Source organism: Streptomyces sp. NPDC054783, from assembly GCF_053611725.1.
Window position 1 is genome coordinate 1 of sequence record NZ_JBSHAY010000004.1, and the last position, 57,671, is coordinate 57,671.

Below are 57,671 nucleotides of genomic sequence, written 5' to 3' on the forward strand. Positions count from 1 at the left end.
CGCCCGGCCCGGGCGACCGCCCCTACGTGTCTCAGCGGCCGAGAGCGCGCCGGCCGCGGCCCTGGGAGACGACCGGCAGGTTGCGGGACGGTGCCTGCCCGCGCGTGTCCTCCTCGATGCGCAGGGCGAGCGCCGGACAGCGGCGCACCGCGCGCAGCGCCTTCGCCTCCGCGTACCGCGGCACCTGCGCCTGGGCGACGGTCGGGAAGCCGTCGGCGCCGAGCTCGAACACCTCCGGGAGGATGTCGGCGCACAGTCCGTGGCCCCGGCACAGCGTCCAGTCGACGTAGATCTTCTGGCGGCTGGCGCCGGTCTCCTCGGGCTCTCCGCCGCCCGAGATGCCCGTAGGGGCCCTGCCCCCCTCGAAGAGCGGCAGAACGCCCTCCACGGGCCGTCCGCAGCCGTTTCCGAGGACATGCGCGGCCAGGTCGTCGGTGAACGCCTTGATGGTCGACTCCAGGAACATCGCCGAGCCGTCCGGATGCGAACACGCGCCGCGGCGCTTGACGTTCTTCGCGACCTGCTTCAGCGCCTCCAGGGCGGCCGGCCCCCCGCCGTTGAGGATGTCCTCCATGCCGCGCGCGGCGGCGGGAAGTCCGAGGTAGCAGGGGCCGCACTGGCCGGCGCTCTCCTCGGCCAGCCACTGCGCCACCCGCAGCGACTCGCCGAGCGGGCAGGTCTCCTGGCTGATCGGCAGGATCGCGCCCGCGCCCAGCGAACCGCCCACCGCGTCCAGCGAGTTGCGGGAGACGATCGCCTCGTTGACGGTCGCCGCGTCGATCCACTTGCCGTGATAGCCGCCGGTCAGCACGCCCTGCGGCATCGGCGGGGCACCCGCCAGCTGCAGCACGTAGCGCAGCGGCACGCCCGTGGGCACCTCGATCACCATGGGGCGGGCGACCGCGCCGGACACGGTGAGCATGACGGTGCCCGGCTCGTCGTACAGGCCCGTGTTGCCGTAGCGCTCGGGGCCGATGCGGGCGGCGATGGCCAACTGCGCGAACGTCTCCGCGTTGGACAGCAGCGTGGGCGCGCCGCCGACGCCGCTCTGCGAGGCGCTGATCTTGCGGCCGGGCGGGATCGCCGGGCCGCCGTCGACCGAGCGGATCAGCGAGGCGGCGGCACCGGTGACCATCCGCACCGGGTTGCGCTGCACCCACGCGCGTAGCGCCGATCTACGGCTGTTGCTCAGCCCGCGTTCGGCGAGCGCGGCCTCCATGGAGCGCTGCGTGGACTCGCGGGTGACACCGATCACGAGCGTCCGCGCGCCGAGCGCCTCGGCGCACAGCAGCGCGCCGTCGAGGATCAGGTGCGGGGCGCGGTTGATCAGCACCGTGTCCTTGCGGCAGGCCGGTTCGTCCTCGCTGCCGTTGACCACGACGACCGGCCGCACGCCGCGCTTGATCGCCGACTCGGCGACCGAGCGCAGCTTCTTGTGGAAGGGGAAGCCCGCGCCGCCGCGGCCCCTGAGGTTGATGCGTTCGGCGAGCTGCGCGAGCTGCTCGCCGCCGAGCGGGTCGAGCGGCCCGTGCACCTTCAGGTGCATGGGCAGGTCGAGCCGTTCCACAAGGTCGAAGCCCGACGTGAGCTGCGGAAGACCGACCACGCGGACTTCGGGGACGTCGGGCAGGGCCTCGTTCACTAAAAGCCTCCGGACGGCATGTTCCAAGGTTCGCCCGAACCCGGAGTGTCGTAGGACGCGCCGGGCAGCGTTTCGGTAGCGGGACCACTGTTGTACGTGTCCCCGGCGTTGTACGCGCCATAGAGGCCGTTTGTCTCACCGGTGTCGTACATGTCACTTCCGCCGTATCCAGCGGTGCCCGAATTGCCGTAGGCCGGAATGGTCTGCCCGGTGTCCTGGAGCGGGTCGTACGCGGACGGCGGGGCCTCGCCGACCGGCGGCGGGGACGGGATCGGCCAGCTGCCCGAGGTGCTGGAGCCGCCGTCCACGCGCGGCATGGCCTCCGTGGCCTGCATGTCCAGCGGCAGGTCCATGCGGGCGGTCTGGCCGGTGGTGTACGACTGCCGGGAGCGGCCGGGCGTGGAGACGGCGCGGTAGGCGGCCGCGAAGCCCGACGCGGGTTCCGGCGCGGGAGCGGCGGGGGACTGGTACAGCGGCGCGGAAGGGGCGGCGGCCCCCCTGGGCTCACGGCGGCCCTCGAAGCCCGTCGGCGCCGGCTCGGCCGCCCGGGCACGGCTCGCGTCCAGCTCCTCGAGTCCCGGCCGCTCCGAGCTGCCGAACAGCGCCACCAGCCGGTCGGCGACCCTGCGCTTGACCGGGCGCGGGGCGGCGCGCAGCGCCAGGGCGGCCATCACGCCCAGCAGCGACAGGCCGTAGGAGATCACGAAGAACGGCTTGGCCGCGCGACCTGCGTACAGCCCGTGGATCAGCGCGGCGCACCAGGCCGGGTAGGCGAGCATGTGCATCGCGCGCCAGCGGGCGGCGACCGGGGCCGGGGTGGCGAAATTGCTGCGCAGGGCGCCCGTGACGCCCACGAAGATCATCAGCAGGCCCGCCAGCGAACCCAGCCCGATCAGGCCGCCGATTCCGGTGACGCCGAGCGAGAACGGGATGATCGCGGCGATCGCCTTCGTGTGGCCGAGGGCGACCTTGGTGGTGATGTGCAGCAGGAGGAACGCGATCGAGGCGACCCCGAGCGTGCGGTGCACCGCCTGGCCGGCGATCCGCTGCCGGATGTTCAGGAAGATCCGGTCCTGCGCGAACAGGCCCCAGATCACCGAGCAGCTGAGCGAGACCAGGGACAACACGCCCGCGCCGAAGTTCAGGAAGTCGCGGAACTGGTTGCCTCCGGCCAGTACGACCACGGGTATGAGCAGCAGGATGACAGCCGATGCCACCCCATAGGCCGAGCGGCCCGGTTTGGGGAGGGAGCGGGTACTACGACGAGGGTTCATGGGGGCAACTCCGAGCAGTTTCGGGAAAGCGGTCCCGCTGCCGAACTCTAGGTGGCGCCATACCGATCAGTACGGGGTTTGAGTTATTGCGTTGTTATCAACGGACAATGCGACTGAGGCGATGTCCCTTGGTGGACGGTACGCGAAGTAATTGTTGACCTTGATTCAGCTCCCTCTTCCCTCGGTTCCTGGCATGTCCACAAGGGATACGGAAGCGCGCCGCCGCTTGCTCAAGCGTGTCCCGGCCCGCTGAAGCCCGTCGCCGCCCGCTCGAGGCCTGCGGTACCCTAACGCCATGCGTGCCGTACGCCTTCTGCTTAGCGGGCCGCGCTGATCAGTACCGACCCCCGGTCGAACCCGTGAGGTCGGCATCGGCGCGGCGTCCCCTCCTGTGCGAGGGGATTTTTCGTTTCCGCAGGCAGAGACGATCGATGGAGCTTTGAGGATCATGAGCGAGACGAACCCCGCTGCCGCCGCCGAGGTGGCCGCGCCGCACCGCTACACGGCCGCCATGGCAGCCGAGATCGAGGCACGCTGGCAGGACTTCTGGGACGCCGATGGCACCTACGCGGCGCCGAACCCCAAGGGCGACCTGGTGGGCGACCCCGAGCTGGTCGCCAAGCCCAAGAAGTTCATCATGGACATGTTCCCGTACCCCTCGGGCGCGGGCCTGCACGTCGGCCACCCGCTGGGTTACATCGCCACCGACGTCTTCGCCCGGTTCCAGCGCATGACCGGCCACAACGTCCTGCACACCCTGGGCTTCGACGCCTTCGGCCTGCCCGCCGAGCAGTACGCCGTGCAGACCGGAACGCACCCGCGCGTGTCCACCGAGGCCAACATCGAGAACATGAAGGTCCAGCTGCGCCGGCTGGGCCTGGGCCACGACAAGCGCCGGTCCTTCGCCACGATCGACCCGGACTACTACAAGTGGACCCAGTGGATCTTCCTGCAGATCTTCAACTCGTGGTACGACGACGAGGCGAAGAAGGCCCGGCCGATCTCCGAGCTGATCGCACAGTTCGAGTCCGGTGAGCGCGCGATTCCGGGCACCACGCGCGCGTGGAGCGAGCTGAGCACCTCCGAGCGCGCCGACATCCTGGGCGAGTACCGCCTGGCCTACGCCTCCGAGGCGCCGGTCAACTGGTGCCCGGGCCTGGGCACCGTGCTGGCCAACGAGGAAGTCACCGCAGACGGCCGCTCCGAGCGCGGCAACTACCCGGTCTTCAAGGCCAGGCTGCGCCAGTGGAACATGCGCATCACCGCCTACGCCGACCGGCTGCTGGAGGACCTGGACCAGCTGGACTGGCCCGAGGCCATCAAGCTGCAGCAGCGCAACTGGATCGGCCGCAGCGAGGGCGCCCGCGTCGACTTCCCGATCGACGGCGAGCACATCACGATCTTCACCACCCGCCAGGACACCCTGTTCGGCGCGACCTACATGGTGCTGGCGCCCGAGCACCCGCTGGTGGAGAAGTTCACCCCCGAGGCCTGGCCCGAGGGCACGCACGAGGTGTGGACCGGCGGACACGCCACCCCGGCCGAGGCCGTCGCCGCCTACCGCGCGCAGGCCGCCTCGAAGTCCGACGTCGAGCGCCAGGCCGAGGCCAAGGACAAGACCGGCGTCTTCACCGGCGCGTTCGCGACCAACCCGGTCAACGGCCGGCAGATCCCCGTCTTCATCGCCGACTACGTCCTGATGGGCTACGGCACCGGTGCGATCATGGCCGTCCCGGCGCACGACACCCGTGACTTCGCCTTCGCGCGCGCCTTCGAGCTGCCGATCCGCTGCGTGGTCGAGCCCACCGACGGCCGCGACACCGACACCACGACCTGGGACGACGCGTTCGTGTCGTACGAGGCGAAGCTGGTCAACTCCGCGAGCGACGAGGTCTCCCTGGACGGCCTGGGCGTCGCCGAGGCCAAGGCCCGCATCACCGAATGGCTGCAGGGCAAGGGCATCGGCGAGGGCACCGTCAACTTCCGCCTGCGCGACTGGCTGTTCAGCCGCCAGCGCTACTGGGGCGAGCCCTTCCCGATCGTCTACGACGAGGACGGCGTCGCCCACTCGCTGCCCGAGTCGATGCTGCCGCTGGAGCTGCCCGAGGTCGAGGACTACAGCCCGCGCACCTTCGACCCTGACGACGCCAACACCCAGCCCGAGACCCCGCTGTCGCGCAACGAGGAGTGGGTCAACGTCACCCTGGACCTGGGCGACGGGCCGAAGCAGTACCGGCGCGAGACCAACACCATGCCCAACTGGGCGGGTTCCTGCTGGTACGAGTTCCGCTACCTGGACCCGCACAACGAGCGGCAGCTGGTCGACCCCGAGATCGAGCAGTACTGGATGGGCCCGCGCGAGGGCCAGCCGCACGGCGGTGTCGACCTGTACGTCGGCGGCGCCGAGCACGCCGTGCTGCACCTGCTGTACGCGCGCTTCTGGTCCAAGGTCCTGTACGACCTGGGCCACGTGTCCTCGGCCGAGCCGTTCCACAAGCTGTTCAACCAGGGCATGATCCAGGCCTACGTGTACCGCGACAGCCGTGGCATCGCGGTGCCGGCCGCCGAGGTGGAGGAGCGCGACGGCGCGTACTACTACCAGGGCGAAAAGGTCACCCGTCTGCTGGGCAAGATGGGCAAGTCCCTGAAGAACGCAGTGACCCCGGACGAGATCTGCGCCGAGTACGGCGCCGACACCCTGCGCCTGTACGAGATGGCCATGGGGCCGCTGGACGTCTCCCGCCCGTGGGACACGCGCGCGGTGGTCGGCCAGTTCCGGCTGCTGCAGCGGCTGTGGCGCAACACCGTCGACGAGGCGACCGGCGAGGTCACCGTCACCGACGCCGAGCCCGACGAGGAGACCCTGCGCGCCCTGCACAAGGCGATCGACGGCGTCCGCCAGGACCTGGAGGGGCTGCGCTTCAACACCGCCATCGCCAAGGTCACCGAGCTGAACAACCACCTGACCAAGGCCGGCACCGCGGTGCCGCGTTCGGTGGCCGAGCCGCTGGTGCTGATGGTCGCCCCGCTGGCCCCGCACGTCGCCGAGGAGCTGTGGCGCAAGCTGGGCCACACCGACTCGGTCGTCCACCAGGACTTCCCGGTCGCCGACCCGGAGTACGTCGTGGACGAGACCGTGACCTGCGTCGTACAGATCAAGGGCAAGGTCAAGGCCCGCCTGGAGGTGGCGCCGGCCATTTCCGAGGAGGAGCTGGAGAAGGTGGCGCTGGCGGACGAGAAGGTCGTCGCGGCGCTGGACGGCGCGGGCATCCGCAAGGTGATCGTCCGTGCGCCGAAGCTGGTGAACATCGTCCCGGCGTGACCGTCAGGACGCCGCAGCGAGCTGTCTCGGGGTAGTCCCCTACGGGCAGGTTCGGGGTTTTTCTGGAACTCCGGGCCTGCCCGCTGCGTTTACCGTGGAAAGCGCGGCGGCGTGTGCCGCACCAGCCGGAGGAGGAGCATCGTGGAAGCAGTGATCGCCGTGTTCGCCCTACTCTTCCTGCTCTTCATCGGCCTGGGCGCGTACGCCACGGTGAAGGCGGTCGGCGCCGCCAAGCGCGGCGTGGACCGGACGATCGAGCAGGCCCGCCGCACCGTCGAGGACCACACACTGCGCGCCAGGTCCTTCGTCCAGGTCGGTCCGGCCGCCGAGATCGCGCAGCTGAGGCTCGCGCTGCGCACCTCCATGCGCGCCACCCGGGACGCCCTGCGCGCGAGCGCGGCCGAGGACGAGTCGCTGAAGGAGTCCCTCGGCCTCTTCGAGCGGCTCAGCGCGCACGGGCACGAGCTGGACGCAGACCTCCGGCGACTGGAGTCGGAGCCGGACCGCGCCGAACTCCGCGCACGGCTGCCCGAGCTGCGCAGCCGTACCGAGCGCATCACCAAGTCCGCGGACTCCCTGCGCTGGGCGGTCCGCGACCGGGCGCGCCGCTTCGGTGACGACGATCTGGGCGCGCTCAGCGATCAGATAGACATCGAGGCCGATGCCCTGCGCCATTGGACCCCGGCCGGTTCCGCGCAGGCGGAGGGACAGCAGACCGACATGAGCGCCGCATCCACCCCCGACGGTCCGGCGGGCCCGCGCGCCCGCTCGCGGACGTCCCGACCCGCCGAGGAGCAGACGCGCCAGGCGATCACCCCGCCGTCGCCACGCCTCGCCCACCCTTGGCAGAAGAAGCCGCGCCCCGAGAGCACCACCTGACCCGGCCGCTCCAGTCCCGCACCAGGGGGGCCGGACTGCCGCGCGAGCACTACGGCAGGTAACCTCCAGCTCATGTCCCGCCATGTCGCGATCGTCACCGATTCAACGGCCTACCTGCCGCCGCGGACGATGGAGCGTCACGGCATCACCGCTGTGCCCCTGACCGTGGTCCTCGGCGACCGGGCACTCGAAGAGGGCACCGAGATCTCCACCCGCTCCCTGGCCCAGGCGCTGCAGAAGCGCCGTCCCGTCACCACCTCGCGCCCGAGCCCCGAGATGTTCGCGGAAACCTACCGCAGGGTCGCCGAGTCCGGTGCGAACGGCATCGTCTCCCTGCATCTTTCCGCCGAACTGTCCGGCACCTACGACGCGGCGGTCCTCGCGGCCCGCGAGGCGCCGGTGCCGGTACGGGTGGTGGACACCGGGATGGTCGCGATGGCCCTCGGCTTCTGCGCGCTCGCTGCCGCCGAGGCCGCCGAAGCCGGCGGCACGGTGGACGAGGCCGTCACCGCCGCCGAGAAGCGGGCCGCGGGTACGTCCGCCTACTTCTACGTCGACACCCTCGACTACCTGCGCCGTGGCGGCCGCATCGGAGCCGCACAGGCGCTGCTCGGTTCCGCACTCGCCGTCAAGCCCCTGCTCCAGCTGGACGGCGGCCGCATCGAACTGCTCGAGAAGGTCCGTACGGCGTCCAAGGCCATCGCGCGTCTGGAGGAGATCGCCGCCGAACGGGCGGGCGGTGCCGAGGTCGACATCGCCGTCCACCACCTGGCTGCCCCCGACCGTGCCGCCGCGCTCGCCGACCGGCTGCGGGAACGGGTGCCGGGCCTGGCCGACCTCCATGTCAGCGAGGTCGGGGCGGTCATCGGGGCACACACGGGTCCCGGGCTGCTCGGAGCAGTGGTCTCACCCCGCTGAGCCATCACTCGTACGGGTGGCGGAGTTATCCACAACGGGGCTGTCGTCCACGGGAATTGACCAAGATCATCGCGTTTCCGCGGGATGTCCCATCCTCGTCGCATGGCACTTCGATCACGTTCACGCACAGCCACTCCGACCAGCGGCCCCGGCCGTGGCCCCACCTCCGACGGCCGCATCCGCCACCGCCGCGGCATCGACCGCGGCCCCGCCCGCCACCGCCCGTCGGCACCGGCCGAGGAACTGCGCCGCCGAGCGGAACTCCTCTTCGGTGAACGAGCCGTGCGGTGGCGGGAGTCGGGAAACGGACCGCCGGACGGGGAGAGGGCCGAGAGGACGGCGACCGGGGCGGCGACCGGGGCGGCACCCGAGGCGGCACCCGAGGCGGCGACCGGGGCGGCACCCGAGGCGGCGACGGGGGCGGCACCCGAGGCGGCGACGGGGGCGGCACCCGAGGCGGCTACGGCATGGGCCACGGGTCGGGCGCCCGGGCTGAGCCCGTCGAGGACGGTGACGGTCGAGATCGCGCCTGCCCCGACCGAGCCACCGCACGCCGTGCCGGCTGATGGGCCGACGCCGACGCCGACGCCGACGCCGACGCCGACCCCGACTCCGGCTTCGGCGCCGAGCAGGGCCTACGACCCCGAACCAGCCGACGCCGTCGGCTCGTTGGAGTTGCCCGGCCCCGTCGGCCCCGGCCGACGGGAGCGGATCGGGTCGGCATTGCGGGAGCGGATGCCGGTGTGGTTGCAGGTGCGGTGCGGGGTGGAGCGGCGGGGAGTCGTGGCACTCGCCGTGGTGCTCGTGGCCGCAGCGGTTTTCGCCGTTCAGCACTTCTGGGCCGGGCGGACCGAGTCCGTGAGCGCCCCTCAAGTGGTACGCGCGGAGGCGCCGCACACCAGGGCGGACACGCCCTATGCCAAGAAGGGGGAAGATGCGAAGGCCGGTGCGGGCGCCTCGGCCACGCCGGGCGGGCAGATCGTCGTGGACGTCAGCGGCAAGGTCCGCAAACCGGGGATCCAGCGGCTACCGGCCGGTTCCCGGGTGGCCGACGCGCTGCGGGCGGCCGGCGGTGTCCGCCCGGGTGTGGGCATCGAGGGGCTCAACCGGGCCCGCTTCCTGGTCGACGGCGAACAGGTCGTCGTGGGCGCGCTCGCCGGGGCGGTGGCCCCACCCGGCCCGTCGGTGGGGCCGGCCTCAGGACCGGCGGGGGCGGGCCCCGCGGCGCCCGTCTCCCTCAACACGGCCACGGCGGACCAGCTCGACACGCTGCCGGGAGTCGGCCCCGTCCTCGCTCAGCACATCCTCGACTACCGCACCCAGCACGGCGGTTTCCGCTCGGTGGACGAACTGCGCGAGGTCAACGGCATCGGCGACCGCCGCTTCAGCGATCTGCGGAACCTGGTACGGCCATGAGCCGCACGATCGTTGACGGGCTGCCGGAGCCCGGAAGGACCCGCGTACTCGCGCAAGCCTGGCGAGCAGGCGAGCCGTCAGAAGATCCGGGAACCGACGGCGCCGTGGTCCGCGACACCGGCGAGGACGGGACCGCCGCTCGCGGCGAGCGGGCGGGGCCCATGGACCTGCGCCTGGTGCCGCCCGCGCTCGCGGCCTGGGGCACGGCGGCCGTCACGCTGGACACCCCGGCGGGCTGGACGGCCGGGATCGCGGTCGCCTGCCTGGTGGGCGGAATCGCTCTGTTGGCGGCACGGAGGTCGCCACGGCCCGCACAGTCCGTATCGGCCGGGCCGGTCACACGGAGAGCGCAGGCCAGGAGTCCGCTCGGGCGGTTCGCCTGGGCACGTGCCTCGATCGCCGGCGTACTGCTGTGCGTTTCCGCGGCGGCCACCTCGGCCGGACTGCACGGCGCGGACCTGCGGCGCGGACCGGTGCCCGAGCTGGCCCGGCGGTACGCGACCGTGACCGCCGAGGTCGAGCTGAGCGGCGACCCCTGGCTGAGTCGGCCACGGGTGCGCGGCGATCACGCCGCGCCGCTCGCGGTACTGGCCCAGGCGGAGGTGTGGCGCGTCGAACAGAGCGACGGGACGAGCGTGCGGACGCGGACTCCGGTGCTGCTGGTCGTCGACGCGGATGTCCCGGCGCCGGAAGGGACGGCTGCTCGCAACGGCCCCTCTACAGCAGGCGGAAGCGCGGCGCGCCCCGCTGCCCCGGGCCCGCGGGGCGCGAAGGGCCACCAAGGCGACCAGGGCGCCCGGAGTCCGCGGGGTGGGCGTGATGCATGGCTCGGGTTGTTGCCGTCCACGCGGCTGAGGGTCGCCGGGCGGCTGGCACCCGCGTTGGCGGGTGGGGAGCGGACCGCGGCCGTCCTGCGGGTGCGTGGCCGGCCGGGGCCGCGGATCGTGGCGGGGCCCAGTGGCCCTCAACGACTCGCGGGACGGCTCAGGGCCGGACTGCGGGAGGCGACCGACGGTCTGCCGGGCGACGCGCGGGCGCTCCTTCCCGGGCTGGTCGTCGGGGACACTGCACGGATCACGCCCGAGCTGGACGAGGCGTTCAAGGAGACGGACCTGGCGCACACGCTCGCGGTGTCCGGCAGCAACCTCACCGTCCTGCTCGCGCTGCTCATCGGGCCGCCCGGACTGGCCCGGCTCGTCGAACGCCGTGGCCTCGCTCCGCACCTCGGGCTCTCGTTGCGGGCGACCGCACTGCTCGCCGGAGCGCTCACGTCGGGATTCGTGGTCGTGTGCCGGCCCGACCCCAGTGTGCTGCGGGCCGCCGCCTGCGGTGCGGTCGCGCTGCTGGCCCTGGCCACCGGGCGCCGCAGATCCCTGATCCCGGCACTCGCCACGGCTGTTCTGCTGCTGGTGCTCTACGACCCGTGGCTGGCACGCAGTTACGGCTTCCTGCTCTCCGTGCTGGCCACCGGCGCGCTGCTGGTCCTGGCACCGGGCTGGAGTGAGGCGCTGCGACGGCGCCGGGTGCCGCCGAGGCTCGCGGAGGCGCTGGCGGCGGCCGCCGCGGCACAGGCGGTGTGCGGCCCGGTCACGGCGGTGCTGTCGGCGCGGGTGAGCCTGGTGGCGGTGCCGTGCAACCTGCTGGCAGAAGTGGCGGTAGCACCGGCGACCGTGCTGGGGTTCGCGGCGCTCGCGACGGCGCCGGTGGCCATGGGACCGGCCAAGGCGCTGGCCTGGTGCGCGAGTTGGCCCGCCGACTGGATCGCCGGTGTGGCCCGGACGGGGGCGGCGCTGCCCGGCGCGGGAGTGGACTGGCCGGGGAGCTGGGTGGGGGCGCTGCTGCTCGCGGCGGTTACCGTGGCCGTGGTCCTGGCGGGGCGGCGCCTCATGCGGCACCCGTGGTGGTGCGGGCTGCTCGGAGTGCTGCTCCTGCTGGCGGTGGTACGGCCGGCCCCGCTGACCCGGGTGATCACGGGCTGGCCACCACCGGGCTGGCGGTTCGCGATGTGCGATGTCGGGCAGGGCGACGCGACCGTGCTGGCGGCCGGCGAGGGAGCCGGGGTGGTCGTGGACGCCGGCCCCGATCCGGTGCTGGTCGACCACTGTCTGCGGCAGCTGGGCATCACGCGCATCCCGCTTCTCGTCCTGACCCACTTCCACGCCGACCACGTCGCGGGACTGCCCGGGGTGCTGCGGGGCCGTTCGGTGGCCGCGATCGAGACCACGGGCTTCGAGGAGCCCGCCGACGAGGCCGAGTTCGTCAGAAGGGAGGCGGTGGCGCGCCACATCCCTGTCACGCGTGCCGCGGCGGGAGAGGAGCGGCGTGCCGGAGCGCTGTCCTGGCGGGTCCTGTGGCCCCCGCCGGGCATCCGGCCACCCGGGGACACACAGGCCCCCGCCTGGCCCGGCCCGGTGCCCGAGCCGGAGGATCCGAACGACGCCAGCGTCGCGATGCTGGTGCGCTCGGGCGGGCTGCGGCTGCTGTTGCTGGGCGACCTCGAACCGCCGGCCCAGCAGGCGCTGGTGCGATCACCCGTGGCGGCCGAGCTGGCCGGTGTGGACGTCTTGAAGGTGGCCCATCATGGCTCGGCCTATCAGGACCCCGAGCTGATACGGCTCGCGGCACCCCGGGTGGCGCTCATCTCGTGCGGCGCCGACAACCCCTATGGTCACCCGGCACCGGCGACCGTGGCAGCGCTGCGGGAGGCCGGGGCGCTGGTGCTGCGCACCGACCGGGACGGGGAACTAGCGGTCGGCGGGACGGGAGGGACGGGCGGGGAGTTGCGGGTGGCGAGAGACTGAGACCGGGTATGCGCCCAGACTGGGTCCATGAACTCAAGCCAGGCCGAGGCCTATCTCCGCCGGATCGGGGCCGAGCACCCGCAGAAGCCCACCGGCCGGGCGCTGCGCGAACTGCAGCTGCGCCACCTGCGGACCGTTCCCTTCGAGAACCTGTCGATCCACCTCGGCGAGGAGATCGTGCTGGAGGAGGAGCGGCTGCTGGACAAGGTGATCGGACGCCGGCGGGGTGGCTTCTGCTACGAACTGAACGGCCTGTTCGGCGCGTTGCTCGCCGCGCTCGGCTACGAGGTCGACCTGCTCGCGGCACGCGTGTACGGCGACGAGGGGCGGCTCGGCATCCCGTACGACCATCTCGCCCTGCGGGTGCGGACGGTGGAGGGAGACACCTGGCTCGCGGACGTCGGGTTCGGGGCGCACAGTCACTATCCGCTGAGGTACGCGGAGCGCGAGGAGCAGGTCGACCCCGGCGGGGTGTTCCGGGTGGTCGAGGCCGGCCCGGACGCGGCCGGGGCGAGCCGCGGCTCGGCCGGGGACGGGGACCTGGACGTCGTACGTGACGCGAGGCCGCAGTACCGGCTGGAGACGCGCCCCCGAGTGCTCGGGGACTTCGTGGCCGGGGCCTGGTGGCACAGCACCTCGCCGCTGTCGCACTTCACCCGGTCGCTGGTCTGCTCACGGGTCACCGAGGACGGGGGCAGGGTCACGCTCAGCGGGCGGGTGCTGACGACGACGGCCGGCGACGGTGCGCGCGGTACGCGGGAGCTGGAGACGGACGAGGAGGTGCTGACCGCGTACCGGGAGCGGTTCGGCATCGAGCTGGACTGCGTGCCGACTGTGCGAGCCCGGAACCTGAACCCCTGATTCGGATCAGTTCCGAGCTTGTGCTGATTCCCGCGATATGGGCCCGGCCACTGTTGCCTTCTGCCCATACCCGAGGCCTCACCTGGCGGTTCGGCTCGCTTGCGGTGCCGGAGAATGGGCCCGTGAGCGATGTGAGACACGTGCTGGTGCTGCCCGACCGGGATGCCGCCGAGGAGGTGGCCGGGGCGCTCGGGGAGCGGTTCGGGCTGGACGAGGAGCCCCGGCTCGTCCGGGACGCGCTGGCCGGCGAGGACGACGCCGAGGACGCGCAGTGGCTGGTGGTCCTGCGGGACGAGGACGCACGGCTGGACCCGGCCGAGCTCGACGAGTTCGCAGCGGAGTGGGACGGCTGGCGTGAGGAGCCGTGACCCCGAGGCGGACTGCGGGTCCTCTCCGGGACCGGTCAGGGTGCAGGGGCCGGTTCGTTGTCAGTGCCGCGTGGGATGCTGTCAGTGATGGCCAGGAAGACTGCGAATGACGACCCTCTCGCCCCGGTGACGCTCGCCGTGGGCCAGGAGGACCTCCTGCTCGACCGTGCCGTGCAGGAGGTGGTGGCCGCCGCCAAGGCCGCCGACGCCGACACGGACGTACGCGACCTCACCCCGGACCAGTTGCAGCCCGGCACGCTCGCCGAGCTCACCAGTCCTTCGCTCTTCGCCGAGCGGAAAGTCGTGGTCGTACGCAATGCGCAGGACCTGTCCGCCGACACGGTCAAGGACGTGAAGGCATATCTCGGGTCGCCCGCCGAGGAGATCACGCTCGTGCTGCTGCACGCGGGCGGGGCCAAGGGCAAGGGGCTGCTCGATGCCGCGCGCAAGGCGGGAGCGCGGGAGGCGGCCTGTCCGAAGATGACGAGGCCGGCGGACCGGCTGGCCTTCGTGCGAGGGGAGTTCCGCTCCCTCGGGCGATCGGCCACGCCCGAGGCGTGCCAGGCGCTGTGCGACGCCATCGGCAGCGATCTGCGGGAGCTGGCCTCGGCGGTCTCCCAGCTGGTCGCCGACGTGGAGGGGACGATCGACGAGGCGGTCGTCGGGCGGTACTACACCGGCCGGGCCGAGGCCTCCAGTTTCACGGTCGCCGACCGGGCCGTGGAGGGGCGTACGGCGGAGGCGCTGGAGGCGCTCAGATGGTCGCTGGCGACGGGCGTGGCGCCGGTGATGATCACCAGTGCGCTGGCCCAGGGCGTGCGGGCGATCGGGAAGCTGTCCTCCGCGCGCGGGGGGCGGCCGGCCGATCTGGCCCGGGAGCTGGGGATGCCGCCGTGGAAGATCGATCGGGTGCGACAGCAGATGAGGGGGTGGACGCCGGACGGGGTCGCGGTGGCGATGCGTGCCGTTGCCGAGGCCGACGCCGGGGTGAAGGGCGGGGGCGACGATCCCGAGTACGCCCTGGAGAAGGCGGTCGTGACGATCGCCCGGGCAGCGCGGTCGAGAGGCCGGGGCTGACCGCCGCCGACCTGGGCGGACCAGCACCGGCTCAAGGCTGTGCCGCCGATGCCCCGGGGCGCACGGGCACCGGCCCGGGGCTCCGCAAACGGCACGGTTGAACTGGGCGCCGACCCGGGCTGCTCCGTCGCAGACCTGGGCGGACCGGCATCGGCCCGGGGCTGATCCGCTGACGACACAGCGCGAACTCGGCGCCGCCCCGCGCTGATCCGGCGCCGCCCGGGGCCGTAGCCCCGGGCTGCTCTGGCGTCGCACCGTGCTGATCCGGCGCCGCCTGGGGCCGATTCGGCGTCCCCCCGGGCTGATCCGGTCCCCCCGGGCTGATCCGGCGTCGCCCCGGGCTGCTCCAACATCACACCGGGCTGCGTCAGTCCCGTCCCCGGGCCGCTCGGCGCCGATCCGGGCGGGTTCGTCGCCGACCCGGGGGGCAGCCCGGTCGCCCGGGAGGAGCAGCCGCAGAGAATCCTGGGCGTTGGCCACAGGCGGCACAGCGCGCGCCGTTCTGCGCGGCCCGGTCGCCGAAGGAAGGGCGGCGCATGCCGAAGGCCCCGGTGGCCGCCCTGGGGAAGGGAGGGTGCCGGGGCCTTCGGATCAAGCTGGTGGACTCGCACCCGCGTGGCGAACGCAGGCCGCGTGCGAATCCGGGGTGCCGGGCGGGAGCGGATGAGAGAGGGCCCGCTCTGGGTCCTTCCGGCGGTCAGATCAAAGAGGAGGTTCAGCCCTTGAGGGACGTGACCTTGGAAGCAAGCGCCGACTTCTTGTTGGCGGCCTGGTTCTTGTGGATGACGCCCTTCGAGACGGCCTTGTCGAGCGCACGCGCGGCAGCGCGCTGCAGCTCGGTGGCCTTCTCGACGTCACCCGCGGCAGCGGCCTCGCGGGCCTTGCGGATTGCGGTCTTCAGGGAGGACTTGACGGCCTTGTTGCGCAGCCGAGCCTTCTCGTTGGTCTTGATCCGCTTGATCTGGGACTTGATGTTCGCCACGAAGGAGCCTTTTCAGGTTCTGGTGCGGGGCCGCGCGGGTCCCGTACCGGTGATCCAAAATTTCTCGGACGTGCCTCGCGCTGAGAGGGCATGAGGCACAGCCATCTACAGTACCAGTGGCCCTGCGAGCGGCCCAAAACGGTGCCCGGTCCCTCCGCGTGGGACCATGGAGACTACGTATCGATCCGACCCGAGGCATAAGGCGCCTCAAGAGACAGGACCCTGCGTGCCCGCGACCCCTAACCATGTGCCCGAGCCGAGCCGTACCGCCCCGGCTCTGATCCGCAATTTCTGCATCATCGCGCACATCGACCACGGCAAGTCCACACTCGCCGACCGGATGCTCCAGCTGACCGGTGTGGTCGAGCAGCGGCAGATGCGTGCTCAGTACCTCGACCGGATGGACATCGAGCGCGAGCGCGGCATCACGATCAAGTCCCAGGCGGTGCGTCTGCCCTGGGCCCCCACCGAGGGCCCCGACCAGGGCACGACCCACATCCTCAACATGATCGACACCCCGGGGCACGTCGACTTCACCTACGAGGTCTCGCGGTCACTCGCCGCCTGTGAGGGGACCATCCTCCTCGTCGACGCCGCCCAGGGCATCGAGGCACAGACCCTCGCCAACCTCTACCTGGCGATGGAGAACGACCTGACGATCATCCCCGTACTGAACAAGATCGACCTGCCGGCCGCCCAGCCGGAGAAGTTCGCCGAGGAGCTGGCGAACCTGGTCGGCTGCGACCCGGAGGACGTCCTCAAGGTCTCGGCAAAGACCGGTCTCGGGGTCGACGCGCTCCTGGACAAGGTCGTCAAGGAGATCCCGGCACCGGTCGGGGTGGCCGACGCGCCCGCCCGCGCGATGATCTTCGACTCCGTCTACGACTCCTACCGCGGTGTCGTGACGTACGTCCGTGTCATCGACGGCCAGCTCAACAAGCGCGAGCGCATCAGGATGATGTCGACCGGCGCCACGCACGAGCTGCTGGAGATCGGCGTCAGCTCGCCCGAGATGCTGCCGGCCGACGGCCTCGGCGTCGGTGAGGTGGGTTACCTCATCACCGGTGTGAAGGACGTCCGGCAGTCCAAGGTCGGTGACACCGTCACCAGCCAGAGCAAGGGGGCGACGGAGGCGCTCGGCGGGTACAAGGACCCGAAGCCCATGGTCTTCTCCGGTCTGTATCCGCTCGACGGCTCCGACTACCCCGAGCTGCGCGAGGCCCTGGACAAGCTGCAGCTCAACGACGCCGCGCTGGTCTACGAGCCGGAGACCTCCGCCGCCCTCGGCTTCGGCTTCCGCGTCGGCTTCCTCGGCCTGCTGCACCTGGACGTGATCCGGGAGCGGCTGGAGCGCGAGTTCGGCCTCGACCTGATCGCCACCGCCCCCAACGTGGTCTACCGCGTGGTGATGGAGGACGGCAGCGAGCACACGGTCACCAACCCGAGCGAGTTCCCCGAGGGCAAGATCAACGAGGTCTTCGAGCCGGTCGTGCGGGCCACCATCCTCGCGCCCACCGAGTTCATCGGTTCGATCATGGAGCTGTGCCAGACCCGGCGCGGCACCCTGCTCGGCATGGACTACCTCTCGGAGGACCGGGTCGAGATCCGCTACACGCTGCCGCTCGCGGAGATCGTCTTCGACTTCTTCGACCAGCTGAAGTCCAAGACCCGCGGCTACGCCTCCCTCGACTACGAGCCCACGGGCGAGCAGACCAGCTCCCTGGTCAAGGTCGACATCCTGCTGCACGGCGACAAGGTCGACGCGTTCTCCGCGATCACCCACAGGGACCAGGCGTACGCGTACGGCGTGCGGCTCGTCGCCAAGCTCAAGGAGCTGATCCCGCGGCAGGCCTTCGAGGTGCCGGTGCAGGCCGCCATCGGCTCCCGGGTCATCGCCCGCGAGACCATCCGCGCCATCCGCAAGGACGTTCTCGCCAAGTGCTACGGCGGTGACATCTCCCGTAAGCGGAAGCTGCTGGAGAAGCAGAAGGAAGGCAAGAAGCGGATGAAGATGGTGGGTTCCGTGGAGGTTCCGCAGGAAGCCTTCATCGCCGTCCTGTCCAGCGATGACAGCGCGGGGTCGGCCAAGGGCAAGAAGTAACCAGCGGTAACAACGGGTTACGTCCATAAAGCCGGACACAAGGGGGCCCGTCGTGCAAAAGCGCGGCGGGCCCCTACGCGTGCGTAGCGTTGCTCTGCGTGGAAAGTGACAGGCCGAAGCCCCTTACGCAGCGGCCGGTCGCGGCTTACTCTGATCCCTGCTCGATAGTTACTCGCGAGTTAAACAACGCGAAGTACCAGCACGAACCCCCACCGTGAGTTAACCCAGCCGCACCGAGTCAGCCGCACCGTCGCGGGCCCCCGGAGGATGTCGTGAGCGACACACAGACCCTGATCGAGAACCGTCCGCCGTCCGTGGCGGCCCTCTTCCTGGAGCGCGTGGCGGCCACACCGGACGCCGAGGCCTACCGATACCCGGTGCCGCCCGCGTCCGGCCAGGGCCCCGAAGACTGGAAGTCGCTCAGCTGGGCGCAGGCGGCCGAGCGCGTGTACGCGATCGCGGCCGGCCTCATCGAGCTGGGTGTGCAGCCCGAGCAGCGGGTGGCGCTCGCCTCCTCCACCCGGGTCGAGTGGATCCTCGCCGACCTCGGCATCATGTGTGCCGGCGGCGCCACGACCACCGTCTACCCGCAGACCAACGCGGACGAGTCCGCCTTCATCCTCTCCGACTCCGAGAGCCGGGTGCTGATCGCCGAGGACGCGGCGCAGGTCGCCAAGGCGCTCGAGAAGCGCGCCGAGCTGCCCGAGCTGACCAAGGTCGTCGTCATCGACGCGGCGGGCGCGGAGACGAGCGACTGGGTGATCACACTCGCGGAGCTGGAGCGGCGCGGAGCGGCCTACCTGGAGACCCACCCGTCGCTGATCAAGGAGCGGGTCGGCGCGATCAAGAAGGAACAGCTCGCCACCCTCATCTACACCTCCGGCACCACCGGCCGCCCCAAGGGAGTCAGGCTCCCGCACGACAACTGGGCGTACATGGCGAAGGCGATCGCCGCGACCGGCCTGGTCACCATGGACGACGTGCAGTACCTGTGGCTGCCGCTCGCGCACGTCTTCGGCAAGGTGCTCACCTCCGGCCAGATCGAGGTCGGCCACGTCACCGCCGTCGACGGCCGCGTCGACAAGATCATCGAGAACCTTCCGGTGGTGCAGCCGACGTACATGGCGGCCGTGCCGCGCATCTTCGAGAAGGTCTACAACGGCGTCGCCGCCAAGGCCCGCGAGGGCGGCCCGGCCAAGTACAAGATCTTCCAGTGGGCCGCCGAGGTCGCCCGCGAGTACGCCAAGGTGAGCCAGGACAACTTCCGGCGCACCGGCACCGCCGCGGTGCCCTTCGGCCTCGCCGCCAAGCACAAGGTCGCCGACACCCTCGTCTACGCCAAGCTCCGCGACGCCTTCGGCGGCCGGCTGCGCGCCTGCGTCTCCGGCGCCTCCGCGCTCGCGCCCGAGATCGGCTACTTCTTCGCCGGCGCCGGCATCCACATCCTGGAGGGCTACGGGCTCACCGAGTCCTCCGCCGCCTCCTTCGTCAACCCCGGCGAGGCCTACCGCACCGGCACGGTCGGCAAGCCGCTGCCCGGCACCGAGGTGCGCATCGCCGACGACGGCGAGATCCTGCTGCGCGGCCCCGGCATCATGGAGGGCTACCACGGGCTGCCCGAGAAGACCGCCGAGGTGCTGGAGACCGACGGCTGGTTCCACACCGGCGACATCGGCGAGCTCTCGCCCGACGGCTATCTGCGCATCACCGACCGCAAGAAGGACCTCATCAAGACCTCCGGCGGCAAGTACGTCGCCCCGGCCGAGGTCGAGGGCCAGTTCAAGGCGGTGTGCCCGTACGTCTCCAACATCCTGGTGCACGGCGCCGACCGGAACTACTGCACCGCCCTCATCGCCCTGGACGAGATCGCCCTCCTGGACTGGGCGAAGGAGAACGGGCTGGGGGGCAGGCCGTACGCGGAGGTCGTCGCCGCGCCGCAGACGGTGGAGATGGTCGACGGGTACGTGCAGCAGCTCAACGCCGGGCTCCAGAAGTGGCAGACGATCAAGAAGTTCCGGCTGCTGCCGCGGGATCTCGACGTCGAGCACGGGGAGATCACGCCGAGTCTGAAGCTGAAGCGGCCGGTGGTCGAGCGGGAGTACAAGCACCTCATCGACGAGATGTACGCCGGGGCGAGGGAGAAGTAGGGCGCCTTCGGCAGGGGCGGGGGACCGCCGGCGGCCGCGGGTTGTCCGTGGCCGCCCGCGCCCACGCGGAGCCGCATATCGGGTACCGCCCCCGCCCCTGGGTAAGTTGCGCTCAGCGGCGTTCGAAAGTGGCCGTCTTCTGTCCACTTCAGTGACTCAACGCTTATAGCTGCCCCCGGTCTGTCACCCTGGCCGCATGGACATGGCGGCCATACCGACACAGCGGGACAGTGAGCCCCGGGCCCGGGAGGTGCGGGGGCGGGCCACGCTGCCCGGAAGTCCTCTCGCGCCCGGCGCCGCTCGTGCGCTGGTGCGGTCCGCCCTGGCCGAGGCGTCCGCGGTGTCCGGGACGGCGGCGCGGCTCGTCGACGACGCCTTGGCCGTCGTCAGCGAGCTGGTCACCAACGCCGTCGTGCACGCCGGCACGGACGTGGAGGTCGACTGGCTGCTGGAGGAGACCGGCGCGTTCGTGGTGGAGGTGGGCGACCGGCATCCCTCCCGCGCTCCGCGCGACCCGCTCGGCGGCGACGGGGCGTACGACACCCCCGAGTACGGGCGCGGCCTGCGGCTGGTCACCACGCTCGCGGAGTCCTGGGGCGTCACCTACCGCGCCGGCGCCAAGACCGTCTGGGCGCGGCTGCCCCCGGGCGGCGTCGAGGACCCGGACACCCCCGCCCCGGACGCCGCCCTGGAGGTCGCCGAGGACCTGGCCCCGCAGCCGCACCGCGCCGACGGCGACCGGGACTGGCTCGGCCGTGGCGCGCTGTCCTTCCTCGCGGAGGCCTCCGACCTGCTCGCCGGGCAGTTGGACGAGAACCTGGTCACCGCCCTCACCGGCCAGCTCATCGTGCCCCGGCTCGCCGACTGGTGCGCGGTGTGGCTGGAGGACGAGGCGACCGTCCGCGGCGGCGCCGCCTGCGGTCCCGACCGGGTGTGGCACGCCAGCGAGAACCGCATCGAGGAACTGCGGTGCGCCCTGGAGAAGGAGCCGCCCTGCCCGCACGAGGGACTGCGCTCCGGCCCCGAGCCGTACCCGTGGCCCGGCCATGCGTTCGGTCCGCAGGGCGCCGACGGCACTTCGCTGTCGTACCGGCTGATCGCGGGCGGCCGGCCGCTCGGCACGCTGGTCATCGGCCGGTGCGGGCTGCTCGGCTTCCCCGACGAGGTCACCGGGCTCGTGGAGGACCTCGGCCGCCGCGTCGCCCTCGCGATCGGCGCCGCCCGCCAGTACGCCCGCCAGGCCACGATCAGCGCCGTCCTGCAGCGCGGCCTGCTGCCCGGCGCGGTCGCCGAGATCCCCGGCGTGAGCAGCGCGCTCGTCTACGAGCCCTGCGACAAGGGGGGCCCCAGCGGCGACTTCTACGACCTGTTCCCGGCCGGCGACGGCCGCTGGTGCTTCGCCGTCGGCGACGTCCAGGGCAAGGGGCCCGAGGCGGCGGTCGTGATCGGCCTCGCCCGCCCCTGGCTGCGCCTCCTCGCCCGCGAGGGCTACCGCGTGGCCGACGTCCTCGACCGCCTCAACCAGCTCCTCCTGGACGACGCCACCGAGGCCGCCGACGCCGCCGCCCGCGCGCTCGTCGCCGCCGGCGGCCGGCCGGTGGCCACCGGGGACGGCCCGCAGACCCGCTTCCTGTCCCTGCTCTACGGCGAGCTGACCCCGTACGACGGCGGGATCCGCTGCACCCTCGCCTCCGCCGGCCACCCGCTCCCGCTCGTCCTGAGCCCCGACGGCACCGTGCGCACCGCCGCCGGCCCGCAGACCCTGCTCGGCGTGGTCGAGGACGAGGCGTACACCAGCGAGACGCTGGACCTGCGGCCCGGCGACAGCCTGCTGTGCGTCACCGACGGGGTGACCGAGCGGCGCTCCGGCTCCCACCAGTTCGACGACGGCGACGGCCTCGCCCGCGCCCTGTCCGGCTGCGCCGGCCTCAGTGCCGAACTGATCGCGGAAAGGATCCGCCGCCTGGTGGACGACTTCGGCGGGGGCCCGCTCGAGGACGACCTCGCCCTGCTGGTGCTGCAGGCGGAGTAACGGCGCCCGTGCTGGACAATGGAAGGCATGCCTTCCGCTCTCCCCGACGGCGAGCCCGTCCCCGCCGACGGCGCGCTGCCCGCGCACGCGCTCGCCGGGGCCGCCGACCGCCCCCTCGGCTTCTACCTGCACGTCCCCTACTGCGCGACCCGCTGCGGCTACTGCGACTTCAACACCTACACCGCGACCGAGCTGCGCGGCACGGGCGGAGTGCTGGCCTCCCGCGACAACTACGCTGACACGCTGACCGACGAGATCCGGCTCGCCCGGAAGGTGCTCGGCGACGACCCGCGCCAGGTCCGCACGGTCTTCGTCGGGGGCGGTACGCCGACACTGCTGGCCGCGGACGATCTCGTACGGATGCTGGCGGCCATCCGCGACGAGTTCGGGCTGGCGCCGGACGCGGAGATCACGACGGAGGCGAACCCGGAGTCGGTCGATCCGGCGTACCTGGCCACCCTCCGGGAGGGCGGCTTCAACCGGATCTCCTTCGGCATGCAGAGCGCGCGGCAGCACGTGCTGCGCGTGCTCGACCGCACGCACACTCCCGGGCGTCCCGAGGCGTGCGTGGCCGAGGCGAGGGCGGCGGGCTTCGAGCACGTGAACCTGGACCTGATCTACGGCACCCCGGGCGAGAGCGACGACGACTGGCGGGCCTCGCTGGACGCGGCGATCGGGGCGGGCCCGGACCACATCAGCGCCTACGCGCTCATCGTCGAGGAGGGCACGCAGCTGGCCCGCCGGATCCGCCGGGGCGAGGTCCCGATGACCGACGACGACGTGCACGCGGACCGCTATCTGATCGCCGAGCAGGTGCTGTCCGGGGCGGGCTTCGACTGGTACGAGGTGTCCAACTGGGCCACTTCGGAGGCGGGCCGCTGCCTGCACAACGAGCTGTACTGGCGCGGCGCCGACTGGTGGGGCGCGGGTCCCGGGGCGCACTCGCACGTGGGCGGGGTGCGCTGGTGGAACGTCAAGCATCCGGGGGCGTACGCGGCGGCGCTGGCATCGGGGAAGTCGCCTGGGGCCGGGCGTGAGCTGCTGTCGGACGAGGACCGGCGCGTGGAGCGGATCCTGCTGGAGCTGCGGCTGCGGGAGGGGGTGCCGCTGTCCTTGCTGAAGGAGGAGGGGCTTGCGGCTTCCCGGCGGGCGCTGGGGGAGGGGCTCCTTCAGGAAGGGCCGTACGAGGCGGGGCGGGCCGTGCTGACGCTGCGCGGGCGGTTGCTGGCGGACGCGGTGGTGCGGGACCTGGTGGACTGATCACTCCCGTGAGTGAATCCCTCCGTAACGCCGGTTCGATCCCTAACCTGGTTCGTAGGCTGCCGCCGTAATTGCACGGTGGCGGAAACCGGAGGGCTGCGGAGATGACCGCTGTGGACGACCGACCGATGACCACCGGCATGGTGAAGATCTTCGAGGAACTTGAGCCTCCTGAGGGCGTCAAGATGGAGCTTCTCCGGGGGGTAATCGTGATGATGGCCGGCCCTGACATCGTGCACAACATGATCGTTTCCGATGTACAGGACCAGATCCCGCGCCAGCGGTGGTCTCGCCTTCAGACTCAGGACGTGGACATCCTGGACGAGGCCAGCGAGCCAGTACCGGACCTGGTGGTCGTGGCGCGAGACGCGCTACCCGATTCGGGCCGTCTGCTGCCCTCCAAGCTGGTCACGATGGTCATGGAGGTCGTATCCAAGTCCAGCATTCATCAGGACTACGTGGTCAAGCGCTCCATCTACGCGGCAGGAAAGATCCCCGCCTACCTCATCCTGGACCCGATCATGGCGCACTGCGTCTTGCTGACGAAGCCTGCGGGCCAGGGCGAGGACGCCGATTACCTGAGCCAGGAGATCATCAAATTCGGCGATCCAGTCCCGGTGGAGGTTCTGGGACTCGAAGTGGACACCACCGAGTTCGGAACGTTCCCCGACGTCAGGCCCCACCGCTACCCGTGACGAAGTCGATCAGTTCCTCCACCCGCCCCAGCAACTGCGGCTCAAGGTCCTTGTAGGACCCCACCCGCTTCAGGATCGCCTGCCACACCGCGCCGGTGTTCTCCGAGGGCCAGCCCAGCGCCCGGCACACGCCCGTCTTCCAGTCCTGGCCGCGCGGCACCTTCGGCCACGCCTCGATCCCCAGCGCGGCCGGCTTCACGGCCTCCCAGATGTCGATGTACGGGTGGCCCACCACCAGCGCGTGTTCGCTTCTCACCGACTCCGCGATCCGCCACTCCTTCGTGCCCGGCACCAAGTGGTCCACCAGGACACCGAGGCGGGCGTCCGGGCCCGGGGTGAAGGAGGCGACGATCGACGGCAGGTCGTCCACGCCCTCCAGGTACTCCACCACCACGCCCTCGATGCGCAGGTCGTCGCCCCACACCTTCTCGACCAGTTCGGCGTCGTGCCGGCCCTCGACGTAGATGCGGCCGGCGCGGGCCACGCGGGCGCGGGCACCGGGGACGGAGACCGACCCGGATGCGGTTCGGGTGGGCCGTACCGGACCGGCGGAAGGCCTCACCAGCGTCACCACCCGCCCCTCCAGCAGAAAACCCCGTGGCTCCAGCGGGAACACCCGGTGCTTGCCGAAGCGGTCCTCCAGCGTCACCGTGCCCGCCTCGCAGCGGATCACCGCCCCGCAGAACCCGGTGCCGGGCTCCTCCACCACCAGACCCGGCTCCGCCGGTACCTCCTGCACGGGCTTCGGCTTCTTCCACGGCGGGGTCAGGTCGGCGGAGTACTGGCGCATTCGAGTGACGATAGGAGAAGCCGTACGGCCGCGCTCACGACACGCCGAAACGGGCCGCCAGCTCGTCGCGTTGACGGCGGACGAACGCCGCGTCCACCACCGCTCCGTGACCGGGCACGTACAGCGCGTCCTCGCCGCCCAACGCGAGCAGCCGGGCCAGGGCGTCCGGCCAGCGGGACGGGACCGCGTCCGGGCCCGCCTGGGGCTCGCCGGACTCCTCGACCAGGTCGCCGCAGAAGACCACCTCCGGATCCCCCGGGACCAGCACGGCCAGATCGTGCGCGGTGTGGCCGGGCCCCACGTTCGCCAGCAACGCCTGCCGGCCGCCCCCGAGGTCCAGCGTCCACTCGCCGGAGACCAGATGCCGGGGCGGGGCCAGCGTGTCCACCGCCTCGTCGGCGTCGGCGACCGGCAACCCGTTTCTGACCGCGTCCAGGCGCAGCTCCTCCCGCTCGTACGCGAAGACCGCGTCCAGGCCCACCGCCCCGTACACCTCCGCGCCCACCATCGCCGCCGCCCCGAGGACATGGTCGAAGTGCGGGTGGGTGAGCGCGAGATGGGTCACACGGCCGTCGGCGAGTCGCTCGGCCTGAGCCCGCAGCCGCGCGCCTTCTGCCAGGCTCGAGCCGGCGTCCACCACCAGCGCCGTACCCTCTCCGAGGACCAGTCCGGCCGTGCAGTCCCAGCCGGGCAGCCGGCACCGGCCGACCCCCGCGGCCAGTCGCTCCCACCCCAGCTCTTCCCAAGTCACCGTCATACCGCGACGCTAGCCGCATAAGCCGCCGGGACCGCACCGACCTTGCCCTCGGTGTACCCGACAGCCGTACACTGGGCCGGGGAACGCTGGCACTCGCATGCGAAGAGTGCCAGGCGGACGAACCGCAGGACCGATTGGAACCGAGGGGACGACGTGCTGGAGGTGCGCGCGGATGCTGAGTGAACGCAGGCTGCAGGTGCTGCGCGCCATCGTCCAGGACTACGTCGGCACCGAGGAGCCGGTCGGGTCGAAGGCCCTGACCGAGCGGCACAACCTCGGCGTGTCCCCGGCGACGGTCCGTAACGACATGGCGGCCCTGGAGGACGAGGGGTTCATCGCGCAGCCGCACACCAGCGCGGGGCGCATCCCCACGGACAAGGGCTACCGGCTGTTCGTGGACAAGCTGGCGGGCGTCAAGCCGATGACCGCGCCCGAGCGGCGGGCGATCCAGAACTTCCTGGAGGGCGCCGTCGACCTCGACGACGTCGTGGCCCGTACGGTACGGCTGCTCGCGCAGCTCACCCGGCAGGTCGCCGTCGTGCAGTACCCGTCCCTGACCCGGTCCACCGTGCGGCACGTGGAGCTGCTCTCGCTCGCCCCCGCGCGCGTGATGCTCGTGCTGATCACGGACACCGGCCGGGTCGAGCAGCGGATGGTCGACTGCCCGGCGCCCTTCGGCGAGAGTTCCCTCGCCGACCTGCGCGCGCGGCTGAACAGCCGGGTCGCGGGCCGCCGGTTCACGGACGTGCCGAAGCTGGTCGAGGACCTGCCGGACGCCTTCGAGCCCGAGGACCGCGGTACGGTCTCCACGGTGCTCTCCACTCTCCTGGAGACACTGGTCGAGGAGAACGAGGAGCGGCTGATGATCGGCGGCACCGCCAATCTCACCCGCTTCGGACATGACTTTCCCCTCACGATCCGGCCCGTCCTGGAGGCCCTTGAGGAGCATGTCGTGCTCCTCAAGCTCCTCGGCGAGGCCAAGGATCCGGGCGTGATGGTGCGTATCGGGCACGAGAACGCCCATGAGGGACTCAACTCCACCTCCGTGGTGTCGGTCGGCTACGGTTCGGGCGGCGAGGCGGTTGCCAAGCTCGGCGTGGTCGGACCGACCCGCATGGACTATCCGGGAACGATGGGAGCGGTACGCGCAGTGGCACGGTACGTCGGACAGATCCTGGCGGAGTCGTAAGTGGCCACGGACTACTACGCCGTTCTCGGCGTGCGCCGCGACGCTTCGCAGGATGAGATCAAGAAGGCGTTCCGCCGGCTCGCGCGCGAGCTGCACCCGGACGTCAACCCCGATCCGAAGACCCAGGAGCGGTTCAAGGAGATCAACGCCGCTTACGAGGTGCTGTCGGACCCGCAGAAGAAGCAGGTCTACGACCTCGGCGGCGACCCGCTCTCGCAGAGCGGCGGCGCGGGCGCGGGCGGCTTCGGGGCCGGTGGCTTCGGCAACTTCTCCGACATCATGGACGCGTTCTTCGGTACGGCGTCGCAGCGCGGGCCGCGCTCGCGCACCCGGCGCGGCCAGGACGCGATGATCCGCATCGAGGTCGAGCTGGACGAGGCGGCCTTCGGGACCACCAAGGACATCCAGGTCGACACCGCGGTCGTCTGCAACACCTGCAACGGTGAGGGCGCGGCGCCCGGTACGACGGCCCAGACGTGTGACATGTGCCGGGGCCGCGGTGAGGTCTCGCAGGTCACCCGGTCCTTCCTGGGCCAGGTCATGACCTCCCGGCCCTGCCCCCAGTGCCAGGGCTTCGGCACCGTCGTGCCGACCCCCTGCCCGGAGTGCGCCGGCGACGGCCGGGTCCGCTCGCGGCGGACCCTGACCGTGAAGATCCCGGCCGGTGTCGACAACGGCACGCGGATCCAGCTCGCCGGTGAGGGCGAGGTCGGGCCGGGCGGCGGTCCGGCCGGTGACCTGTACGTCGAGATCCACGAGCTGCCGCACTCGACCTTCCAGCGGCGCGGTGACGACCTGCACTGCACGGTGACGATCCCGATGACCGCGGCCTCCCTCGGCACCAAGGTGCCGCTGGAGACCCTGGACGGCATGGAGGAGGTCGACATCCGGCCCGGCACCCAGTCCGGCCAGTCGATCCCGCTGCACAACCGCGGTGTCACGCATCTGCGCGGCGGCGGCCGGGGTGACCTGATCGTGCACGTCGAGGTGCAGACCCCGACCAAGCTGGACCCGGAGCAGGAGCGGCTGCTGCGCGAGCTGGCCAAGCTGCGCGGCGAGGAGCGTCCGCAGGGGCAGTTCCAGCCCGGGCAGCAGGGGCTGTTCTCGCGGTTGAAGGACGCGTTCAACGGGCGCTGAGAACGCTGTTGATCGTGGGGTTGCCCCCGGCCTATGCCGGGGGAAGCCCGGATTCGGACTTGTACGGAGGACGTGACAACATGCGGTCATGTCCTCCCCGCTGACCGATCTCTTCCCCCACCCGATCGTGCAGGCGCCCATGGCGGGCGGTGTCTCCCTCCCGCAGCTCGCAGCCGCCGTCTCCGAGGCCGGTGGTCTCGGCTTTCTCGCCGCCGGGTACAAGACCGCCGACGGCATGTACCAGGAGATCAAGCAGTTGCGGGGGCTCACCGGCCGCCCCTTCGGCGTGAACGTGTTCATGCCCCAGCCCGAGTATCCCGGTGCAAGCACCGGCTCCACTGGAGCGGCTCACGCCGCGCCCCCTTCCGGCGCCGTCGAGGTCTACGCCCATCAGCTCGCCGGCGAGGCCGCCTGGTACGAGACCGAGCTGGGAGACCCGGACAGCGGCCGGGACGACGGTTACGACGCCAAGCTCGCCGTACTCCTCGACAACCCGGTGCCCGTGGTCTCCTTCCACTTCGGCGTGCCGAGCCGGGACGTCCTCGACTCCTTCCGCCGTGCCGGAACCGTCACTCTGGTCACCGCCACCACCGCGGAGGAGGCCCGCGCCGTCGAGCGGGCCGGGGCGGACGCGGTGATCGCGCAGGGCGTGGAGGCGGGCGGCCACCAGGGCACCCACCGGGACCTCCCCGAGAACGACGGCGCCGGCATCGGACTGCTGTCGCTGGTCGCGCAGATCCGTGAGGCCGTGGGCATCCCGGTCGTCGCGGCGGGCGGCATCATGCGCGGCAGCCAGATCGCCGCCGTCCTCGCGGCCGGTGCGAGCGCGGCCCAGCTCGGCACCGCCTTCCTCGTCACCCCCGAGTCCGGCGCCCAGGCCGTGCACAAGCAGGCGCTGACCAACCCCCTGTTCGCGCGCACGGAGTTGACCCGCGCGTTCTCCGGCCGCCCCGCGCGCGGCCTGGTCAACCGTTTCCTGCGCGAGCACGGCCCGTACGCCCCCGCCGCCTACCCGGAGATCCACCACCTCACCTCGCCGCTGCGCAAGGCCGCCGCCAAGGCCGGGGACGCGCAGGGCATGGCGCTGTGGGCCGGGCAGGGGCACCGGCTGGCCCGGGAGCTGCCCGCCGGGGAGCTCGTGGGGGTGCTGGCCGCCGAACTCGACGCCGCCCGGACAGCGTTGTCGGCCAAGGTGGGCCTGCGATGACCGCGCCGGTGTTCGTCGTGGACTCGCTGGAGGGCGTGGGTCCCGGCTCGGTCGTCGACGTCACGGGCCCCGAGGGGCGGCACGCGGTCTCCGTACGGCGGCTGCAGCCCGGTGAGCAGGTGGTGCTGACCGACGGCAAGGGCCGGGGCGCGGCCGGGGTGATCGTCGGTGTGTCGGGCAAGGACCACCTGGTGGTGGAGCCTCACGAATTCCCGGTGGAGCCCGAGCCCAGCCCCCGTATCACCGTCGTACAGGCGCTCCCCAAGGGCGACCGGGGCGAACTCGCCGTGGAGACGATGACGGAGACCGGCGTCGACGCGATCGTGCCCTGGCAGGCCGCCCGCTGTATCACCCAGTGGAAGGGCGAGCGGGGTCACAAGGCGCTCGCCAAGTGGCGGGCCACCGCGCGCGAGGCCGGCAAGCAGTCCCGCCGGCTGCGCTTCCCGGAGGTCGCGGACGCGGCGACCAGCAAGCAGGTTGCCGCACTTCTCGCCAAAGCCGACTTCGCCGCCGTGCTCCACTCCGACTTCGAGCACGAGAGCCGGCCGCTGGCCACCGCCGAACTGCCCACCGAGGGCGAGATCGTGCTGGTCGTCGGCCCCGAAGGCGGCGTCGCGCGCGACGAGTTGGCGCTCTTCGAGGAGGCGGGTGCCAAGGCGTACGTCCTCGGTCCTACCGTGTTGCGTACATCAACCGCCGGCACCGCCGCCGTGGCCCTGCTGCTGGGCCGCACCGGACGCTGGTCCTGACACCGGGGGGACACCGTGGAACTCGCCCAAGTACGGCTCCTGGTCACCGACTTCGCCGCCTGCTACCGCTTCTACGCCGACGTCCTCGGCCTCAAGCCGCAGTCCGGGGCGACGCAGGGGCCGTACGAGAAGTTCAGCCCGCACGCCGGCTCGGCCGGGATCGCGCTGCAGGACCGGGCGATGATGGCCGAGGTGCTGGAGGAGCTGGGAGACACGGCCACCGGTCACCGTTCGCTGGTGGTGCTGCGCGTGGACGACCTGGACGCCTACTGCGCCGAGATCGCCTCCCGCGGCGCCACCGTCCTCCACGGCCCGGCCCCCATGACCGACCGCATGCGAGTCGCCCACCTCAAGGACCCGGAGGGCAACCTGGTCGAACTCCAGCAGTGGCTGCTGCTGCGCGGGTAGCTCCGCTGGTTCGGCCGAGGGCGCGATCGGAGGTGCCGGGCATGTGCCGCCGGGCGGCTGCGGCGCCGTCGTGGCTGGTCGTGCCCACGCGGCGGTAGCCGCACATCGGACGCAGCCCCGCGCACCTTCGGGGCGCTGTGAGTGGCCGTATGTCACCTTTCTAGTCGCCCCCGCCGGTGGCACTCTGCGCTGCATGGGGGTTTTGAGAGGGAATCGACGTGGGATGCGGGGCGTGATTGTCGCCGGGCTGGTCGTGGGGGCCGGTGCGGCCGTTGTGGCCTGTCAGCCAGATGGCCTCAGCAGCGCGTCCGTCGCCTACACCACCGACACCACCGCGACGGCCAGGCTCAAGCACCAGCACGTCGACGTCAGTTGGCTCACCTGTACCGGCGACTACGGCAAGGGAGGCCGGTCGGCCGCGAAGGCGCCCTCGGCGGGAGCGACCACCGTCGTCTCCGTCGACTGCCAGGGCGAGACCAAGGACGGGCGGAAGATCACCGTCATCGGGAAGGTGACCAAGGCCGTCGACGGCGCCTGTGTGCGCGGGGATCTGACCGCCAGGGTCGGGGACAGACAGGTGTTCCACGTCAGCGGGCTCGGGGACTGCGGCGCCACGCACGGACCGACGTACAGGCCGCCCACCCTTCAGCCGGGCGGCGGGAGGCCGACCGTGACCGTCACTGTCACGAGGACCCTGTGGTGCAAGGGCGACCCCACCTGTTGGCCAGTCGAGGGGAAGTGATCCGAACACCGGGCGAGGTGCACCCGTCGCTGCGTACAGTGACGGGGTGACTCAGGGTGCCGCCTATCTCCGATTCCCCCATGTACATGGCGATCTGGTGACCTTCGTCGCCGAGGACGACGTGTGGCTCGCGCCTCTCGACGGCGGCCGGGCCTGGCGGGTCAGCGCCGACAACATGCCGGTGACCTCGCCCCGGATATCGCCGGACGGACGGCACCTGGCCTGGACCTCCACCCGTGACGGCGCGCCCGAGGTGCATGTCGCCCCCGTCGACGGCGGCCCCGCCGACCGGCTGACCCACTGGGGCAACCGCCGTACCGAGGTGCTCGGCTGGACCGCCGACGGGCGGGTGCTCGCGCTCGGCGCGCACGGCCGGCACAGCTTCCGCCACAGCTGGGCGTACGCCGTCCCGCTGGACGGCGGACCCGCCGAGACCCTCCCCTACGGCCCGGTCGGCGATGTGGCCTTCGGCCCCGCCACCGTGCTGCTGTCCGCGCCGATGGGCCGCGAGGCCGCCCACTGGAAGCGCTATCGCGGCGGCACGGCGGGCAAGCTGTGGATCGACCGGGAGGGGAACGGGGAGTTCGTCCGGCTGCACGAGGACGTCGACGGCAACATCGAGCGTCCGGTGTGGGCCGGGGACCGCATCGCCTTTCTCTCCGACCACGAGGGCACCGGCGCCCTCTACTCCTCCCTCGCCGACGGCTCCGACCTGCGCCGGCACACCCCGCATGGGGGCACCACCCGCTCATGGGGGTCCCCCCGCTCGAACGAAGCCGAGAGTGGGGGAGAAGCCGAGAGCGGGGGAGGTTTCTACGCCCGGCACGCCTCCGGCGACGGCAGCCGCGTCGTCTACAGCTCGGCCGGTGAACTGTGGCTGCTGGACGACCTGGAGGGCGCCGAGCCGCGCCGGCTGGACGTCCGCCTCGGCGGCCCCCGGATCGACCTGCGTCCCCGTCCGGTGGACGCCGCCCGCTGGTTCGGCGAGGCGGCCCCGGACCACACCGCACGCGGCAGCGCCGTCTGCGTGCGCGGCGGGATCCACTGGATCACCCACCGCTCCGGGCCCGCCCGCGCCCTCGCCGCCACCCCCGGGGTCCGCGCCCGGATGCCGCGCGCCTTCCGCGCCGAGGGCGAGGAATGGGTGGTGTGGGTGACGGACGCGGAGGGCGACGACGCCCTGGAGTTCGCCCCCGCGACCGGGACGGTACCGGGCGCCCCGCCCCGCCGGCTGGCCGCCGGACAGCTCGGCCGGGTGCTGGAGCTGGCCATGGCTCCCGACGGCAGCCGGGCCGCCGTGGCCGCGCACGACGGACGGCTGCTGCTCGTCGAACGCGAGACCGGAGAGGTCCGCGAGGTCGACAGCAGCGACGACGGCGAGGTCTGCGGCCTCGCCTTCTCACCCGACTCGGCCTGGCTCGCCTGGGCCCACCCCGGCCCGCGCCCGCTCTCCCAACTGCGCATCGCCCACACCACCGACCTGTCGGTCACCGAGGCGACCCCGCTCCGCTTCCAGGACTACGCCCCCGCCTTCACCCTCGACGGCAAACACCTAGCCTTCCTCTCCAACCGCGCCTTCGACCCCGTCTACGACGAGCACGTCTTCGACCTCGCCTTCGTGGTCGGCGCCCGCCCGCACCTGATCACCCTCGCCGCCACCACACCCTCGCCCTTCGGCCCGCAGCGTCACGGCCGCGCCTTCGAGACCCCGGACAAGGACGAGACCCCCGACAGCGAGGGCACCCCCGCCACCCGTATCGACCTCGAAGGCCTCGCCGACCGGATCGTCCCCCTCCCGGTCGAGGCCGGCCGCTACTCCACCCTGCGCGCCGCCAAGGACGGCCTGCTCTGGCTGCGCCACCCCGTGCACGGCGTCCTCGGCACCGCCCGCGCCCACCCCGGGGACCCCGGTCCGCACACCGAGCTGGAGCGCTACGACCTCGCCCAGCGGCGGCTGGAACACCTGGCCTCCGACGCCGACCACTTCGAGGTCAGCGGCGACGGCAAACGTGTGCTGCTGTGGAGCGACGAACGGCTCCGGGTCGTCCCCGGCGACCGCCGCACCGGCACCGACGACGACGGCGACACCAGCGTCACCGTGGACCTCGCCCGCATCCGGCAGACCCTCGACCCGGCCGCCGAGTGGCGCCAGATGTACGACGAGACCGGCCGCCTGATGCGCGACCACTTCTGGCGCCCCGACCTCGGCGGCGTCGACTGGACCGGCGTCCTCGCCCGCTACCGCCCGCTCCTGTCCCGCCTCGCCACCCACAGCGACCTCGTCGATCTCCTCTGGGAGCTGCACGGCGAACTCGGTACCTCGCACGCCTACGTCCTCCCCTCCGGCGGCCGTGGCGGCGGCCCCCGGCACGGTCTGCTCGGCGCCGACATCTCCCGTCACCCGAACGGCAGTTGGCGCATCGACCGCATCCTGCCCTCGGAGACCTCCGACCCGGACGCCCGTTCCCCGCTCGCCGCACCCGGTGTGGCCGTCCGCCCCGGCGACGCGATCATCGCGGTAGCCGGCCACTCGGTCGACCCGGTGACGGGACCGGGTCCGCTGCTCGTCGGCACGGCGGGCCACCCGGTGGAACTGACGGTCTCCCCGGCGGGCGGCGGCGAACCCCGGCACACGGTCGTCATCCCGATCGCCGACGAGGAACCCCTGCGCTACCACGCCTGGGTCGCCGACCGCCGCGCCCACGTGCACGCCGCTTCCGACGGCCGGCTCGGCTACCTGCACGTCCCCGACATGCAGGCCCCCGGCTGGGCGCAGATCCACCGGGACCTGCGCGTGGAGGTGGCCCGCGAAGGGCTCGTGGTCGACGTCCGCGAGAACCGCGGCGGCCACACCTCCCAGCTGGTCGTGGAGAAGCTGGCCCGCCGCATCATCGGCTGGGACCTCCCGCGCGGCATGCGCCCCACCAGCTATCCCCTCGACGCCCCGCGCGGCCCGGTCGTCGCCGTCGCCAACGAGTTCTCCGGCTCCGACGGCGACATCGTCAACGCGGCGATCAAGGCCCTCGGCATCGGCCCGGTCGTCGGCACCCGCACCTGGGGCGGCGTCATCGGCATCGACAGCCGCTACCACCTGGTCGACGGCACCCTGGTCACCCAGCCGAAGTACGCGATGTGGCTGGAGGGGGTGGGCTGGGACGTGGAGAACCACGGGGTGGACCCCGATGTGGAGGTCGTCCAGCGCCCTCAGGACTGGGCGGAGGGCAGGGACACCCAGCTGGACGAGGCAGTGAGGCTCGCGCTAGAGGCACTGGAGGAACGGCCCGCGAAGACTCCGCCGGGGATGCCCACCTGATACGACTACGATGCACCGGTATTGATCACCAGCGTGAGGAGGCACACGCATGGCCGGCGAACCGCAGGACGACTGCCTGTTCTGCAAGATCGTCGCGGGCACGATCCCGGCGACGATCGTCCGCGAGACGGACACCACCGTCGCCTTCCGGGACATAAACCCGCAGGCCCCCACCCACATCCTGGTGATCCCCAAGGCCCACTACAGGGACGCCGCCGTCCTCGGCGCCGAAGCGCCACAGCTCGCCGCCGACGTCCTCGCCGAGACCCAGGCCGTGGCCGACGAGGAGAAGCTCGACAGCTACCGCATCGTCTTCAACACCGGCTCCGGCGCCGGACAGACCGTCTGGCACACCCACGCGCACGTCCTCGGCGGCCGTGGCCTGCAGTGGCCCCCCGGATGACCAGCCGTGTCCGTACGTGAACTGGTGATCCTCGGCACCGCCAGCCAGGTCCCGACCCGGCACCGCAACCACAACGGCTATCTGCTGAGGTGGGACGGCGAGGGCATCCTGTTCGACCCCGGCGAGGGCACCCAGCGGCAGATGGTGCGCGCCGGGGTCGCCGCCCACGACCTGAACCGCATCTGCGTCACCCACTTCCACGGCGACCACTCCCTCGGCCTCGCCGGTGTCATCCAGCGGATCAACCTCGACCAGGTGCCGCACCAGGTCACCGCGCACTACCCGCGCTCCGGGCAGCGCTTCTTCGACCGCCTCCGGTACGCCACGGCCTACCGGGAGACGGTCGGCATCACCGAGGCGCCGGTCGCCGCCGACGGCATCCTCGCGGTGACCCCGTCGTACACCCTGGAGGCCCGCAGGCTGTCGCACCCGGTCGAGTCCTACGGCTACCGGCTGATCGAACCCGACGGCCGCCGCATGCTGCCCGACCGGCTCGCCGCGTACGGGATCAAGGGCCCGGACGTCGGCCGGCTGCAGCGCGAGGGCCGGCTGGGGGACGTCGCGCTGGACGACGTCAGCGAGGTGCGGCGCGGGCAGCGGTTCGCGTTCGTCATGGACACCCGGCTGTGCGAGGGCGTGCACGCGCTCGCGGAGGGCTGCGATCTGCTCGTCATCGAGTCGACCTTCCTGGACGAGGACATCGAACTGGCCGTGGAACACGGTCACCTGACCGCCGGGCAGGCCGCCGCCGTCGCCCGGGACGCGGGCGCACGGCACCTCGTCCTCACCCACTTCAGCCAGCGCTACACCGAGCCCGAGGAGTTCGAGCGGCAGGCGCGGGCGGCCGGCTTCGAGGGTGAGCTGACCGTGGCGCACGACCTGCTGCGGGTGGCGGTTCCGAAACGGCGATAGAAGATCCGTACGATGCTTTGATGCCTCTCCCGAAAGCAGAACTGCACCTCCACATCGAAGGCACCCTGGAGCCGGAGCTGGCGTTCCAGCTGGCCGCCCGCAACGGCGTCGAGCTGCCGTACGCCGACACGGACGCGCTCCGCAAGGCCTACCAGTTCGAGGACCTCCAGTCCTTCCTGGACCTGTACTACGAGCTGATGGCCGTCCTGCGCACCGAGCAGGACTTCGCCGACCTCGCGAACGCCTACCTGGCCCGCGCCGCCGCGCAGGGCGTGCGGCACGCGGAGATCTTCTTCGACCCGCAGGCCCACCTCGCGCGGGGCGTCCCCATGGTCACGATCGTTGAGGGGCTGTGGCGGGCCCTGGTCCGCTCCGAGGAGAACCACGGCGTCTCCACCAGGCTCATCATGTGCTTCCTGCGCGACCTGTCCGCCGAATCGGCCCTGCTGACCCTGGAGATGGCCGAGCCGTATCTGGACCGGATCACCGGCGTCGGCCTGGACTCCGCCGAGGTCGGGCACCCGCCGGCGAAGTTCCGGGAGGTGTACGAGGCCGCGGCCGCGCTCGGGCTGCGCCGCGTCGCGCACGCCGGTGAGGAGGGGCCGCCGGAGTACATCGGCGAGGCCCTGGACGTGCTCGGCGTCGAGCGCGTCGACCACGGCCTGCGCTGCGTGGAGGACCCGGCGCTGGTCGAGCGGCTGGTGCGGGAGCGGATCCCGCTCACCCTGTGCCCGCTGTCCAACGTCCGCCTGCGCACGGTCGACACGCTCGCCGACCACCCGCTGCCGGCCATGCTGGACGCGGGCCTGCTGTGCACGGTCAACTCCGACGACCCGGCGTATTTCGGCGGGTACGCCGGCGACAACTTCGCGGCCGTGCGCCAGACCCTGGGCCTGAGCGAGGACCGGCTGCGCGAGCTGGCCCGCAACTCCTTCCTCGCCTCCTTCCTGGAGGACGACGAGGAGCGGCGGGCCCGCTACATCGCCGAGGTCGACGCGTACGAGTTCGGCGACGCGGTGTCGTAGGCGCTCCGGGCGGGTACGGCAGGCGCCTCCACCGGCACTTCCACGACCGGCAGGAGCCGCCTGCCCGCCCGCAGCGCCACCGCCGTCATCGGCACGGCGATCAGCAGCAGCCCGGCGCCGAGCACCTTCCCCATCACCGGGAAGCCCGCTCCTGCCGCCAGCACACTCCCCGTCAGCGGTCCCGCCGCCGTCCCCAGCGACGCCGCCGAGCCGACCAGGACCGCCCAGCGGCCGCGCGGGTCGAGGGAGGCGGCGAGGCCGATGACGTACGACAGGACGACCGGGTAGAGCAGGTTCCAGGAGATCTCGCCCGCCGCGAAGGCGGTGAGGTCGGTCGCGGACGCGCTGAGCGCGATACAGCCCGCGATCAGGGCCGTACCGGCACCGATGGGCACCGCCTGGCCCAGCCGGGGGCCGAGCGCGCCCGCGCCGACGACCCCGATGAGCCCGGCGCCGAGCGCGACCGCGAACACCGCGCCGACGGTGACCTCGGTGAGGTGGGCCTGGTCGAGTCCGATCCGGCCGCTGACGCCCCACAGGGCGTTCTGGGCGAGGGACCAGCAGGGCATGGCGGCGGCCAGCAGCAGCCCGGCGCGGAGGCGGGGAAGCCGGCCGTGCCCGACGGCCGTACGGGCGGGTGCGTTACGACCGGACAGGCGGCCGGTGAGCGGGAGGACCGCGAGTGCCGTCAGCGCGATGGCGAGCAGCGGCAGGCCGTGGCCGGGGCCGAGGCGGGGGATCGTCAGGTACAGGGCACCGGCGAGGGCGGAGACGCCGAGCAGGCCCAGGGTGGTGACCCGGTGCGGGTCCCGGTGGGCGGCGATGCCGCTCGCGGCGACCGCGGTGACCGTGCCGGACCCGAATCCGCCGATGACCGCGCCCGCGACGACGGCCGGGACGAAGGCGGTGAGGGCGGCACCGCCGTAGCCGAGGACGGCGAGCGCGAGGCCGAGCCGGGCGAGCCTGCGGGGGCCGATGCGGTCGACCCGGGAGGCCAGCAGGAAGCCCGCCGCCGCCGAACTCAGCAGCAGGGCACTGCCGATGGCCCCGGCCTGCGTGGGGTTGAGCGGAAGCGCGGAATCGAGTCGGCCGACGGTGGTCGGCAACAGATAGGGCGCGAGATACCCGGCCGTGAAAAGGGCGACGAGGGACCAGGGCAGGGGGTGGCGGGGGGCGGACACGGGCGTTCCCAGGCAGGCGGAAGGAAGGGCTCGAAGAAGGGGAGGGGGCGGCGACCGTCGAGGGACGGGAACCCGCGAGCAAGTTGTATCAAGCACGCGGTTTCCTGAAGAAGCACGGGCGGTGCGATCTGCGTCACTTTTCGGTTTGCTGGGTGTGGGCCCGGGTAGGAGGAGCTACGTTCGTTCTCATATGTAGACGCTATTCATAAGGGGAGATGGTCAGTGGGCGGCGATCCGAGTCCCGAGGGTGTGGCGCGGCGGCTTCGGGAGGGGATGGCACGCGGGGTGCTGTCCTTCCCGCTCACCGCGTTCCACGGCGACGGCTCCCTCGATCCCGGCGGCTTCCGCGCCCACGTCGCAGGCCGGCTCGCCGCCGAGCCCGGCGCCGTCTTCCCGGCCTGCGGCACCGGGGAGTTCTTCTCGCTGGACGAGGAGGAGTACCGGGCGGTCGTCGCCGTCACCGTCGAGGAGGCCGGCGGACGCGTGCCGGTCGTGGCCGGGACCGGGTACGGCTGGGCGCAGGCCGCCCGGTTCGCGCGGATCGCCGAGGAGGCCGGCGCCGACGCCCTGCTCGTGCTGCCGCACTACCTGGTCGACGCCCCGCAGGACGGCCTCGCCGCCCAACTGGAGCGGCTCGCCGAACGCACCCGGCTGCCGCTGATCGCCTACCAGCGCGGCCAAGTCGCCTACGCCGTCGACACCTTGAGGCGGATCGCGCGCGTCCCGAACGTCATCGGCCTCAAGGACGGCCACAGCGACCTCGACAGGCTCCAGCGCCTCACCCTCGCCGCCCCCGACGGCTTCCTCTTCTTCAACGGCGCCGCCACCGCCGAGATCCAGGCCCGCGCCTACGCCACCGTCGGCGTCCCCGCCTACTCCTCCGCCGTGCACGCCTTCGCCCCCGAGATCGCCGGCGCCTTCTTCGCCGCCCTGCGGGACGCCGACCACGGGACCGTCGACAAACTGCTGCGCGACTTCTACGTCCCGTTCGTGGAACTGCGCGACCGCGCCCCCGGATACGCCGTGTCCCTGGTGAAGGCGGCGGCCCGGCTGCGCGGACAGCGCGTCGGACCCGTGCGCGCCCCGCTCACCGACCCCGCACCCGCCGACCTCGCCGACCTCAAGGCCCTGCTCACCGCCGGACTCGACCTCGTAGGAGCCGCCCTGTGACCCGTGACCTGACCATCGCCGAGGTACGGCTGACGCCGATCCTGGTCGCCGACCCGCCGCTGCTCAACACCCAGGGCGTGCACCAGCCGTACACCCCGCGGCTGGTCGTGGAGATCGTCACCGCCGGCGGGACCACCGGGCTCGGCGAGACCTACGGCGACACCAAGTACCTGGAGCTGGCCCGCCCGCTGGCCGAACGGCTCACCGGGCGATCGGTCATGGATGTGAACGGGCTGTTCGCGATCGATCTCGGCGTGGACGAGTCCCGGGTCCAGGGCGAGGTGGACGCCGGCGGACTGCGCGGCGTGCAGAGCGCCGACAAGCTCCGGCTGTCGGTGCTGTCCGCCTTCGAGGTCGCCTGCCTGGACGCCCAGGGCAAGGCGCTCGGGCTGCCCGTGCACGCCCTGCTCGGCGGCAGGCTGCGGGACGCTGTCGAGTACAGCGCCTACCTGTTCTACAAGTGGGCCGGCCATCCCGAGGGCGTGGCCGGCGAGAAGGACGACTGGGGTGCCGCGCTCGATCCGGCCGGGGTCGTGGAGCAGGCACGGAAGTTCAAGGAGCGGCACGGCTTCACGTCCTTCAAGCTCAAGGGCGGTGTCTTCCCGCCCGACGAGGAGATCGCCGCCGTACGGGCCCTCGCCGAGGCCTTCCCCGGGCATCCGCTGCGCCTCGACCCCAACGGCGCCTGGTCGGTGGAGACCTCGCTGAAGGTGGCGAGGGAACTCGGGGACGTCCTGGAGTACCTGGAGGACCCGACGCTGGGTACGCCCGCGATGGCCGAGGTGTCCGCCGGGACCGACATTCCGCTCGCCACCAACATGTGCGTGACCACCTTCGGCGAGATCAAGGAGGCCTTCACACGGGATGCCGTGCAGGTCGTGCTCTGCGACCACCACTACTGGGGCGGGCTGCGCAACACCCAGCGGCTCGCCGCGATCTGCGCCGCCTTCGGGGTCGGGGTGTCGATGCACTCCAACACCCACCTGGGGATCAGCCTCGCCGCGATGACCCAGGTCGCGGCCACCGTCCCCGGCCTTCACCACGCGTGCGACTCCCACTACCCCTGGCAGTCCGAGGACGTCCTCACCGAGCGGCTCGCCTTCCGCGGCGGAAAGGTCGAGGTCTCCGACGCCCCCGGCCTCGGGGTCGAGCTCGACCGGGACGAACTGGCCCGGCTGCACCGGCGGTGGGCCGAGGACGACGGCTCGCTGCGCGACCGCGACGACGCGGCCGCGATGCGGGTGGCCGAACGGGGCCGGCGGCAACCGGTGATGCCGCGCTGGTAACCCCCTGTGCGGCGGCCTGATTGGTGCACACTGGCCAGACCCGCACCACGCCAGGGAGTGCACCGTGACCCCGTCGCACACGATCACCGGAGAGGAACCGGAACACCTCACCCAGGCCGCGCGCCGTCAGGCCCAGGTCGACCCGCTCGCCGTGCTGCGCCGGCCCGGCGACCCGCCCTGGGACGTCTATCTGACGGGCACGGTCTTCCTCGACATCATCTTCACCGGCCTGGACTCGGCGCCCGTGCGCGGCACCGAGTCCTGGGCCCGGGGCATGGGGTCCAGCCCCGGCGGGGTGGCCAACATGGCCACGGCCCTGGCCCGGCTCGGTCTGAAGACCTCCCTGGCGGCGGCCTTCGGGGACGACCACTACGGCGAGTACTGCTGGGATGCGCTCGCACAGGGCGAGGGGATCGACCTGTCGGCGTCCCGTACCGTGCCCGGCTGGCACTCGCCGGTGACGGTGTCCATGGCGTACGAGGGTGAGCGGACGATGGTGTCCCACGGGCACGAGCCGCCGCCGCAAGCCGCGCTCATCCAGGAGGGGGCCCGGGCCTGCCCGCCCCGCGCGCGTGCCGCCGTGGCCTCGCTGACACCCGGTACGCACGCGCCGTGGATCGCACAGGCCGCGCGGAGGGGGACCCGGATCTTCGCCGACGTCGGCTGGGACGACACCGGGGCGTGGGATCTCACCGGGCTCGCCGATCTGGAGCACTGCGAGGCGTTCCTGCCGAACGAGGAGGAGGCGAAGCGGTACACGGGCACCGACTGCCCGCGGCTCGCCGCCCATGCCCTGACCGAGCATGTGCCGGTGGTCGTGGTGACCCTGGGGTCGGAGGGGGCGTACGCCGTGGACCGGCGGACGGGGGAGGCGGCGGAGGTACCGGCGATCGCCGTGGAGGCGCTGGATCCGACGGGGGCGGGGGATGTGTTCGTCGCCGGGTTCGTGACGGGGTCCCTGGCCGGGTGGCCGCTGGCGGACCGGCTGGCCTTCGCCGGGCTCACGGCGGCGCTGTCGGTGCAGGAGTTCGGGGGGTCGCTGTCGGCGCCGGGATGGTCGGAGATCGGGGCGTGGTGGCGGCGTGTGCAGTCCGTGCCGGGGCAGGAACCGACGGCGCTGCGCCGGTACGGCTTCCTGGACGCGCTTGTCCCGGAGGAGCTGGACCGGCCGTGGCCGTTGCGTCGCGCCGTGCCCACCATCGGGTTCCGCCGCTCCGGCTGACGAGCAGCGGCCGGCCGGCCGGGAGGCGGCCCGGTGAAAAGCCCTACGGGCTTGTCTGTGCACCGTCGTACCCTGGAAGCGCGAGGCCGCCCTCAGCTACGCGGCCGTGATGAGGAGGAAGCGCAGGCCTTCAGAGCCGGCCCATGACACAGACACCCACAGCTCACACCACCCCCGCGCAGGAGCAGGCGAGAGCGCAGTTCACCGTCCCCGCCCAGCACCCCATGGTGACCGTGCTGGGTTCCGGCGACTCCCTCCTGCGTGTGATCGAGAAGGCCTTCCCGGCGGCCGACATACATGTCCGGGGCAATGAGATCAACGCGGCCGGCGACCCGGCCGACGTCGCTCTCATTTCGCGCGTGTTCGACGAGATGATGCTGGTGCTCCGCACCGGGCAGCCGATGACGGAGGACGCAGTGGAACGCTCGATCGCCATGCTCAAGGCGAGCGAGAACGGGACGAGCGACGGCCCCGAGACCCCGGCTCAGGTGCTGACGCAGAACATCCTGTCCTCGCGGGGGCGGACGATCCGCCCGAAGACCCTCAACCAGAAGCGGTACGTCGACGCGATCGACAAGCACACCATCGTGTTCGGCATCGGGCCCGCCGGTACCGGCAAGACCTACCTGGCCATGGCCAAGGCGGTGCAGGCCCTGCAGTCCAAGCAGGTCAACCGGATCATCCTCACCCGGCCGGCGGTGGAGGCGGGGGAGCGGCTCGGATTCCTGCCGGGCACGCTCTACGAGAAGATCGACCCCTATCTGCGCCCGCTGTACGACGCGCTGCACGACATGCTCGACCCGGACTCCATCCCGCGGCTGATGGCGGCGGGGACGATCGAGGTCGCGCCGCTCGCGTACATGCGTGGGCGGACCCTCAACGACGCCTTCATCATCCTGGACGAGGCCCAGAACACGAGCCCCGAACAGATGAAGATGTTCCTCACCCGCCTCGGCTTCGACTCGAAGATCGTGATCACCGGTGACGTGACGCAGGTCGACCTGCCGAACGGCACCAAGAGCGGTCTGCGGCAGGTGCAGGAGATCCTGGAGGGCGTCGAGGACGTCCACTTCTCCCGGCTGTCGTCCCACGATGTCGTACGGCACAAGCTGGTGGGCCGTATCGTCGACGCGTACGAGCTATACGACAGCAAGTACGGCACCGAGAACGGCACCCACAAGGGCGGCCGTGGCAAGTCCGGTGCCAAGGGCTCCAAGGGGAAGTAGACCAGCACGACCATGTCGATCGACGTCAACAACGAGTCCGGCACCGAGGTCGACGAGCAGGCGATCCTCGATATCGCCCGCTACGCGCTCGCGCGGATGCGTATCCACCCGCTGTCCGAGCTCTCGGTGATCGTCGTGGACGCCGACGCCATGGAGCAGCTGCACATCCAGTGGATGGACCTGCCGGGTCCCACCGATGTCATGTCGTTCCCGATGGACGAGCTCAGGCCGCCCTCCAAGGACGACGAGGAGCCGCCGCAGGGGCTGCTCGGCGACATCGTGCTGTGCCCGGAGGTCGCCGCCAAGCAGGGCACCGAAGCCCCGACGCAGCACTCCATGGACGAGGAGCTCCAGCTGCTCACCGTCCACGGGGTGCTGCACCTGCTCGGCTACGACCACGAGGAGCCGGACGAGAAGGCGGAGATGTTCGGGCTCCAGGCAGCCATCGTGGACGGCTGGCGGGCCGAGCGCGGGCTGACCGGGCCGTCCCCGGCGCCGACCGTCTCATAAGCGGGCCGTATGTCTCCGCAGATCGTGATCGGCGCGATCGCGCTGGTCGTCGTCGCCTGGCTCGCCGCGTGCGCGGAGGCGGGCCTGGCCCGGATGTCCAGTTTCCGTGCCGAGGAGGCCGTGAAGTCCGGCCGCCGCGGCAGCGCGAAGCTGGCCCAGGTCGCCGCGGACCCCACCCGCTATCTGAACGTGGCCCTGCTGGTCCGCGTCGCCTGCGAGATGGCGGCCGCGGCCCTGGTGACGTACGCCTGCCTGGAGGAGTTCACCGCCACCTGGCAGGCCCTGCTGGTCGCCATCGGGGTCATGGTCCTGGTGTCGTACGTCGCCGTGGGTGTGTCCCCGCGGACCATCGGCCGCCAGCACCCCCTCAGCACCGCGACCGTGGCGGCGTACGTGCTGCTGCCGCTGGCCCGGATCATGGGGCCGATCCCGTCCCTGCTCATCCTCATCGGCAACGCCCTCACCCCCGGCAAGGGCTTCAGGCGCGGCCCGTTCGCCTCCGAGGCCGAACTGCGCGCGCTGGTCGACCTCGCCGAGAAGGAGTCGCTGATCGAGGACGAGGAGCGCCGCATGGTGCACTCGGTCTTCGAGCTGGGCGACACGCTCGTCCGCGAGGTCATGGTGCCGCGCACCGACCTGGTCACCATCGAGCGCTTCAAGACCATCCGGCAGGCCCTCACCCTCGCCCTGCGCTCCGGGTTCTCCCGGATCCCGGTCACCGGCGAGAGCGAGGACGACATCGTCGGGATCGTGTATCTGAAGGACCTGGTCCGCAAGACGCACATCAGCCGGGAGGCGGAGAGCGACCTGGTCTCGACCGCCATGCGGCCCGCCGCCTTCGTGCCGGACACCAAGAACGCCGGTGACCTGCTGCGCGAGATGCAGAAGGAACGCAACCACGTCGCCGTCGTCATCGACGAGTACGGCGGCACCGCCGGCATCGTCACCATCGAGGACATCCTCGAGGAGATCGTCGGCGAGATCACCGACGAGTACGACCGGGAGCTCCCGCCCGTGGAGGACCTCGGCGACGACCGCTTCCGGGTCACCGCCCGCCTGGACATCACCGACCTCGGCGAGCTGTACGGCCTGGAGGAGTACGACGACGAGGACGTGGAGACCGTCGGCGGACTGCTCGCCAAGGCCCTCGGCAGGGTGCCCATCGCGGGCGCGTCCGCCGAGGTCGAGCTGCCCGACGAACGCCGGCTGAAGCTGACCGCGGAGGCCGCGGCCGGACGCCGGAACAAGATCATCACGGTCCTGGTGGAACCCGTCCCCGTGCCGGCCGCCGAGGAGGCGAAACCCGAGTGACGCCCGAGAGGCTGCGCGCCTTCTGCCTGTCCTTCAACGCCGCCGAGGAGGACTTCCCGTTCAACCCGGACACCTCGGTCTTCAAGGTGCTGGGCAAGCTGTTCGCCCTGACGCGGCTGGACACGCGGCCCCTGACGGTCAACCTCAAGTGCGACCCGGAGGACGCGATCCGGCTGCGCGCCGAGCACGAGGGGCTGATCATCCCCGGGTACCACATGAACAAGCGGCACTGGAACACGGTGACGGTGGACGGCGGGCTGCCCGAGCGGCTGGTGAAAGAGCTGATCGAGGACTCGTACGACCTTGTCGTGGCCGGGCTGCCCAGGGCGGAGCGGCTACGGCTCGACCGGCAGTAATTCCGTTGCCAGGGGCAGGCGGTGAGGGGTCGGATGTTCCGCATGAGCATCAGATATCCGCGCCCCCTGCGCCCCGGTGACCGTGTCGGTGTGACCTCTCCCTCCGCCGGAGTGGCCAAGGAACTCCAGGGGCGGCTCGATGTCGCGGTCCGGGAGATCGAGGCGCGCGGGTACGAGGTGGTCGTCGGCCGGTGCATGGACGGCTCGGCGCACATCAGCGCGCCGGCCGCCGAGCGCGCCGCCGAGCTGACCGAGATGCTGACCGATCCGGAGATCCGCGCCGTCGTGCCCCCGTGGGGCGGCGAGACGGCCATCGATCTGCTGCCGTCGCTGGACTTCGAGGCGATCCGGCGGGCCGAGCCGACCTGGGTCGTCGGCTATTCCGACATGTCCACGATCATCACGCCGCTGACCCTGCTCACCGGGGTCGCCACCGTGCACGGCAACAACCTCATGGACACGCCGTACCGGGCGCCCGAGGGGCTGCTGTCCTGGCTGGACGTCGTGGCCGCGCCGCAGGGGGAGCCGTTCACGCAGACGCCGCCCGGGCGGTACCGGTCCGGCGGGTACGACGACTGGCGGCGCCACCCGGAGGTGCGGGAGCTCACCCTGGACGCGGAGGGCACCTGGACCCGGCTCGACGCAGACGGGGACGTCGACGTCGAGGGACGGCTCGTCGGCGGGTGCATCGAGACCCTCGCCAACCTCGCGGGCACGCCGTACCTGAACACCTCGTCCTTCGCCGCCGGTGAGCCGCTGCTCGTCCATGTCGAGGCCTGCGAGGACAACGCGTTCACCATCTGCCGCAACCTGCACGGCATGCGTCTCGCCGGCTTCTTCGACCGCGCCGCCGCCGTCCTCGTCGGCCGCACCCACGCCCCCGACGGCCGCACCCTCACCCAGCACCAGGCGGTGCTCGACGCGCTCGAGCCGCTCGGGGTGCCGATCGTCGCCGATGTCGAGTGCGGACATGTCGCACCCTTCCTTCCGCTGGTCAACGGCGCGCGCGGCCGTGTGGTGCACACGGCCGCGCGGAGCGGGATCGTTCAGACCCTGGACTGACGCCCGCGCAGGCCCAGTCCGACCAGGACGGCGGCGGCGAGGACGATCGCGGCGTCCAGGGCGAGGACCGTGTGGACGCCGGCCAGCAGATCGCCGGAGGTGGTGGCCAGGACTCCCAGCAGCGGGATGCCGACCGTGATGCCGACCTGCTGGGTGGAGGTCACCAGACCGGTGGCCAGGCCCTGCTCCTCGTCCGGGACACCGGAGGTGACGGTCAGGCCGTACGAGATGATCGCGCCCAGGTGGAACATGCTGGCCACGGAGACGGCCGCCGTGGCGAGCCAGACCGACCAGACGTGGGAGTCCAGCAGGAGCAGCGTCGCGATCAGCGCGCCCTGGCCGGTCAGCGAGCCGACCAGGGTGCGGCGGGCGCCGAGGCGGCCGATCACCTTCGGGGCGAGGGTGCCGGCGATGGCCGACAGCACACCCTGGACGCCGAAGACCAGGCCCGTCTCGAAGGCCGACAGGCGCAGGATCTCCTGGAGGTACAGGGTCAGGACGAAGATGACGGTGGACATCATCGAGAAGGTGACCAGGCCGCCCACGTTCCCCCAGGCCACCGTGCGGCGGCGCAGCATCGGCAGGGAGACGAGCGGGGCGCCCGTACGGGACTCGACGACCGTGAACGCGGCCAGCAGGAGCACGCCGGCGATCAGGCCCGTGACGACGTCGGCGCGGCCGAAGCCGTGGTCGGCGGCCGTGGACAGGGCGTAGATCAGGGACAGCAGGCCGGTGGTGACGGTGACCGCGCCGGGCACGTCCAGGCGCGGACGCTCCGGGGTGCGCGACTCCGGCAGCAGGCCCGGGGCCAGCGGCAGCACGATCAGCGCGGACACGGTGAGCAGGGCCATCGTGGAGCGCCAGCCGAGCGTGTCGGTCAGCATCCCGCCGGCGACCATGCCGACCGTGTAGCCCAGCGACATCACCGTGCCGGCGATGCCGAGGGCGCGGTCGCGCGCCGGGCCCTCCGGGAACGTGGTGGTCAGCAGGGACATGGCCGTCGGGACGATCGCCGCCGCGCCGAGGCCCTGCAACGCGCGTCCGGCCAGGAAGGACGCCGGGTCCCAGGCCAGGGTGGCCAGCAGCGAGGCCGCGCCGAACAGGGCCAGGCCGGTCAGGAACAGCTTGCGGCGGCCGTACAGGTCGCCGATGCGGCCGAAGAGCAGCAGGAAGCCGCCGGAGGGCAGCGCGAACGCGGTGACCGCCCACTGCAGGGCCGAGCGGCTCATGCCGAGGTCGGTGCCGAGTTCCGGCAGGGCGACGTTCAGGACGGAGAAGTCCAGCGCGACCATGAACTGGGCGGCGCACAGGACGAACAGGACGAGCTTGTCACGCGTCGACAACCGGGGTGGCCGGGGGGTGTCGAGCGGTGTGCCCGTGGAGGTGGTGGTCTGGGTGGTGGTGTCGATCGCCATGGCAAGAGCTTCGGGCGAACGGAATACCGGTGGGGAGTCGGAACTTATGGTGGTGGTGGCACCACCAGCCACGACGGGGACCAGCACGACGGGGGAGGAGCGGTACGTGCCTGCTGCTGAGGCGACGAGGAGTCAACGGCGCGAAGAGCTGCGCGAGTTCCTGATGAGCCGGCGGGCCCGGGTCAGCCCCGAGGAGGCCGGGCTGCCCGTCGGCGGCGGCCGGCGCCGTACGCCCGGACTGCGCCGGGAGGAGGTCGCGGTGCTCGCCGGTGTGGGCGCCTCCTGGTACCAGTGGCTGGAGCAGGGGCGGGAGATCTCCGTCTCCCCGCAGGTGCTCGACGCGGTCGCCCGGGTGCTGCGGCTGAGCGACGCCGAGCGCCGGCATCTGTACCTGCTGGCCGGGATGAATCCGCCGGCGCCCGAAGTGGCGCCGGAGAAGCGGGACATGTGCGACGGGCTGCGGCGGCTGATCGACACCTGGATGCCGTATCCGGCGCACATCATGGACCCGTACTACAACTGCGTGATGTACAACGACGCGGCCGCGATCGTGCTCGGCATGCGGCCGGACATCACGCAGAACTGTCTCGTCGACTTCTTCCTCGACCCGCTGTACCGGTCGCGCAGCCACAGCTGGGAGGAGAACGCGCGTACGGTCGTGGCGCAGTTCCGGGCGGCGTGTGCGGCGCGGCCGGACGACGAGGGGTTCCGGGCGGTGCTCGCCGAGGTGAGCGAGGCCAGCGCCGAGTTCCGGGCGATGTGGGCCGAGCGGGACATCGAGGACCAGGGGCAGATCCGCAAGGAGCTGGAGCATCCGCTGGTCGGCCTGCTGGTCGTGGAGTCGACGGTGATGAAGGTGCCGGCCCGGCCCGATCTGATGATCGTGCTGCACACTCCGCTGGACGAGGCGAACACCGCGGCGAAGCTGGAGTGGCTGGCCTCCCCGGAGGGGCGGCGGGGCGCGATGTACCCCGTGGCGGGGTGAACGGGGCAGGGCTTCGTATGCTCTGGGCATGACCGAGAGCAACGCGCTTGACCCCGAGGACCGCAAGATCGTGACCCTGGCCCGTTCCGCGCGGGCCCGCAACGGTGTGCCGGAGGGGGCGGCCGTACGGGACGAGACGGGGCGGACCTATGTCGCGGGGTCGGTTGCGCTGCCCTCGCTGCGGCTGAGCGCGCTGCGGACGGCTGTCGCCATGGCGGTGGCCTCCGGTGCGACGTCGCTGGAGGCGGCGGCTGTGGTCAGTGAGGCGGAGTCGGTGCCGGCGGAGGACTTGGCCGCGGTTGCCGACCTCGGGGGTGCGGGGACGCCGGTGTTGCTGGCCGGGCTCGACGGTGTTGTGCGGGTGACCGTTTCCGCCGGCTGACGTACCGAAGTACCGGCCGAACGAAAGGTCGGCCGGAATTCAACCTTGTCGTCGTCCTCCCCTCGCGCATCAATGGAGCCGTACGTTTCCGACGGGCCGTCAGATCCGCACCGCCGACGCAGTGTGCCGTACCGCCTGCGCAGGCCTCTCGCCCGTCGGTGTCCCCCCACATCGCACTCCCCACAGGGAAGGGAAGCGGATCCCCATGAGAGGCAAGCGCACGGCAATGGGTGCGGCACTGGCCGCCGGGGCCCTCGCGGTCACCGGTCTGGCCTTCGCGCCCTCCGCGGCCGCCGTCACCCCACAGTCGGCGACCATCACCGCGAGCTGCGGCGTCTTCGGCGGCGGAGCGGCCACGCTCACCGCCACCCAGAGCGGCACCTCGGCCACCATCACCCTCACCTCCTCCGCGATCACCGCGCCGGTCGCGGTCGCGCAGGACTCCATCTCCTCCACCCTCACCCTGGCCAGGGCCGGCGGCGGATCCGTGGTGTTCAGCGGGACCAAGAACCCCGCCATGAACACCGGCGACGCCGTCAGCGTCGGCCCGCTGCCCGGCACCGTCGCCTCCGGTGACAGCCTGGACGCCTACGGCGGCTCGCTGAAGATGGTGATCTTCGGGGTCACCGTGACCTGCACGGCGAACGGTCCGCAGTCGCCCGGCCCCTTCGTCTTCGACTGACTGAACTGAGCGATCTGTTCCGGATGCCGCAGAAACTGATGATCCGTCAGATTTCTGCGGCATCTCCATTGACTTCTCACCCCGGCTCCACATCAATGCCCCCTGTCGGCGCAGACGAGCCGCTGCGCCCGCAACCCTCAGGAGGGGGCCCCATGGGTTCGACACCCCCAAGACCACGAAGATCCCGACGGTGGCGCTGGGCGTCCCTGTTCGGGGCGACCGCGCTCGCGGTCACCGCGGGCGGCGCGCTGGCCTTCCCGGCCGGTGCCGCCGGCACGAACGTGGACTTCGCCACGCACTGCATCCCGCCCGCCGTCGCGGGCATCCCGCCGATCGACGGCACCACGACCGCCAACGTGTCGGTGGACAACACCAACCCCAAGGTCGGCGACACCGTCACCGTCACGTACACGGTGGTCACCGCCGCCGCCAGCAACCCCACCGACCTGGCCCTGCCGGCCGACATCATGACCCCGACCGGGAAGGTGACCCTCGGCGGCGCCCAGACGGGGGACGTGACCGTCGCCGGACCGAAGAAGAACCCGCCGGTGCCGGGGAAGGCCGCCTTCCCGTCCTTCTCCATGACCGGCACGTTCACCGTGACCAAGGCCGGGCAGATCACCCTCTCGCCCGGCGACTACAACATCCACACCAGCTACATCCTCGAGCTGGACACCCCCTGCACGGTCACCAATCCGCCCGCCCCGGTGTCGCAGACCGTCACCGCGACCGACGGCACTCCGGCCAACACCCGGGCCATCTCCCTGGGTTCGGCCTCCGGTGACCCGGGGACCAGTGTCACGGTGAACGGTACGAACTTCACGCCGGGCGCCACCGTCACCCTGGCCGGGCGGTCCGGGAACCAGCAGACGGCCGACACGGCCACCGCGACCGCGAACGCCCAGGGGTCCTTCAGCGGCTCGCTGGCCGTCAACGACAAGACGACGACCGGGATCGTGGCCTACGAGGGCGCCTCCTGGAGCGCGGACAAGGGCGCCGGCCCCGCGGCCTATGTCGTCAACGACAACTCGCCCGTGCCACCGGGCAGCCAGAAGCTGATGACCACCGTCAAGGCGGGAACACTGTCCATGTCCCAGGCCGGGGACTCCGTCGCGCTGTCGGCGGTCGACTTCGGCAAGGGCGGGGCCTCGACCGGCAAGCTCCAGACCGTGACCGTGCAGGACTTCCGCGGCGGGCCCGCGGGCTGGTCCCTGACCGGCAAGGTCACCGACCTCACCGGTCCCGGCGGCAAGATCGGCGCCGGGAAGCTGAGCTGGACGCCCGCGTGCGCGACCAAGGCGGGCAGCCCCAGCACCTGCAAGGCCGGCTCGGCGGGCGCCGTGGGCTCCTCGGGGGCGACCCTGGCGCAGACCTCCGACGGCACGCTCACCGGCGGTGAGTTCACCGTCGACGCCGGACTCTCGCTGGACGTACCGGCGTTCACGCCCCCGGGCGCGTACTCCGGTGTGCTCACGCTGACGCTCTCCTGAGCGTGCGGGCGTCCGCACCCGCCCGTTCCCCCGTCTCCCGTCCGTGCTTCTCCGTGCTCTTCCGTGGGGGTCCGCACCCATGCGCAAGCCGTACGTCCTCCTCCTGAGCCTGCTCTGTCTCCCGGGCCTGCCCATGGGCACCGCCCACGCCGCCGACAACGGCAGCTGGTCCGTCTACCCGGTCGCCTCGAAGATCGCCGCGCGGCCCTACTTCTACCTCTCCGCCGACCCCGGCCAGACCCTCGCCGACAAGGTCGCCGTCCAGAACAAGACCGGCGGGCCACTCACCTTCCGCCTCTACGCGGCCGACGCCTACAACACCGCCCGGGACGGCGGTTTCGCCGTACGCACGCTGAAGGAGCGGATGCGCGGAGTGGGCGCGTGGGCGAAGCCCGCGAAAAACCGGGTCACCGTGCCCGGACATCGCACCGTCACCGTGCCGTTCACGCTGCACGTCCCGGACGGGGCCGAACCCGGCGACCATCCGGGTGCCATCGTCGCCCTGGACGAGCATGTCGACCCCGGCAGCGGATCACCGGCTCTCGGGGTGCAGCGGGCCGTCGGCGCCCGGGTCTACCTCAGGGTCGGCGGCCCCACGCTGCCCGCGCTCTCCGTCGGGCAGCTGCACATCAGCCACCACCAGCCCCTGATCCCGGGGCTCGGCACCGCCACGGCGACCGTCTCCTACACCCTGCGCAACACCGGGAACGTCACCCTCGACCCGAAGGTGGAGCTGAAGGCACGCGGGCTGTTCGGCCGTACGCTGCTCGACCGCGAGCTGACCCGGGTGCCGTCCCAGCTGCTGCCCGGACAGCGGGTCCGGCTCACCGAGACCTGGTCCGGCGCGCCCCAACTCGATGTGGCCGACCTGACGTTGACCGCGAGCGCGCCCGGCACCCGGCAGTCGGCGAGCGCCTCCTTCCTGGCGCTGCCGTGGCTGGTCGCGGCGCTGGTGTTCGTCGCGGGCGCGCTGACCGGGGTGCTGGGCGTCAGAGCGCGTCGGGGCCGCGTTCGCCGGTCCGCACGCGTACGACCGTCTCCACGGGTACGGCCCACACCTTCCCGTCCCCGATCTTCCCCGTCTGCGCGGCCCTGACGATCGCGTCGATCACGGGCTCGGCGTCGGCGTCCTCCACGACGACCTCGATGCGTACCTTCGGCACCAGGTCGACCCGGTACTCGGCGCCCCGGTACACCTCGGTGTGGCCGCGCTGCCGGCCGTAGCCGCTGGCCTCGGTCACGGTCAGACCGTGCACACCCAGCTCCTGCAGGGCGGTCTTGACCGCGTCCAGACGGTACGGCTTGACGATCGCGGTGATGAGCTTCATGCCTGGGTGTCGACCTTCTGCGTGCTGGTGCCGGTGAGGACGGAGTGGGTTACCGGGGCGCCGTGGCCCAGGACCCCGTGATCGTAGGCCGTCTCGGCGTGCACCGTAAGGTCCAGGCCGGTGTGCTCCTGCTCCTCGCTCGCGCGCAGGCCCATCGCCTTGTCGAGCAGCTTGCCGAGGCCGTACGTCACCGCGAAGGCGTAGACGGCCACGACCACCACGGCGAGCAGCTGCCTGCCGAGCGGGGCGAGTCCGCCGCCGTAGAACAGGCCCTCCGTGCCGCCGGTCATCGCCTTCTCGGCGAACAGGCCGATCAGCAGGGTGCCGATGATGCCGCCGACCAGGTGGACGCCGACGACGTCCAGGGAGTCGTCGTAGTTCAGCCTGAACTTCCAGCTGACCGCGTAGGAGCAGACGACACCGGCGGCGAGGCCGACGATCAGCGCGCCGAGCAGGGAGACCGTGCCGCAGGAGGGCGTGATCGCGACGAGACCGGCCACCGCGCCGGAGGCGGCGCCCAGGGTGGTGGGGTGTCCGTCCCGCTTCTGCTCGACGAACAGCCAGCCGAGCAGGCCGGTGCAGCCGGCGGTGAGGGTGTTGAGGAAGGCGGCCGCGGCGAGACCGTTCGCGCCGAACGCGCTGCCCGCGTTGAAACCGAACCAGCCGAACCAGAGCAGACCGGCGCCCAGGATCACCATGGGCAGGTTGTGCGGGCGCATCGCGTCCTTCTTGAAGCCGAGACGCGGGCCGAGGACCAGGCACAGGGCGAGACCGGAGGCACCGGAGGTGATCTCGACGGGCAGACCGCCCGCGAAGTCGAGCGCGCCGAGCCTGCCGGCGATCCAGCCGCCGGGGCCCCACACCCAGTGGGTGATCGGAACGTATACGAGCAGGGCCCACGCCGGGACGAAGACCAGCCACGCCGAGAATTTCGTACGGTCGGCGACCGCACCGCTGATCAGGGCGGCCGTGATGATCGCGAAGGTGAGCTGGAAGGTGGCGAAGAGGGCGGTGGGGACGGTGCCGTGCACGCTGCCCGGGGTGATGTGCGCCATGCCGGCGTGGTGGAGCCCGCCGATGAGCCCGCCGAACGCGTCGTCGCCGAAGGCGAGGGAGTAGCCGGCCGCCAGCCAGACCACCGTGACCAGGGCGATCGACACGAAACTCATCATCAGCATGTTGAGGACGCTCTTCGTGCGGACCATGCCGCCGTAGAAGAGGGCAAGGCCCGGGGTCATCAGCAGGACGAGGGCGGTCGCGGCGAGCAGCCAGGCGGTGTCGCCGGTGTCGACGTGCGCGGCGGCGAGGGTCACGGGCGCCTCCAACAGGTGTGCGGGCTCGTCAGAGGGTCACCGGTGTGCGTTTCCGGTTGCGTACGGGTGTGTTTCCGTGACGTTTCGTTGCGTGCGGGTTTCCGGAACCTCACCGGGAGATGCGCTGCGCACCGCTGGTACGGCGGGGTCCTGTGGATCAGGGACAATGAACGCCATGAGCGTTCGTACCCCGTCATCCGAAGAGCCGGCCGAGACCGTCCACCGCGCCGGCTTCGCCTGCTTCGTGGGCCGCCCCAACGCGGGCAAGTCCACCCTCACGAACGCTCTGGTCGGGCAGAAGGTGGCGATCACCGCCAACCAGCCGCAGACGACGCGGCACACGGTGCGTGGGATCGTGCACCGGCCGGACGCCCAGCTGATCCTCGTGGACACCCCGGGACTGCACAAGCCGCGCACGCTGCTCGGCGAGCGGCTCAACGACGTCGTACGGACGACGTGGGCCGAGGTCGACGTGATCGGCTTCTGCCTGCCGGCGAACGAGAAGATCGGACCCGGCGACCGCTTCATCGCCAAGGAACTGGCCGGGATCCGCAAGACCCCGAAGGTCGCCGTCGTCACCAAGACCGACCTGGTCGACTCCAAGACCCTGGCCGAGCAGCTGATCGCGATCGACCAGCTCGGCAAGGACCTGGGCATCGAGTGGGCGGAGATCGTGCCGGTGTCGGCGGTCGGCGCCAAGCAGGTGGATCTCCTGGCCGACCTCCTCGTCCCCCTCCTCCCCGAGGGCCCGGCTCTCTACCCCGAGGGCGACCTCACGGACGAGCCCGAGCAGGTCATGATCGCGGAGCTCATCCGCGAGGCGGCCCTGGAGGGCGTCCGCGACGAACTGCCGCACTCCATCGCCGTGGTCGTGGAGGAGATGCTCCCGCGCGAGGACCGCCCCGCGGACCGTCCCCTCCTGGACATCCACGCCAACGTCTACATCGAGCGCCCCAGCCAGAAGGGCATCATCATCGGCCCCAAGGGCAAGCGCCTGAAGGAGGTCGGCATCAAGTCCCGCAAACACATCGAGGCCCTGCTGGGCACGCCGGTCTTCCTGGACCTGCACGTCAAAGTCGCCAAGGACTGGCAGCGGGACCCGAAGCAGCTCCGCAGGCTGGGGTTCTGATCGAGGGCGCCCCGGGGGGCTAACCGACGGCATCCTGGGGGGTCATGTCCTGCAGCCCCACCACCCTCAGCAGTTGCAGCCGCTCGTGGGAGTCCGTGCCCGGGCGGGCTGTGTGGAGGATGAGGTGGTGGCGGTGGTCGTCGGTCAGGAGGACCTCGCAGTCGAGTTCGAGGAGGCCCACCACCGGGTGCCGGAAACGCTTCGTCGTGCTGCGGCGCACCGCCACCTCGTGTTCGTCCCAGAGGCGGGCGAACTCCTCGCTGGCGGCGCGGAGTTCGGCCACCAGGGCGGCCGGTTCGGGGTCGCCGGGGCGGGCGGCGGCCACCGCGCGCAGGTTCGCCACGTGCTGCCGCGCGTGGTCCGGCACGTCCTCCGGTGGGAGGAGGCCGCGCCCCGCCGGGTCCAGGAAGAAGCGGCGGACCAGGTTGCGTTCGCGCGGCGGACGGGCCAGCGCGTCGCCCGAGAGAGCCCTGGACATCGCGTTCTGCGCCAGGACCTCCCCGCAGTCCGTCACCACGAGCGCCGGCGCGTCGTGCAGCCGGTCCAGCACCAGCAGCAGCCCGGGCCGGACGTGGGCGGAGGCCGTCTCCCGGCGGGGCGGCTCCTCGCCCGCCAGGTGGAAGAGGTGGTCCCGCTCGTCGTCGGTCAGGCGCAGCGCCCGGGCCAGTGCCGTGAGCATCTGGCGGGACGGGCGCGGGCCCCGGCACTGTTCCAGCCGGGTGTAGTAGTCGACCGACATGCCGGCCAGCGACGCCACCTCCTCCCGCCGCAGGCCCGGGGTACGGCGGCGGGCGCCGGGAGTGAGGCCCACATCGGTCGGGTCCAGGCGGGCACGGCCGCGGCGCAGGAAGTCGGCGAGTTCGGCTCGGTTCACCTCTTCAGGGTGGGGCAGCGGGCGGGGGTTATCCAGGGAGTGCCGGTCCCCTGATCGGGAGGTCTCTCCCGGCCCGCGCGACACGGTCCGACAGTGGTGGCACCAGGTCGAGAGGAGCAGAAGATGCTGACATTGGTGACGGGCACCACGGGACAGGTCGGCCGGCGCTTCGTGCCGAGGCTGCTGGCGCAGCGGCAGCCCGGCGAACAGGTACGGGTCCTGGTGCGGGACGCGACGCGCGGCGAGGCCTTCGCGGAGCTGGGCGCGCAGGTCGCCGTCGGTGATCTGCGGGACGACGAGACGCTCGGCAAGGCGCTCGCCGGGGTGGACGCGGTCGTGAACATCGCGGCGTCCTTCCGCGGGGTGCCGGACGAGGAGGCGTGGGCCGTCAACCGGGACGCGGCCGTGGCCCTGGGCCGCGCCGCACTGGCCTCGGGCGTGCGGCGCTTCGTGCAGGTCAGCACGGGGCTGGTGTACGGCGTCGGGCGGGGCCGCCCGCTGACCGAGGACGACGAGACCCGGCCCGGCGGCGCGATGTGGGGCGCCTATCCCGAGTCCAAGGCGGCGGCCGAACGGGAACTGCTCGCACTGAAGGACATGGAGGTCCGGGTGGCCCGGCTGCCCTTCGTCTACGGCGAGGGCGATCCGCACCTGGCCCAGTCCCTGCGCTGGGCCACGCACTGGGCGCCCACCCAGCGGCTGCACATGGGCCACCACGCCGACGTCGCCCAGGGGCTGTTGCGCCTGCTGTACGCACCGGCGGTGAGCGGCCCGGTCTACAACATCGCCGACGACGCCCCGGTCACGGCGGTCGAGCTGCACCAGCTCAACGGCGTCGAGCCGCCCGCCGACCTGCACACCCGGACCGACCCCGACCCGTGGCTGGGGATCATGTCCACCCGGAGGATCCGCCGGGACCTCGGATTCCGGCCCCTCCACCCGACCGTCTGGGCCGCCCGCGACGCCGGAGCCCTCTGAGTCCTCTGAGCCCTCTGAGCCCATTGAGGCCGCTGAGCCACCTGGCCGACCTGAGCCGCCTAGTCGACTCCCCTGATCCGCCCCACCAGCACCGCCCCCGCCAGCCCGATCACCGCCGCCACCAGGTACAGCACCCGGTAGCCGCCCAGGTAGGTCACGATCGGCGCGGCCAGCGCGGGGGCGGCCACCTGGGGCAGGGCGTTGGCCACGTTGATGACTCCCAGATCCTTGCCCCGGTCCAGCGCCTTCGGCAGGACGTCCGTCATCAGCGCGAAGTCGACCGAGGTGAACACGCCGAAGCCGACGCCCAGCACGGCCGCCGCCACGATCGCTCCGGGCCAGGTCTGCCAGCCGGCCAGGGCCGCCGTCGCCACCGCCATCAGCACGCCCGACCAGACGACGAACGGCTTGCGCCGGCCCACCCGGTCCGACCAGAGACCGCCCGCGACGACCGTCGCCACCAGGGTCAGGCTGTTGACCGCCGTCAGCACGAGCACACCCTGGCCGGGGTCGGGGCGGTGCAGGCGGTCGCGCAGGTAGTACAGCAGGTACAGCAGCACCAGCGCATTGCTGAGGTTGATCAGGAACCGGGTCAGCCAGGCCCAGCCCAGGTCCGGATACCGGCGCGGGCTCAGCCAGAAACCCGCGAGGAAGCCGCGCCAGGCCCAGGGCGGGCGGTCCTGCGGTGACAGCCGCAGGTCGTCGTGGCGCAGCACGTACGGCAGCACGCCCGCCGCCGTGAACACCGCGCACGCCGCATACCCGGCCCCGGTCCCGCCGGCCACGGTCGCAAGTCCCGTGCCGCCGACCACGCCCAGGATCTGCGCCGCCCCCAGCCAGCCGCCCACAGCGCCCCGCTGGAGCCGGGGCACCCGGTCCGGTACGGCCGCCGTCACTGCCGCGAACGCCGCGTTCAGCGTGAGCTGCACCAGGCACCAGCCCACCGCCATGGACCACACCCCGCCCGCCCGCGCGAGCAGCAGCAGGGACAGCGCGCCGCCCGCCGCCCCGGCCACGATCCACGGCGTACGGCGGCCGGGCCGGGCGGTCGTACGGTCGGACAGGGCGCCGAAGAGCGGGTTGGCGAGCAGGGAGACCACCGCGCCGGCGCCGGTCACCCAGGCCAGCATCGTCTCCTTGGACATCCCGGAGCCGGGTGCGAAGTCCCCCGCCTGGGAGGCGAGCAGGATCTGCAGCGGGCCGAACCAGCCGGCCCAGATCGCCCCGTTGGCCAGCGAGAGCGCCGCCGTCCAGCCCCGGCCGACCGGTTCGACGGGCTCGGCGAGGGCCGCCGAGGCGCGGACCGTGGTCATCTCCGTGCCGTCATCTCTGCGCCCGGAGCACGTCCCGGAACCAGTGGTAGG

General features: G+C 72.0%; 50 protein-coding genes (1 of these 50 running past the window's edge). 38 read left to right on the plus strand and 12 right to left on the minus strand.

The genetic code is table 11. The features are described 5' to 3' along the window. Positions 1-31: 31 nt before the first annotated feature. Together ACWGJ5_RS09590 and ACWGJ5_RS09595 are read right to left on the minus strand one after the other, a co-directional pair. Positions 32-1,642 carry an NADH-ubiquinone oxidoreductase-F iron-sulfur binding region domain-containing protein gene (locus ACWGJ5_RS09590; RefSeq protein ID WP_453309182.1) on the minus strand — a complete coding sequence of 537 codons (1,611 nt, stop codon included), beginning with the start codon at positions 1,640-1,642 and terminating at the stop codon, positions 32-34. Continuing rightward, positions 1,642-2,916 carry a cytochrome b/b6 domain-containing protein gene (locus tag ACWGJ5_RS09595; protein WP_453309183.1) on the minus strand — a complete coding sequence of 425 codons (1,275 nt, stop codon included), beginning with the start codon at positions 2,914-2,916 and terminating at the stop codon, positions 1,642-1,644. Before ACWGJ5_RS09595 ends, ACWGJ5_RS09590 begins: the two co-directional genes overlap by 1 nt. 448 nt (positions 2,917-3,364) lie before the next feature. Between ACWGJ5_RS09595 and leuS the strand changes: the two genes are divergently transcribed. From leuS to holA, 8 genes are all read left to right on the plus strand, one after another. Then, entirely contained in the window at positions 3,365-6,238 is a 2,874-nt protein-coding gene (gene leuS / locus ACWGJ5_RS09600; RefSeq protein WP_453309184.1) for a leucine--tRNA ligase, read from the plus strand. 141 nt (positions 6,239-6,379) lie between these two features. Then, the gene (locus tag ACWGJ5_RS09605) at positions 6,380-7,117 is read left to right on the plus strand and encodes a hypothetical protein (RefSeq protein ID WP_453309185.1); all 738 of its coding nucleotides are present in this window, start codon (positions 6,380-6,382) and stop codon (positions 7,115-7,117) included. Positions 7,118-7,189: 72 nt separating this feature from the next. Beyond that, positions 7,190-8,035: a DegV family protein gene (locus ACWGJ5_RS09610; RefSeq protein ID WP_453309186.1), complete on the plus strand. Its 846-nt coding sequence runs from the start codon at positions 7,190-7,192 to the stop codon at positions 8,033-8,035. A 282-nt stretch (positions 8,036-8,317) separates the two neighbouring features. After that, positions 8,318-9,451 (plus strand): helix-hairpin-helix domain-containing protein, encoded by a 1,134-nt coding sequence (locus ACWGJ5_RS09615; protein ID WP_453309543.1) that lies wholly within the window; start codon positions 8,318-8,320, stop codon positions 9,449-9,451. A 161-nt stretch (positions 9,452-9,612) separates the two neighbouring features. Next, positions 9,613-12,252 (plus strand): ComEC/Rec2 family competence protein, encoded by a 2,640-nt coding sequence (locus ACWGJ5_RS09620; protein WP_453309544.1) that lies wholly within the window; start codon positions 9,613-9,615, stop codon positions 12,250-12,252. A gap of 27 nt (positions 12,253-12,279) precedes the next feature. After that, the gene (locus tag ACWGJ5_RS09625) at positions 12,280-13,113 is read left to right on the plus strand and encodes an arylamine N-acetyltransferase family protein (protein WP_453309187.1); all 834 of its coding nucleotides are present in this window, start codon (positions 12,280-12,282) and stop codon (positions 13,111-13,113) included. Positions 13,114-13,235: 122 nt separating this feature from the next. Beyond that, the gene (locus ACWGJ5_RS09630) at positions 13,236-13,481 is read left to right on the plus strand and encodes a hypothetical protein (RefSeq protein ID WP_228620438.1); all 246 of its coding nucleotides are present in this window, start codon (positions 13,236-13,238) and stop codon (positions 13,479-13,481) included. A gap of 87 nt (positions 13,482-13,568) precedes the next feature. After that, positions 13,569-14,558, plus strand: coding sequence for a DNA polymerase III subunit delta (gene holA / locus ACWGJ5_RS09635; protein ID WP_453309188.1), 990 nt, complete (start codon positions 13,569-13,571; stop codon positions 14,556-14,558). 715 nt (positions 14,559-15,273) lie between these two features. On the opposite strand, the gene rpsT is transcribed toward holA, so the two are convergent. Beyond that, positions 15,274-15,540 (minus strand): 30S ribosomal protein S20, encoded by a 267-nt coding sequence (rpsT, locus tag ACWGJ5_RS09640; RefSeq protein ID WP_067006864.1) that lies wholly within the window; start codon positions 15,538-15,540, stop codon positions 15,274-15,276. Between the two features lie 226 nt (positions 15,541-15,766). Here rpsT and lepA point away from each other — a divergent pair, with 226 nt between their 5' ends. From lepA to ACWGJ5_RS09665, 5 genes are all read left to right on the plus strand, one after another. Further along, complete coding sequence (gene lepA, locus ACWGJ5_RS09645; protein WP_453309189.1) at positions 15,767-17,641, plus strand: translation elongation factor 4; 1,875 nt, start codon at positions 15,767-15,769, stop codon at positions 17,639-17,641. A gap of 272 nt (positions 17,642-17,913) precedes the next feature. Continuing rightward, a complete protein-coding gene (locus ACWGJ5_RS09650; protein ID WP_453309190.1) occupies positions 17,914-19,788 on the plus strand; it encodes an AMP-dependent synthetase/ligase in 1,875 nt (624 codons plus the stop codon). Positions 19,789-19,990: 202 nt separating this feature from the next. Then, complete coding sequence (locus ACWGJ5_RS09655; protein WP_453309545.1) at positions 19,991-21,820, plus strand: SpoIIE family protein phosphatase; 1,830 nt, start codon at positions 19,991-19,993, stop codon at positions 21,818-21,820. Between the two features lie 27 nt (positions 21,821-21,847). After that, positions 21,848-23,080 carry a radical SAM family heme chaperone HemW gene (gene hemW / locus ACWGJ5_RS09660; RefSeq protein WP_453309191.1) on the plus strand — a complete coding sequence of 411 codons (1,233 nt, stop codon included), beginning with the start codon at positions 21,848-21,850 and terminating at the stop codon, positions 23,078-23,080. A 104-nt stretch (positions 23,081-23,184) separates the two neighbouring features. After that, complete coding sequence (locus tag ACWGJ5_RS09665) at positions 23,185-23,775, plus strand: Uma2 family endonuclease (RefSeq protein ID WP_453309192.1); 591 nt, start codon at positions 23,185-23,187, stop codon at positions 23,773-23,775. Here ACWGJ5_RS09665 and ACWGJ5_RS09670 read toward each other — a convergent pair. Both ACWGJ5_RS09670 and ACWGJ5_RS09675 read right to left on the minus strand, forming a co-directional pair. Beyond that, positions 23,753-24,565 (minus strand): DUF3097 domain-containing protein, encoded by an 813-nt coding sequence (locus ACWGJ5_RS09670; protein ID WP_453309193.1) that lies wholly within the window; start codon positions 24,563-24,565, stop codon positions 23,753-23,755. The genes ACWGJ5_RS09665 and ACWGJ5_RS09670 overlap by 23 nt on opposite strands. Positions 24,566-24,599: 34 nt before the next feature. Further along, a complete protein-coding gene (locus ACWGJ5_RS09675; RefSeq protein ID WP_453309194.1) occupies positions 24,600-25,322 on the minus strand; it encodes an MBL fold metallo-hydrolase in 723 nt (240 codons plus the stop codon). Positions 25,323-25,494: 172 nt separating this feature from the next. Here ACWGJ5_RS09675 and hrcA point away from each other — a divergent pair, with 172 nt between their 5' ends. From hrcA to ACWGJ5_RS09725, 10 genes are all read left to right on the plus strand, one after another. Then, complete coding sequence (gene hrcA / locus ACWGJ5_RS09680; protein ID WP_453309195.1) at positions 25,495-26,511, plus strand: heat-inducible transcriptional repressor HrcA; 1,017 nt, start codon at positions 25,495-25,497, stop codon at positions 26,509-26,511. Then, entirely contained in the window at positions 26,512-27,648 is a 1,137-nt protein-coding gene (gene dnaJ / locus ACWGJ5_RS09685; protein ID WP_453309196.1) for a molecular chaperone DnaJ, read from the plus strand. 88 nt (positions 27,649-27,736) lie between these two features. Next, complete coding sequence (locus ACWGJ5_RS09690) at positions 27,737-28,855, plus strand: nitronate monooxygenase (protein ID WP_453309197.1); 1,119 nt, start codon at positions 27,737-27,739, stop codon at positions 28,853-28,855. Next, positions 28,852-29,604, plus strand: a complete 753-nt coding sequence (locus ACWGJ5_RS09695) for a 16S rRNA (uracil(1498)-N(3))-methyltransferase (RefSeq protein WP_453309198.1) — start codon at positions 28,852-28,854, stop codon at positions 29,602-29,604. The genes ACWGJ5_RS09690 and ACWGJ5_RS09695 overlap by 4 nt, the downstream gene beginning before the upstream one ends. A gap of 15 nt (positions 29,605-29,619) precedes the next feature. After that, entirely contained in the window at positions 29,620-30,012 is a 393-nt protein-coding gene (locus ACWGJ5_RS09700; protein ID WP_453309199.1) for a VOC family protein, read from the plus strand. A 223-nt stretch (positions 30,013-30,235) separates the two neighbouring features. Further along, entirely contained in the window at positions 30,236-30,754 is a 519-nt protein-coding gene (locus tag ACWGJ5_RS09705; RefSeq protein ID WP_453309200.1) for a hypothetical protein, read from the plus strand. A 94-nt stretch (positions 30,755-30,848) separates the two neighbouring features. Beyond that, entirely contained in the window at positions 30,849-34,067 is a 3,219-nt protein-coding gene (locus ACWGJ5_RS09710; protein ID WP_453309546.1) for a S41 family peptidase, read from the plus strand. Positions 34,068-34,116: 49 nt separating this feature from the next. Beyond that, on the plus strand, positions 34,117-34,470 hold the full coding sequence (locus ACWGJ5_RS09715; protein ID WP_453309201.1) for a histidine triad nucleotide-binding protein: 354 nt from the start codon (positions 34,117-34,119) through the stop codon (positions 34,468-34,470). 6 nt (positions 34,471-34,476) lie between these two features. Continuing rightward, positions 34,477-35,382 (plus strand): ribonuclease Z, encoded by a 906-nt coding sequence (locus ACWGJ5_RS09720; RefSeq protein WP_453309202.1) that lies wholly within the window; start codon positions 34,477-34,479, stop codon positions 35,380-35,382. Between the two features lie 20 nt (positions 35,383-35,402). Then, entirely contained in the window at positions 35,403-36,407 is a 1,005-nt protein-coding gene (locus ACWGJ5_RS09725; protein WP_453309203.1) for an adenosine deaminase, read from the plus strand. Here ACWGJ5_RS09725 and ACWGJ5_RS09730 read toward each other — a convergent pair. Further along, complete coding sequence (locus ACWGJ5_RS09730; protein ID WP_453309204.1) at positions 36,359-37,588, minus strand: MFS transporter; 1,230 nt, start codon at positions 37,586-37,588, stop codon at positions 36,359-36,361. The genes ACWGJ5_RS09725 and ACWGJ5_RS09730 overlap by 49 nt on opposite strands. A 273-nt stretch (positions 37,589-37,861) precedes the next feature. Between ACWGJ5_RS09730 and ACWGJ5_RS09735 the strand changes: the two genes are divergently transcribed. From ACWGJ5_RS09735 to ACWGJ5_RS09770, 8 genes are all read left to right on the plus strand, one after another. Continuing rightward, positions 37,862-38,758: a 5-dehydro-4-deoxyglucarate dehydratase gene (locus ACWGJ5_RS09735; RefSeq protein WP_453309205.1), complete on the plus strand. Its 897-nt coding sequence runs from the start codon at positions 37,862-37,864 to the stop codon at positions 38,756-38,758. After that, complete coding sequence (locus tag ACWGJ5_RS09740; RefSeq protein WP_453309206.1) at positions 38,755-40,044, plus strand: glucarate dehydratase family protein; 1,290 nt, start codon at positions 38,755-38,757, stop codon at positions 40,042-40,044. Before ACWGJ5_RS09735 ends, ACWGJ5_RS09740 begins: the two co-directional genes overlap by 4 nt. Positions 40,045-40,108: 64 nt before the next feature. Next, positions 40,109-41,266, plus strand: a complete 1,158-nt coding sequence (locus tag ACWGJ5_RS09745; RefSeq protein WP_453309207.1) for a carbohydrate kinase family protein — start codon at positions 40,109-40,111, stop codon at positions 41,264-41,266. Positions 41,267-41,409: 143 nt separating this feature from the next. After that, positions 41,410-42,492, plus strand: coding sequence for a PhoH family protein (locus ACWGJ5_RS09750; protein WP_453309208.1), 1,083 nt, complete (start codon positions 41,410-41,412; stop codon positions 42,490-42,492). Between the two features lie 12 nt (positions 42,493-42,504). Then, entirely contained in the window at positions 42,505-43,002 is a 498-nt protein-coding gene (gene ybeY / locus ACWGJ5_RS09755) for an rRNA maturation RNase YbeY (protein ID WP_228620399.1), read from the plus strand. Positions 43,003-43,011: 9 nt separating this feature from the next. After that, entirely contained in the window at positions 43,012-44,313 is a 1,302-nt protein-coding gene (locus tag ACWGJ5_RS09760; RefSeq protein ID WP_453309209.1) for a hemolysin family protein, read from the plus strand. Beyond that, positions 44,310-44,669 carry an MmcQ/YjbR family DNA-binding protein gene (locus ACWGJ5_RS09765; protein ID WP_453309210.1) on the plus strand — a complete coding sequence of 120 codons (360 nt, stop codon included), beginning with the start codon at positions 44,310-44,312 and terminating at the stop codon, positions 44,667-44,669. The genes ACWGJ5_RS09760 and ACWGJ5_RS09765 overlap by 4 nt, the downstream gene beginning before the upstream one ends. A 42-nt stretch (positions 44,670-44,711) precedes the next feature. Continuing rightward, positions 44,712-45,731 carry a S66 family peptidase gene (locus ACWGJ5_RS09770; RefSeq protein ID WP_453309211.1) on the plus strand — a complete coding sequence of 340 codons (1,020 nt, stop codon included), beginning with the start codon at positions 44,712-44,714 and terminating at the stop codon, positions 45,729-45,731. Here the strand turns inward: ACWGJ5_RS09770 and ACWGJ5_RS09775 are convergent. After that, positions 45,716-47,146 (minus strand): MFS transporter, encoded by a 1,431-nt coding sequence (locus tag ACWGJ5_RS09775; RefSeq protein ID WP_453309212.1) that lies wholly within the window; start codon positions 47,144-47,146, stop codon positions 45,716-45,718. The two genes, ACWGJ5_RS09770 and ACWGJ5_RS09775, sit on opposite strands and share 16 nt — an antisense overlap. A gap of 163 nt (positions 47,147-47,309) precedes the next feature. On the opposite strand from ACWGJ5_RS09775, the gene ACWGJ5_RS09780 reads away from it, so the two are divergent. From ACWGJ5_RS09780 to ACWGJ5_RS09800, 5 genes are all read left to right on the plus strand, one after another. Continuing rightward, complete coding sequence (locus tag ACWGJ5_RS09780) at positions 47,310-48,131, plus strand: helix-turn-helix transcriptional regulator (protein ID WP_453309547.1); 822 nt, start codon at positions 47,310-47,312, stop codon at positions 48,129-48,131. A 28-nt stretch (positions 48,132-48,159) separates the two neighbouring features. Beyond that, entirely contained in the window at positions 48,160-48,513 is a 354-nt protein-coding gene (locus tag ACWGJ5_RS09785) for a cytidine deaminase (RefSeq protein ID WP_453309213.1), read from the plus strand. A 205-nt stretch (positions 48,514-48,718) separates the two neighbouring features. Then, complete coding sequence (locus tag ACWGJ5_RS09790) at positions 48,719-49,195, plus strand: hypothetical protein (RefSeq protein ID WP_453309214.1); 477 nt, start codon at positions 48,719-48,721, stop codon at positions 49,193-49,195. A gap of 152 nt (positions 49,196-49,347) precedes the next feature. Then, positions 49,348-50,685 carry a beta-xylosidase gene (locus tag ACWGJ5_RS09795; protein WP_453309215.1) on the plus strand — a complete coding sequence of 446 codons (1,338 nt, stop codon included), beginning with the start codon at positions 49,348-49,350 and terminating at the stop codon, positions 50,683-50,685. A 79-nt stretch (positions 50,686-50,764) separates the two neighbouring features. Further along, positions 50,765-51,781, plus strand: coding sequence for a WxL protein peptidoglycan domain-containing protein (locus ACWGJ5_RS09800; protein WP_453309216.1), 1,017 nt, complete (start codon positions 50,765-50,767; stop codon positions 51,779-51,781). On the opposite strand, the gene ACWGJ5_RS09805 is transcribed toward ACWGJ5_RS09800, so the two are convergent. Then, positions 51,675-52,013, minus strand: a complete 339-nt coding sequence (locus tag ACWGJ5_RS09805; RefSeq protein ID WP_228620382.1) for a P-II family nitrogen regulator — start codon at positions 52,011-52,013, stop codon at positions 51,675-51,677. The genes ACWGJ5_RS09800 and ACWGJ5_RS09805 overlap by 107 nt on opposite strands. Next, complete coding sequence (locus tag ACWGJ5_RS09810) at positions 52,010-53,326, minus strand: ammonium transporter (protein WP_453309217.1); 1,317 nt, start codon at positions 53,324-53,326, stop codon at positions 52,010-52,012. The genes ACWGJ5_RS09805 and ACWGJ5_RS09810 overlap by 4 nt, the downstream gene beginning before the upstream one ends. A 175-nt stretch (positions 53,327-53,501) precedes the next feature. Here ACWGJ5_RS09810 and era point away from each other — a divergent pair, with 175 nt between their 5' ends. After that, on the plus strand, positions 53,502-54,455 hold the full coding sequence (gene era / locus ACWGJ5_RS09815) for a GTPase Era (RefSeq protein WP_385313977.1): 954 nt from the start codon (positions 53,502-53,504) through the stop codon (positions 54,453-54,455). Between the two features lie 19 nt (positions 54,456-54,474). Here era and ACWGJ5_RS09820 read toward each other — a convergent pair whose 3' ends face one another. Continuing rightward, positions 54,475-55,329: a helix-turn-helix transcriptional regulator gene (locus ACWGJ5_RS09820; RefSeq protein WP_453309218.1), complete on the minus strand. Its 855-nt coding sequence runs from the start codon at positions 55,327-55,329 to the stop codon at positions 54,475-54,477. 123 nt (positions 55,330-55,452) lie between these two features. Between ACWGJ5_RS09820 and ACWGJ5_RS09825 the strand changes: the two genes are divergently transcribed. Beyond that, entirely contained in the window at positions 55,453-56,307 is an 855-nt protein-coding gene (locus tag ACWGJ5_RS09825; RefSeq protein ID WP_453309219.1) for an NAD-dependent epimerase/dehydratase family protein, read from the plus strand. Positions 56,308-56,366: 59 nt separating this feature from the next. Here the strand turns inward: ACWGJ5_RS09825 and ACWGJ5_RS09830 are convergent, their stop codons facing one another. Both ACWGJ5_RS09830 and ACWGJ5_RS09835 read right to left on the minus strand, forming a co-directional pair. Continuing rightward, positions 56,367-57,620, minus strand: a complete 1,254-nt coding sequence (locus ACWGJ5_RS09830) for an MFS transporter (protein ID WP_453309220.1) — start codon at positions 57,618-57,620, stop codon at positions 56,367-56,369. A 10-nt stretch (positions 57,621-57,630) separates the two neighbouring features. Beyond that, positions 57,631-57,671, minus strand: partial view of a GH1 family beta-glucosidase gene (locus tag ACWGJ5_RS09835; RefSeq protein WP_453309221.1) — the 3' portion only. Its footprint extends 1,282 nt past the window's final position; only the last 41 of its 1,323 coding nucleotides appear in the window; the start codon falls outside the window, past its right edge; its stop codon occupies positions 57,631-57,633.

What these genes read in the sequence shown, in the direction of transcription:
- ACWGJ5_RS09790 (WP_453309214.1), top strand. Translation starts at nt 48,719, where the DNA reads ATGAGAGGCAAGCGCACGGCAATGGGTGCGGCACTGGCCGCCGGGGCC.
- ACWGJ5_RS09595 (WP_453309183.1), bottom strand. Translation starts at nt 2,916, where the DNA reads ATGAACCCTCGTCGTAGTACCCGCTCCCTCCCCAAACCGGGCCGCTCG.
- era (WP_385313977.1), top strand. Translation starts at nt 53,502, where the DNA reads ATGAGCGTTCGTACCCCGTCATCCGAAGAGCCGGCCGAGACCGTCCAC.
- ACWGJ5_RS09805 (WP_228620382.1), bottom strand. Translation starts at nt 52,013, where the DNA reads ATGAAGCTCATCACCGCGATCGTCAAGCCGTACCGTCTGGACGCGGTC.
- ACWGJ5_RS09795 (WP_453309215.1), top strand. Translation starts at nt 49,348, where the DNA reads ATGGGTTCGACACCCCCAAGACCACGAAGATCCCGACGGTGGCGCTGG.
- ACWGJ5_RS09785 (WP_453309213.1), top strand. Translation starts at nt 48,160, where the DNA reads ATGACCGAGAGCAACGCGCTTGACCCCGAGGACCGCAAGATCGTGACC.
- ACWGJ5_RS09830 (WP_453309220.1), bottom strand. Translation starts at nt 57,620, where the DNA reads ATGACCACGGTCCGCGCCTCGGCGGCCCTCGCCGAGCCCGTCGAACCG.
- ACWGJ5_RS09715 (WP_453309201.1), top strand. Translation starts at nt 34,117, where the DNA reads ATGGCCGGCGAACCGCAGGACGACTGCCTGTTCTGCAAGATCGTCGCG.
- ACWGJ5_RS09725 (WP_453309203.1), top strand. Translation starts at nt 35,403, where the DNA reads ATGCCTCTCCCGAAAGCAGAACTGCACCTCCACATCGAAGGCACCCTG.
- ACWGJ5_RS09695 (WP_453309198.1), top strand. Translation starts at nt 28,852, where the DNA reads ATGACCGCGCCGGTGTTCGTCGTGGACTCGCTGGAGGGCGTGGGTCCC.
- ACWGJ5_RS09665 (WP_453309192.1), top strand. Translation starts at nt 23,185, where the DNA reads ATGACCGCTGTGGACGACCGACCGATGACCACCGGCATGGTGAAGATC.
- holA (WP_453309188.1), top strand. Translation starts at nt 13,569, where the DNA reads ATGGCCAGGAAGACTGCGAATGACGACCCTCTCGCCCCGGTGACGCTC.
- hemW (WP_453309191.1), top strand. Translation starts at nt 21,848, where the DNA reads ATGCCTTCCGCTCTCCCCGACGGCGAGCCCGTCCCCGCCGACGGCGCG.
- ACWGJ5_RS09620 (WP_453309544.1), top strand. Translation starts at nt 9,613, where the DNA reads ATGGACCTGCGCCTGGTGCCGCCCGCGCTCGCGGCCTGGGGCACGGCG.
- ACWGJ5_RS09735 (WP_453309205.1), top strand. Translation starts at nt 37,862, where the DNA reads ATGGCACGCGGGGTGCTGTCCTTCCCGCTCACCGCGTTCCACGGCGAC.
- hrcA (WP_453309195.1), top strand. Translation starts at nt 25,495, where the DNA reads ATGCTGAGTGAACGCAGGCTGCAGGTGCTGCGCGCCATCGTCCAGGAC.
- ACWGJ5_RS09655 (WP_453309545.1), top strand. Translation starts at nt 19,991, where the DNA reads ATGGCGGCCATACCGACACAGCGGGACAGTGAGCCCCGGGCCCGGGAG.
- ACWGJ5_RS09750 (WP_453309208.1), top strand. Translation starts at nt 41,410, where the DNA reads ATGACACAGACACCCACAGCTCACACCACCCCCGCGCAGGAGCAGGCG.
- ACWGJ5_RS09705 (WP_453309200.1), top strand. Translation starts at nt 30,236, where the DNA reads ATGCGGGGCGTGATTGTCGCCGGGCTGGTCGTGGGGGCCGGTGCGGCC.
- ACWGJ5_RS09610 (WP_453309186.1), top strand. Translation starts at nt 7,190, where the DNA reads ATGTCCCGCCATGTCGCGATCGTCACCGATTCAACGGCCTACCTGCCG.
- ACWGJ5_RS09770 (WP_453309211.1), top strand. Translation starts at nt 44,712, where the DNA reads ATGAGCATCAGATATCCGCGCCCCCTGCGCCCCGGTGACCGTGTCGGT.
- ACWGJ5_RS09670 (WP_453309193.1), bottom strand. Translation starts at nt 24,565, where the DNA reads ATGCGCCAGTACTCCGCCGACCTGACCCCGCCGTGGAAGAAGCCGAAG.
- ACWGJ5_RS09780 (WP_453309547.1), top strand. Translation starts at nt 47,310, where the DNA reads ATGAGCCGGCGGGCCCGGGTCAGCCCCGAGGAGGCCGGGCTGCCCGTC.
- ACWGJ5_RS09690 (WP_453309197.1), top strand. Translation starts at nt 27,737, where the DNA reads ATGTCCTCCCCGCTGACCGATCTCTTCCCCCACCCGATCGTGCAGGCG.
- ACWGJ5_RS09625 (WP_453309187.1), top strand. Translation starts at nt 12,280, where the DNA reads ATGAACTCAAGCCAGGCCGAGGCCTATCTCCGCCGGATCGGGGCCGAG.
- ACWGJ5_RS09760 (WP_453309209.1), top strand. Translation starts at nt 43,012, where the DNA reads ATGTCTCCGCAGATCGTGATCGGCGCGATCGCGCTGGTCGTCGTCGCC.
- ybeY (WP_228620399.1), top strand. Translation starts at nt 42,505, where the DNA reads ATGTCGATCGACGTCAACAACGAGTCCGGCACCGAGGTCGACGAGCAG.
- ACWGJ5_RS09825 (WP_453309219.1), top strand. Translation starts at nt 55,453, where the DNA reads ATGCTGACATTGGTGACGGGCACCACGGGACAGGTCGGCCGGCGCTTC.
- ACWGJ5_RS09800 (WP_453309216.1), top strand. Translation starts at nt 50,765, where the DNA reads ATGCGCAAGCCGTACGTCCTCCTCCTGAGCCTGCTCTGTCTCCCGGGC.
- ACWGJ5_RS09775 (WP_453309212.1), bottom strand. Translation starts at nt 47,146, where the DNA reads ATGGCGATCGACACCACCACCCAGACCACCACCTCCACGGGCACACCG.
- ACWGJ5_RS09675 (WP_453309194.1), bottom strand. Translation starts at nt 25,322, where the DNA reads ATGACGGTGACTTGGGAAGAGCTGGGGTGGGAGCGACTGGCCGCGGGG.
- leuS (WP_453309184.1), top strand. Translation starts at nt 3,365, where the DNA reads ATGAGCGAGACGAACCCCGCTGCCGCCGCCGAGGTGGCCGCGCCGCAC.